A 57671-nucleotide genomic window follows, 5' to 3' on the forward strand; every position below is an offset into this window, starting at 1 on the left:
GGCTTCGTTCGCGGTCTCGCTGGCTTGCTCGGCATCGGCCGTCTCCACTTCGGCGAGCACATGCGCAAACAGGTGCCGCGCCTCCTCGACTTCGAGATCGACCGTCTGGTTCGCGTTCAGCTTTTTCCGCATGTGATCGACGAGCGACGCGAAGTCGTCGCGCCACGCGATCACCGTGAACTCGTGCCGGCCGAGCCGCTCGAGCGGGATGCGCGCGCTCCACAGGTCGAGGCCGGCTGGCGGCGCGGGTGTCATCGGCGTTTCGTGCCAGGCGGTTTCGTCGGCGGGACGCCAGAGCACCGCGGCAGCGATCTTGTCGTGGCCCTCGCCGAAGATCGCGGCGCCGATCTCGACGCGCTCGCCGACCACGCGCTTCACCACGAACCGCCCGCCGTCGACCGACGGCGACACGCTCTCGATCGCGATGCGCGGCGCGTCGAGCGCGTCGTGGATCGCCGCTGCCGCGAACGCCGCGGCATGCTTGCCGCTGCCGTGCCTGGCGACGACCGGCGCGCCCGCGCTCGCGCGATAGAGGTGCGTGGCGCCGGGCGCGAGCGAGAACGGCTCGAGCGCGGTGGGAGCAAAGGTGCAGGGGCTCGCGAGCGGCTTGAAGCGGGTCAGGTTGCCGGGCATGCCGTCCAGGCAGTGCGCGGGGTCGACGAAGGCGGGCGTGGCGATGTCGGGATTGACGACGAACAGCACGGCTTCCTGGGCGTCGCGCAAATCGGCGCTCGCGCCGCGCAGCAGCATGGCGACGTTCGCGCCCGCGGGCGATAGCGCCCGCAGCTCGCCCGCTGACGAAAGCGCAGGCGTTTCGCGCCGCAGCGCATTGGCGTGCTCGATCTCGGCGCACAGATTGAAGCGCGGCGAGGCGCACGCGGCCGCGTACCGGCCGGCGTCGCCCGAGGTGTATGAGAGCGCTTCGCCGACGCCGTATTCGAAGCCCATCGGCACGAGCCAGCCGGTGCCGAGCGTGACGGTTGTCCACAAGGCACGGCGATAGCCGCGCTCGACGATCGCGGCGTCGCTCGCGCCGGCGAAGTCGCCCGCGAGGCGCGCGCCGTACGGCGCTTCGGGAAACGCGATCGGCGCGCCGATGCGCGAGAGCGCGGCGTGCTCGTCGAGGAGCCAGTCAGCGCGGAAGTCCCACCACCGCATCGACGAGAACACGCTGTCGAACCCCGCGCCTTCGAGCCGGGCGAGCTCATCGCGCGCGAGCCCTGGCGTCGCCGCGAGAAAGCGCGCCCGCGGATGCTTCTCGCGCACCTTCGCGCCGAGCGAGCGCCACACGTTCGACGGCACGCGATGCGGCGAATCGAAGCGAAAGCCGGCGATGCCCGCGTCGGCGAGCGCGAGCAGCGCGTTCGCCCACCACGTGCTCAGGCGGAGCGTCGCGCCGCCGCTCTCGAAGTTCGCATAGGCGACGTTGTCCTCGCGCCGCGCATGGCGCGGGTCGAGGGCCGCGTCTTCGGCCTCGAACGGCTGGAACCAGTGCGGGTTGTCGCGATAGAGCCCGCCGTCGGCCGCGACGCGATCGACGATCACGTCGAGCAGCACCGTCAGCCCGGCCTTCCGCGCGACCTCGCAGAGCATGCCGAGCGCCTCGCGCGCGGGCAATTGCGACTCGAACGCGGGATTGAGACGCTCGTGATCGGCGACGACTTGCAGATGGCCCGCATGGCCCGGCAGGAACGGCGAGCCGATCAGGACATGATCGAAGCCGAGCGCCGCCGCATGCTCGAACTGCGCAGGCCAGGCGCCGAGCGGCCCGACGAGAAGGGGATGAAGGAAGTAGATCCGCGGCGCATACGCGTGACGAAGTTCCATCGGTCTGTTCCAGATTCGTCCTGCGGTGTGGATGCACGGCAATGTGCGATCACATCAATAGGCCTCTAGCTTTGCATGGGATCGGAGTAAGTGCTGAAGCACTAACTCCGATCGACAGTGCCGGTAGCTCGCGCGCGGTGCTGCATCGTTGCGGCGCGGAGCGCAAGTCCCCGAAGCCCAAGCAGATTGCATGCCGTACCCGACGAAATTCGCCGCGCGCCGAGAAGCCGAGGCGATATCGAGCGCTGCGAGGCCGTTGGCGTTCGCTTGGGACGGCAGGCGCTCGATGCGGCGAATTCCGGTGTTTCAGAGAAGTGTATGCGGGCGATATGGGAATAGTGAGGGCGGATTTCACTCGGATCCGCTTGGCATTTGGTCGGATGTTTGCGCGTGCCGCGATGCGGGCGGCGCGTCTGTAAATGTGACATCCGTCAGCCACGCTTTTTTACATGGCTGGGCCGATGCGCTTTTCATCATGCGGTACGCATTCGACCGCGCGGCGAATCGACGCAAATTGGCAACACGCGAATATTGGCGTATTGCGGTGCAGCAAGGTTATCTCTATACTAAGGGTTATCCCTTAGGACAAAACCCTAATCATCATGAAAACCTTGACCGCCTTCGTCGTGGAATCCCCGCTCTCCAAAGCGCTGGCCGACTTTGCCGCCGCGTTTCGCCGTGAAGCTCGCCGCGCGCTGATGCTCCACCTGGAAACGTGCGCTATCGTCGCCGAAGCCCACGAGCGCCGCGTGCGCGTAGCGGCGAGCCGCAAGTGGTAACCGGACCCGGACGAATGCCCCAGCGTTTTCGAGTCTTCGAACGGATCGCGTTCGCGCTGGTCGTGATGTTCGCGCTTGGCTGCACGGTGCTTATCGCTTACGAAAACGATCCGCAGGCGTTCCACAACGGCATGCAGTACGGCAAGCAAGCGCTGCGCTGGACCGGCCAATATTCGTTTGCCTGCTCATCGCTGCCCAGCGACGACTGCGGCCGTCTTTCGCCGATGGATTGAGCGGCGCGTGCATCGGCTCGATGCGTTACGAGCCGAGCAGCCCCGCCGCGATGTTCACGCACAGTCCCAGCACGGCCACGTTGAAATAGAACGACAACACCGATTGCGCGAGCGCCGCGCGGCGGATCTCGCGGGAGCGCAGCACGACATCCGAAGTCTGCGACGCGACTGCGATCGTGAACGAGAAATACAAGAAGTCCCAGTAGTTCGGCTCCAGCTTGTGGTCCGGGAACAGCAGAGCCGTCTGCTCCGCATCGGGCGCGTAGTACAGCCGCGCGTAGTGCAGCGTGAAGATCGTCGGGATCAGGAACCACGCGCCGAACATCGTGACGCCTGTCAGCGCGTAGTGCGCGAACTCGCCCCTGAAGCCCAGGTTTTTCGCCGAGGCGAGCTCCATCACGATCGCGGCGATGCTTGCCACCGTCGCCAGGCAGATCACGAACAGCACGACTCCCGCCTTTTCGTCCTCGCGCACGGCCACCTCGCGGACCTGCTCGTGATGCGCGCGCGCCATCTCGATCCACATCAGCAGCAGATAGAGCCACACGGCACAATCCCAGCCGACCAGGGACGCACCATGCTGCGTAACGGCACGGGGATCAGCAGCGCAGCCAGCACGCCGGCGAGGAGCCCGATCATCATGCGCGGGCGATTGCGAAGCACTTGCGGATAGAGCGTCATGGGCGTCGGTGCCGGTCGCTGGAAAATGAAAACCTGTTGATCGGAGCAGGCGCTTGTCTCGCGCCGGATGCAAGACAAGCTCGGATCTTGCTTTTGGCACGCAAGATTATCGTCGAGAGGGCAAGCGCGCGAAGGTCATGAATTGTGAAATGACCCTATCACCGCTATAGTTCCCACCGGTGAAACGGCGGCCGATGTGGGGCCGCCGCCATCGCGCAGCGCATTAGACCGCGCAAGCGGCAAGCAAGACAAAGACCAGTTCCGGGGCGGACAGCCGGCACCAGGGCCGGCTGGGTCACACATAAGACATCATCTGGAGCCCACATGACAGATGCCCAGGCGGATGGCGCGCGAGAGAGCGCGCCGTCTGTGTCCTCTCGCCGCGAGTTCGTGCTTGGCGCGTGCGCGTCGGCCGTGGCGCTGGCGTTCGCCGTCGCGGCCGGCGCCGGCTTGCCGTTCGGCGCTGCGCCCGCCTTCGCTTTCACGCCGCCCGCGGGCGGCGGTCTCGACGCCTTCCTCGCCCTCTCGCAGCAGCTGACGGGCCGCACGAGCTTCGATCCGATTCTCGCCAAGCGCGTCTACGCCGCGCTCGCGAAAGCCGACAGCCAGTTCACGCAGAACGTCGCCGCGCTCAACGCGTGGCTGCAGGGGCACGCCTCGGTGCCGAGCGATACGGTCACCCAGGCGCTCGCGGTCGATCAGCCGAATCTCGCGAAGACGGTCGGCGCGGTGATGCGCGCGTGGTATCTGGGCCTCGTCGGCGACATGCCCAACGTGCAGGTCGTCGCCTACGAGCGGGCGCTGATGTTCGATCCGGTGAAGGACGTGCTGACGATCCCGTCGTATTGCAGGGACGTGCCGTTCTATTGGGCGCAGAAGCCGTCGATCACGTGACGGCCGCGGCGCTGCGCCAGCGAGAACCGCAATCACAGACCTACCACTGAGGTCAGGCATGGCAATCAACAATTCGGCTGATGTCGTCGTAGTCGGCTCGGGGGTGGCGGGCAGTCTCGTCGCCCATCAGCTTGCGCTCGCGGGCGCGTCGGTGATCCTGCTCGAAGCGGGGCCGCGCCTGCCGCGCTGGCAGATCGTCGAGAATTTCCGCAACTCGCCCGCGAAGGCCGATTTCGCGACACCGTATCCGTCCGCGCCTTACGCGCCCCATCCCGAGTATTCGCCGCCCAATGGCTACCTGATCCAGAAGGGCGCCTATCCGTACAACTCGCAATACCTGCGGCTCGTCGGCGGCACCACGTGGCATTGGGCCGCCGCCGCGTGGCGCCTGCTGCCGTCGGACTTCAGGCTGAAGACGATGTACGGCGTCGGGCGCGACTGGCCGTACCCGTACGAAACGCTCGAGCCCTGGTACTACGCGGCGGAAGTGGAACTGGGCGTCTCCGGTCCCGACACGGCGATCGACCTCGGCTCGCCGCGCGCCAAGCCCTATCCGATGAAAGCGCTGCCGCTTTCGTACATGGACCAGCGCTTCTCCGACGTCCTCAACGCGCAGAGCTTCAGGGTCGTGCCCGAGCCGGTCGCGCGCAACAGCCAGCCTTACGGCGGACGTCCGACCTGCTGCGGCAACAACAACTGCATGCCGATCTGCCCGATCGCGGCGATGTACAGCGGCTCGATTCATGCGGAGAAGGCCGAGCAGGCCGGCGCGAAGCTGATTCCGCAGGCGGTCGTTCACCGTGTCGAAGCCGACGACAAGGGGCTCATCACGGCGGTCCACTACAAGGACCCGAGCGGCGGCACGACGCGCATCACGGGCAAGCTCTTCGTGCTTGCGGCGAACGGCATCGAGACGCCGAAGCTGATGCTGATGTCGACCACCGATAAATTCCCGCACGGCATCGGCAACAGCTCCGATCAAGTGGGCCGCAACCTGATGGATCACCCGGGCACCGGCGTGAGCTTCCTCGCCAACGAGGCGCTCTGGCCCGGACGAGGCCCGATGGAGATGACCTCGATCGTGAACTTCCGCGACGGCGCGTTCCGCTCCACCTACGCGGCGAAAAAGCTGCACCTGTCGAACGGCGTGCCGACGATGGCGATCACGTCCGCGCTGCTGCAAAAGGGCCTCACCGGCGCCGAGCTCGACCGCCAGATTCGCGACCGCGCCGCGCGCACGCTGACGATCAACAGCTTCCACGAACACCTGCCCGAGCCGGAGAACCGCATCGTGCCATCGGCCGATCACAAGGATGCGCTCGGCATCCCGCAGCCCGAGATCCATTACTCGATCAACGACTACGTGACGAAGAGCGCTGCGAACACGCACGAGCTCTATGCGCAGATCGCGGCGCTGTTCGGCGGCGCCGAAGTGACGTTCGACGACAACTTCGCGCCGAACAATCACATCATGGGCACGACGATCATGGGCAACGATGCGGCCGATTCGGTCGTCGACGCCGATTGCCGTACGCACGATCACCAGAACCTCTTTATCGCGAGCAGCGGCGTGATGCCGTCCGCTGCGTCCGTCAACTGCACGCTCACGATTGCGGCGCTGTCGCTCAGGCTCGCCGACAAGCTGAAGCACGAACTCTGACGGAGACCCGCCACCATGCCGAACCCGAGGTCTCGCTTCTTCAAACCCGCCGACCCGCGCCGCTGGCCCAGGCGCATGGCCGCCTTGGCGGCGCTGTTTTCGCTATTTGCGCTTTATCTCGCGTGGTACGCGTCGGCGGATCCGGACCCGTCGCCGGCCGACGAATCGCCGATTGCGCTCGCGGCCGCCGAGGGGCCGGCAAGCGGTGCGACGGCCGCGAGCGGCGAAGCCGCGCTGCAAGGCGATGCGGCAGGCGCGGGGCTCGTGAAGCGCGGCGAATATCTCGCGCGCGCGGGCGACTGCATCGCCTGCCACACGGCGGACAAGACGCGCCCGTTCGCGGGCGGCGTGTCTATCTCGACGCCGTTCGGCACGATCTACACGCCGAACATCACGCCCGACCCGGACACCGGCATCGGCCGCTGGACCGATGCCGACTTCCTGCGCGCGATGCATGAGGGCATCGGCAAGGGCGGCGAGCATCTGTATCCGGCGTTTCCGTATCCGGAGTACACGCGCGTGACCGAGCACGACGTGCTGGCGATCCGTGCCTACCTGAACACGGTCGAGCCGATCCACTACGCACCGCCGCGCAACGAGTTGAGCTTTCCATTCAATCTGCGCTGGCTGATGGTCTTCTGGAACCTCTTCAATTTCGACGAAGGCCGCTTCGTGCCGGACCCGAAGCAAAGCGCGGAATGGAACCGCGGCGCGTATCTGGTCGAAGGTCTCGCGCATTGCGAGGAATGCCATACGCCGCGCAACATCATGCAAGGGCTGAAATCGGCCGATCGCCTCTCGGGCGCGACGATGGCGGGCTGGCATGCGTTCAACATCACGCCCGACAAGACGAGCGGCATCGGCGCGTGGAGCGGCGGCGACCTGACGCGCTATCTGTCGACCGGCTCGGCGCCCGGGCGCGCCAATGCCGCGGGGCCGATGGCGCAGGTCGTCGAGGACAGCACGCAGTACCTGAACGACGAGGACCTGCGCTCGATCGGTGTCTATCTGCGTTCGCTGCCGCCTGTCGCGGGCGGCGAGACGCGCGCGCGCGACCAATGGGGCAAGCCCGTCCAGGACGACGTGACGAACCTGCGCGGCGCGAAGATCGCGGGCGTCGACGGGGCGCAGCTCTTCGTCGCGAACTGCGCAAGCTGTCACGCGTGGAGCGGGGAGGGCGTCGGCGCGAGTGCGCCGGGGGCGTATCCATCGCTGATCCATAACAGCGTCGCGGGCGCGGGCGATGCGAGCAATCTCGCGATGGTGATCCTGCACGGCGTGACACGGACCACGAAGGATGCCGACGTGCTGATGCCCGAATTCGCGTCGCAATTGACCGACGATCAGGTGGCGGCGATTTCGACCTATGTGACCCGGCAGTTCGGCAACCCGGCCGCGACGATCACGGTTGACCAGGTGGCGAAGCTGCGCGGGCAGCAACAATGACGGATTGCCGCGTGATTTCGCATGGGCCGCGCAAAATATGCCGGCCCATGCGGCGCCAAATAGCAGGCATGTTGCGTAAAGCCTACACGGTGCGCGCGAAAGTCCAGGCAGGATCGGCAAACGCGCCGCCGCTGCCGCCGAAACGCTCGGCATGCCGCAGACGTGTCACGCGCGGCGCACTATGATGCGCATATGGATACCGAACTTTTCCCCGTCGTGTGCCATCACCCTTCCAATGCGGAAGGGCGCGATTTCGTGGTGGGCGACCTGCACGGCTGTGTCGATGCGCTGCGTTATCTGCTGCGGGAAATCGCGTTCGACCCCGCGAGAGACCGTCTATTCTCGGTCGGTGACCTGATCGATCGCGGCAGCCAGTCCGAGGACGCACTCGCGTTGCTCGACAAGCCTTGGTTCTACACTGTGCTCGGCAACCACGAAGAAGCGTTGTGCGCGGTCGTCGAAGGCACGATGCGGCGCAACTGGTGGTACGGCATCGGCGGCGCATGGGCCGATGCGCTCTCAGAGGCTCAATTGCTGGCCTACGCGCGACGTCTGCGGGAGCTGCCGCTCGTGCGCGTGGTGGGCAGCGGCGCAGCGCGCTTCAACATTCTGCATGCCGAATTTTTTGGCAGCGACGCGGAGTTGGACTCGGGCGACTTCAGCGATCACGTGCGCCAGCAAATGCTCTGGGGACGCGAACTGGCGCTCGGCAACACCGATCCCGAGCGGCAGGCCGGGCTCTCGATCACCTACTGCGGACACACGCCGATGCGCGACATGGGGCGCATCGGTTCGCAGGTGTTCGTCGATACCGGCGCCTTCGCGCTGACCGGCAAGCTGACGATCACCGAGGCGCTGACGTCGCGCGTCTGGTCGGTATCGCTCGATACCGCGCTGGCGGAAGGGGCGGCGCAGATCGCGCTGCCGTGACTTCGCCGGTTGCGCGCGCCATGCATCAACCCACTTGATTCAGCTCGAACACGCTGTCGATGGCGCTGCCGTTCCAGTTGTATTCCAGATACGCGGCGTGATGGCAGTCGCGCAGGAGCGTCGTCCTGAACGCCGCGAGACATTCGCCGCCCTGCGTATCGCGCACCGACGGATAGGCAATGCCCGCCACCCCCGCGCCGCGCACCGCGCGCCCGAGCGCCTGGCCGGCCGCGTAGCCGGTGGGCGACAGCACGGCCGGATCGAGCTCCGCGTGAGCGCGCAAATCGACGGCCTCGCCCTCTGCGATCACCGTGTAAAGACGCATCTGCTGGCGCATCGGCGCTTCGTGGGTGGCGGCGAGGAAATTGCCGGTGTGAAAGCGCGTTTCGGCGATCGCGGTGCGGCGCTCGCGCGCGCAATAGAACACGCCATAGGAACCGTCCGAAAAGCGGCTGCCGAGCGGATTCAGATGCGTGAACGCCGCCATGATCGGCCCGTAGCCCGGCCCGAAGCGGCGCTCTTCGAGCGGCACGAGGTCGAGCTCGCCGACCTCGGTGCGCAGGCGGTCGTTGGTCATCGCCTCGAGCGCGTAGAGTGCGTCGAAATCCTCGGGCGACGCGACGCGGTCGAACAGGTTCACTGCCGGAAAGCGCGTGGGAATCACGCGATAGGCGGGCGACCAGTCGAGCGGCGTGATCGGCAACGAGCGCCAGTGGTCCTGCCAGTTCGTCTCCGTCACGCCCAGCCGCCCCGCATCGCATCGAGATACTGACGCACCGCGACGAGATCGCTGATGTTGCCGGCGAGCATGCGGTCGAGCGCGCGCTTGCCGCCGAACGGCGGCGCGCTGTTCGGGCGCTTGACCCAGCCGTCGGCGGCCGACGGTTGCGGCAGCAGGATCTGCAGCGCCTTGTAGATGCCGAGCAGGAGCGAGAGCCGCTCGAGCGTATCGCGGCCGAGGCGGGCCGATTGGGGCGCGGACTTCCATTTGAAGAAGGTCGAGCGGCCCGGCGAGCCGAGCAGGACGATTTGTTCTTCGACCGACAAATCCCAATCGCGCGCGATGTTGAAGAACGCGCGCAGGCCGGCCGCGGACATTTCGCCGAGCGATGCGGCGGGATGCGGCGACGAGTCGCGTGCGGGCGGCGACAGGTGGGCGGCAGACGACATGGTGTGATCTCTAAATGAACTATGTGTAGATATTAGTCCATTTGTGGATAAATTCAAGGCTGAGCAGTTGAGCATGGTGTGGCGCGGCGTCGCGTATTGCGCCGCTCGGATTTCGTGTCATACGATTCTCCGATCCCATGGCGAACGAGTCATCCTGACCAGATCGCCGAGCCATTCTTTCCCGATGCGAGACCGAGCCCATGGCAATCACGATTCGACAGATCGAAACGCGCGACGAGGCGCGCTGGCGCGAACTCTGGGATGCCTACACGCGCTTCTACGAACGAGAGCCCGGCGAAGCGATCACGCGCCACGCCTGGGCGCGCATTTTCGATCCGGCGTCGCCCGTTTTCGCGATCGTCGCCGAAGATGAAGGCGGTAAGGTGATCGGCATCGCGAACTATCTCGTCCACGAGAGCACGTCGCTGCTCACGCCGGTCTGCTACCTGCAGGATTTGTACGTCGACCCGCAAGCGCGCGCGGCGGGCGTGGGCAAGCAGTTGATCGACTGGCTCGTCGAGGAGATGCGCCGGCGCAACTGGTCGCGCCTCTACTGGAATACGAAAGAGAACAACTACCGGGCCAGGGCGCTGTACGACAAGTACACGCCGCACAGCGGCTTTGTCCGCTATGTGATCGACAACCCGGACAGGTGATGCCGTTGCGGCGGCTTGTCGCTCGCGTTTGGCTTGAGCGGGGGTGTCAGCCCGGTTTCATCGCGTTGGTCAGCACCCGCAAGATCTCGATACCGCGCGCCTCGCGCACGCGCGAGTACATGACGACGTGGGAATCCGGCAGTGCCGGCAGCCCGAGCCGGCTGCCGATGTCGACGAGGCTGCGCGGCGCGACCCGCCTCGCCAGCGCCGAGACAGCGAGCCCGGCCGCGACCGCCGCGCTGGCGGCCGCCACGCCGCCGCCGACGAAGACCTCGTTCCACGCCACGTCCGCCGCATCGAGCGCGCGCAGCGCCACTGCTCGCACCTTGCAGGGCGCCGTCTGCATCGCGAGCGGCAGCGGCTCGCCGGCGCGCGGCTCCCAGCCCGGCGCGGCGAGCCACGCAAGCGGCTCGGTGAAGAGCAGTTGCCCGCCCTCGGGCGGACGTTCCTCGTCGGGCTCGAAGCGCACGATGACCGCATCGATCAGCCGCTCGTCGTACTGATCGAGCAAGGCGCTCGACAAGCCAAGGTGCATCTCGATCACGAGCCCCGGATCGTGGCGGTGCAGCGTGGCGAGCAGCGCCGGCAGTTCCGGGCCGGCGACGTGCTCGCTCAAACCGATCGCCAGCCGCCGCGGCTCGACGGCCAGCGTGCCGAGCGCGCGCTCGTGGGCGCCGAGCAGTTCGCGCGCTGCGCCGAGAAACGCGCCGCCTTCGGCCGAGAGCCGCACCGAGCGTGGCGTGCGCTCGAGCAACTGCTTGCCGAGATACGCCTCCAGTCGCTTGAGCTTGAGGCTCACGGCCGACTGGGTCGTATCGAGCAAATCGGCGGCGCGCGTGAAGCTGCGCAAATCGGCGACCAGGACGAACGCGCGAACTGCGTCGATATCGAGCATTTTCATTTCAGAATGAAATGGATGAAATCATCAATGATGCCTGTTTATTATGGCAGGCGTGTCCTAACCTGCAAGCGCTATCACCGACAGGAGGTCGACATGCCGTTCACTCGCATTGCCGTGCGCGCGGGCAAGCCCGCCGCGTACAAGAAGGCGCTCGTCAGCGGAATTCAGCGCGCGCTGATCGAAACGTTCAGCGTTCCCGAAGACGATTTCTTCATGGTCATCAACGAATACGATGCGGACAGCTTCGTTTTCGGCCGCAACTATCTGGGGATCGCGCGCAGCGACGATCTCGTGATCATTCAGGTCACCGCGAACTCGACGAGGGGCGTGGCGGAGAAGAAGAAACTCTATGCGGCGATAGCCGCCAATCTGGCGGAAAGCCCCGGCGTGCGGGGCGAAGACGTGTTCGTGAACGTTGTGGAGGTGTCCAGGGAGAACTGGTCTTTTGGCCTTGGAGCCGCGCAGTACGCGTGACGATTCCGGGTTCGTGCCGGAATGGTGGAAAGACCCGCGCCGAACCCGAATTCCGCGCTTCGGATATTCATTCCAACCCGATGAATGGAGTCACGAACGGGCAGCGGCATCGACGCCGACGGCCATGGCGGCGCGCTGTCGAATCCGCGCTACCTCGGGCAGGCCGCTCTTGCCGGGCTTGGTGCGCCGTGTAACATGAGCAAAGACCGTTCGCCCCCTTTATTTGCGGTTCGAGGCTGGCGGACGGCACCGACTCGAAATGCCCCGGAGGGGAGCGCTCATGTCTCGTGTCGTCGAAATCTCGCTGGACATGCCCGCGATGGCCGCGTGCGAGTGGCTTCAGCAGGCGGTAGAGGTAGCGGCTGACCAAGCCGGCAAGGACCAGGCCGGCAAGGCCGACAAGAAACCCACCGCCCGGCGGGCGAAGCAAAACCCCGCTGCCGGCGGTGCCGGAGAGGCGTTGGCGAATGCGCTCGATCGATCCGGCAAGTTTTCTTCCGTGTCCGCGCGCACGCGGCTGACGATCCATCCGCTGGCGCTGAGCCGCAAGCTCACGGAGGCCGGATGGCGGACGATGGCAGAGGTTTCGCCTGGCGGACGCCGGATGCTCGTTTCGCGCCGCGAAACTCATGCGCCCGCCGTGACGGTGCGTGAATTCTTCGTGGACGCGCCGCTCGAGGCCAGTGCGGCCATCATGCAGCACTTGACCGTGCCGTCCGAATTGCGGGAGGCGTTGGACGAAGAAGGCGCTCAGGTGTCCTTGCCGGCGGCGGTGCTTGAATTTCATCGCACGACCTGGCGCTGGACGTCGGAAGACGGCCACGCCGTCGACGTCGTATTGAACGACGCCTTCGATGCGACGCCCGAAGCCATGCCGCATTTTTGCGAGCTGCTGCTGTCGTCGTCCTGCCCGAACGCTGACGAAACGCTGTCCGACGGCGAGCAGCCAGACCCGCTGGCGCGCGCCGTGCACGCGCTTTTTGCCGTAGCGGAAGCACTGGTTGCCGAACTTCCCGTTTTCCCCGTCCTGAGCGACGCGCTCGAGCGCACCCTGCGCGCTCCGGCCGCGGAAGAGCCGGTACGCGCCATTCCCGTCGATCTCCTCGACCTCCACACGCCGCATGCCGCGCTGATCGCGATCGGCGCCAACATCGCGCAACAGTGGTTCGGCAACGAGCGTGGCGTGCACGAGACCGCGACCATCGAGTTCGTCCATCAGATGCGCGTCGCACAGCGCCGCCTGAGGACGGCGATGCGGATCTTCTCGGGCTGGACCGATGCGGACTGGACGACGCGCGTCGCCCCCGGCCTCAAATGGCTCGGCGACCTGCTCGGCGAAGCGCGCGATCTCGACGTCTTCACCGATTCGACGCTGCCTGCTCTCGCCGCTGCCGATACCGACGCGTCCGCGTGGTCGGCGGTGCTGGCCTCGGCCGATGCCCGCCGGCTCGCGGCGCGCGGCCGTCTACAGGCGGCGATGCGCTCGCGCCGCTACGCGCAGCTGTCGCTCGCGTGGCTCGCCTGGCTTGCCAGCTTGCCGATGCGCGGCGCGCCGGAGGCGCTCGCCGACACCATCTTGCACGCGTTCGTGGCCAAGCGCGTGCGCAAGCACTTCCGGCGCCTGGCCGACACGGCAAAGCTGCCGGAGCTCGATGCCGCCGCGCGCCATCGCCATCGCATCGAGGCCAAGCGCCTGCGCTACATACTGGAGTTCTTCGAGTCGATCGCTTCGGGACGCACACGCCGCGACGTCGCCAAGACCTTGCAGCGCATCCAGAGCGTGCTCGGCGACGGCAACGATGCCGTGGTCGCGCTGCGTCTTCTCGAACAGCTCGACATCACGCCCTACCAGCGCGGCTTCGCCCGCGGCTGGAGCCAGGCGGTCGGCCACTGGACGGCGCAAGAGGGCGAGCGTCTGCTGCGTACGCTCGAAGAGCCGCGCATCAAGGGTGGGGCCTAGCGCCGCGCTCGGTGCCGACTTCGCGCGTGACACAGCCGATATAATCGATTGCCACCTGGATCGCTTTTAACCCATGCCCCGTTCTTCTTCCCCGACATCGTCCGACTCTACCGGCGAGGCGCTCGAACTCGACGGCTCCGTCTGGTTGCGCGCGGGACACGAAACGCTCGGCGGCGCGGCGCGCATTGCGCTGCTCGAAGCGATCGGGGAGACCGGCTCGATCACCGGCGCGGCGAAAGCGGTCGGCATGAGCTACAAGGCCGCATGGGACGCCATCGACACCATGAACAACCTCGCCGGCGAACCGCTCGTGATGCGCGCGGCGGGCGGCAAGGGCGGCGGCGGCACCACGCTGACGCCGCGCGCAGTCCGCCTGATCGCGACGTTCCGGGCGATCGAGCGCGAACATCGCAAATTTGTTGAACATGCCAGCGCGGCAATCGAAGGCTTTGCCGGCGACTGGGGCCTGATTGGGAGAATCGGCATGAAAACGAGCGCACGCAATCAACTGGCTGGAACCGTCGCGTCGATCAAGCTCGGCGCCGTCAACGACGAGGTCTCGCTCGCCTTGCCCGGCGGCCACACCATTGTCGCCACCGTGACGCACGAGAGCACCGAGTCGCTCGGCCTCGCGCAAGGCGCGGCGGCGTTCGCGCTGATCAAGGCGTCGTCGGTATTGCTGCTGGTCGATGATGCGGGAGGCGCGCCGCTCAAGATCTCCGCGCGCAATCAGCTGCGCGGCGCCGTCTCGAAGCTGACGCGGGGGGCGGTGAATGCCGAGGTGTCGCTCGTGCTCGCCGGCGGCACGGTGGTGACGGCGATCATCACCAATGAGAGCGTCGATGCGCTGGGGCTGGCCGAGGGCGTGCCGGCGGTGGCCGCGTTCAAGGCGTCCAGCGTGATTCTTGGCGTGAGCGGCTGAAATATTGCGAAGGGCCGTGCGGCCTTGGCTGCACGGTGTGATCGAAACCGTCCGCCCGGCAGTCGATACCAGGCGGACGCGCCGTCATGCATCGGACGGCGGATGCGACACCGGCTGCGTGTTCTGCTCGATTGCAGCCGGGCGCGGATTGTCGCGGCCCGCTTTCCAGCGGGCCCGGATGAACGGGCGCTCGTGGCCCGACAAATGAAGCGCGATATGGGTGATCCAGCGCTGGGTCGGCACCCGCACATCGTGCAGCGCCATCGTGAGCACCATGAGACTCACCGCGACCGGCACAGCGCGTAGCTGACCGGGCTTCGCATCCCACGACCACCAGATGAACACCACTGCGGCCAGCGAGCCGACGATGCAGCCCGCCACTGCTTCGGACGGCGAATGCGCGTCGAGCACGACGCGCGAGAGCCCGACCGCGAGCCCGGCAGCGAGCCCGAGTGCGACGCCTGCGAGGCGAACCGGCCGCTGCGCGGGCAGCAGCATCAGGAACAGCGCGACGGGATAGACCGCCGTCGACAGCATCGCATGTCCGCTCACGCCAGTGAAATCGAGCTCGCGCACGCCGACACCCCAGCCGAGGAACGCGATCTTGGTCAGCGCGACGACGCCGATGGCAAGCCCGAGCAGCCCGAGCCAGGCGGTCGCGAGCCGCCACGTATAGCCGAGCGCGAGCCAGAGCGCGATGGCGATGGCGAGGGGCAGCGTGAGACCTGCGCCGCCGAAGCGCGTGATCGAAAGCCAGAGGTGAAGCGGTAGGTCAGGCATGAAACCAGGGGCGCGCGAGGCGCACGGCCAGTCGGAAGGTTAAATTCTTAACGCGCGACGGGATCAAAGCGACTACAACGAATAACGAAATGCGACGCGTAAACAGAAGTATAGCGACGGCGCCTGTGTCACCGGCGCGCTTCGTGATGGCGCACACACAAGCTGCGCGCGCGCCGCAGGCGGGCGCAGCTTGCGAACGTGAACCTCCAAACCGATCGGCGGTCTCTCAAAAATAGTGTTATGGTGCATTGCACCATGCTTGCCGTTTACTCGATTGGACCTGCCCCTATTTTTAGCGAGCCGACTCGATGGCCAAAAGCCTGACGAAGACGTGGTTGAGCGGCTTGAAGCGCCTTCTGGCGATTCAAGCGGAACCCGCGCAAAAGCGCGCCAAGCGTACGGGACTCAAAGCCAAGCGCCCTGCTGGGAAGCCCGAGAAGAAAGCGCGCCGGAGCGCGGCCGAAACCGCCGCGCCGCCCATGCGCGAGTCGCTTGTGCGTCCGCGGGCGGCGGCGTGGGCGAGCGGCAGCTGGACGCGCTCGTTCCACTCGGCGCCGCCGGTTCCCGGGCGGCTCGTCAATCACCTCTCGTACGGGTTGTATCTGCCGGCCGACACGTCCGGCGCGCAAGCGCTTCCGTTGGTCGTGATGCTGCATGGCTGCAAGCAGACTATCGACGAATTCGCGGAAGGCACGCGGATGAATCTCCTCGCCGACAAATTCAAGTTCGCGGTCGTCTACCCGGAGCAGTCGCGGCATAGCCACGCGCACCGCTGCTGGCATTGGTACGACGATCGCGAGCACGCGGGGCGCGGCGAGGCGCGCGCTGTGGCGTCGCTCGTCGATGCGCTCGTCGCGGAATACGGATTCGATGCCGAATGCGTGTATGCGGCGGGATTATCGGCGGGGGCTGGCCTGACCTCGTTGCTTGCGCTTCACTTCCCTGAACAGTTCGCCGCGGTCGCCCTGCATTCGGGGCCGGTGTTCGGCGACGCCCATTCCGGCATGGCCGCGATGGACGTGATGCGGCGCGGCAGCCATCACGATCCGGCGGCGCTCGTCGACAAGGCGACCGACGTCGCGGCGTATCCGGGGATGCCGGCCATCATCGTTCACGGCGACGCGGATCGCGTCGTGGCGCCGAAGAACGCCGACCAGCTGGCGCTGGAGTTTGCGCGGCTCAACAGGCTCGTCGATGCGGAGGGCGCCCGGATCGCCGGCGACGTGCGCGAGGAGCGCAAAGACGGCGTGCTCGTGCGCGACTACGTGAAGGGCGGCCGGCGCGCGGTGCGGCTATGCCGCGTCGCAGGCCTGGGGCACGCGTGGTCGGGTGGCGACGACGCCGTGCCGTTCCATTCATCGAAGGGACCGGATGCGAGCGCGTTGATCTGGGACTTTTTTCAAAAGCAGCGGCGAGCGCAACTGGAGCCGACGGCCGCAAGCAAGGCCTTCTGAAGCGCGTTTCGCCGTATTCGATCCGGGCCGTTGCGTGCCGAGCACAGATTCTAAATTTGCTATTTGCGCGTCCTAGGGTTTTCCCTATAATAGGGGTTATTCCCTAGGCATTAACGCTTAGTCAAATTTGGAGTCCACCATGTACTTGCTGAGCCGCCTGTTCCTGTTCCTGACGAAGTCCACTGAGCAACGCATCAAAGAGCACAACGACGCGTACCTCGCCGAAGCGACGGATCTGTACGATCTCGAGTTCCGCATGCGCAAGATCGATCGCGAAGCTGCTGTTGCCTACCCGTCGTGGATGGTGCAGCGCTAAGACGCGCTGACGAGCCGAGAAGGCTCGTTTGAAGAAGTGCAAACGCAAGCCGGCCCGCACGCCGGCTTATTGCGTTTCAATAATCCTTTCTCTCGTCATCAGGCTGCAGGCGTGTCAGGCTGATCCGCCTTCTCGGGTGTTTGCATGCCGAAGCAGCCGCGATAAGTGGCGTAGAACGAGCAATAGAGCATCGTCGTCAGGATGACCGACGCGGGCATCAGTACCGCGAGCGCGTACTCGGCCGCGCCGAGCGCCTGCATCAGCGCCGACAGCCCGAGCGACACCGTGATGGCCGATGCGAACCACAGCGCCGCATAGACGATGAACGCGCCGCGATTGCGCCAGCAGCTCACCACGCTGAAGAACATCGCCTTGACGGGCGGCACGTCGTGCCACGCGGCGAGCACCGGCGCGAACCAGAACAGCATCGAGACGGGGATGTAGAAGCCCAGAGCGACCAGCACAGCAAGCGGAATTGCGCTGTTCGCCAGCGCTTCCGGCTCGATTTCCCCGCTGCCCATCATCACCTTGAACAGCATGCCGCCGTCCGCGAGCGCGGAGCCCGCGAACACGAGCGCCATCGCCGCGATGTAAAGCACGCCGAGCACCATCAGCCGCCGCGCGACCACTGCGCCATACGAGCGAAAACCGTCGACGAGGATGGTCGGAAACACCGGCTTGCCGGCGATCGTATCGCGGCACGCGGCCATGAAGCCGACCGCGACGCCCGGAATGAACGCGAGCGGCAGCACCGTGCCGACTACCGGAATCCTCGACACGAGCGTCATCGCGATGAGATAGGTGAAGAAAATCGTGAGGAACGCGAGGGGGTTTTTGCGGAACAGCCAGACGCCTTGCCGGAACCACACATAGCCGTTTTTTGCGGGAACTTCGATCAGTTGCATGATTAGACGCCCGGGAGCGCGGCGCCTTTCAGGCGTTCGCGCAGGATGCGCTCGAAATGGGTGGGATCGTGCGGCTTGAGCATTTCGGCGGCACGCGGCATGTGGAAATCATACAGGCGCGATACCCAGAAGCGATATGCGCCGGCGCGCAGCATGTCGCTCCAGTGGCGGCGCTCGTCGGACGTGAACGGGCGCACGGTCTGATAAGCGCGCAGCAAGGCCTCGACGCGCGCGGCATCCAACTGCCCGGTCGCGAGATCGATGCACCAGTCGTTGACGGTGACGGCCACGTCGAAGAGCCACTTGTCGCAGCCCGCGAAGTAGAAGTCGAAGAAGCCGCCGAGACGCACTTCGTGGCCGGTGCCCGGCTCGGCGTGCGCGAACAGGACGTTGTCGCGGAACAGGTCGCAGTGGCATGGGCCTTCGGGCAGCGCGGCGTAGTCGCTCGAGGCAAAGAAGGCCTGCTGATGCGCAAGCTCGCTCAAGAGCAGCGTGCGCTCCTCATCGCTGATGAACGGCAGCACGGACGGCACAGTCTCCTGCCACCACGGCAGGCTGCGCAGGTTCGGCTGATGGTGCGGGAAATCGCGGCCGGCGAGGTGCATGCGCGCGAGCATCTGGCCGACTTCGACGCAGTGCTCCACCTTCGGCGCGAGTCGCGCAGTGCCTTCGAGCTTCGTGACGATCGCCGTGGGCTTGCCGTGCAGTATGCCGAAGAGGGCGCCGTCGTCGCGCGGCACGGGGTCCGGCACCGGTACGCGATGCGACGCGAGGTGGCGCATCAGGTCCAGATAGAACGGCAACTGCCCGGCGGTCAGCTTTTCGAAGATGGTGAGAACGTATTCGCCGCGCGTCGTCGTCAGAAAAAAATTGCTGTTTTCGATGCCGGACTGGATGCCGCGAAAATCGACGACATCGCCGAGATCGTAGTGGCGCATCCATTGCGCGAGTTCTTGTTCGGTGACAGCGGTGAATACGGCCATGCAGGAAACTTCGGAATCGGGTTGGTCGGACCGGCGTTCGCGGCCGGTGCGGGAATGTGCGGCTGACTTGCTGAAGGGCGGCTGGCCCCGTGACATGTGCTGCGGGTTAGGGCGTGCGCGCGAGTCCTGTGCGTCGTGCCCGCGCGGCGCCGAGATGTCCGCATCAGGCTCGCCGGCTCCCTCGAGAGCTGGGCCCTGGCGGCGCCCGCCCCGCTCAATAGTGCAAGTTGATCGAAGGCAGGCGCGTGCTCGCTTGCCCGTTGTCGCGCACTTGCGGCGAGGTGTCGGCCGGCGCGCTCATCTGATAGTGCGTGCCGAAATTCGAGCGCACGTCGATCTCGACAGGCTTGCCTTTGTCGCGGTACTCGGTGATTTCGGTGCCGTTCGGGGTCTTTTCGTAGTAGCTCGGCGTGCGCGGCACGTTGATGTCGACTTTCGACGAGACTTCCGCCGCCGGGCGATTGATGACCTCCAGGTCGGGCAGGCCGGCCGCGTAGTTGGCAGCGTTAGCCTGCGCGCGGGCTTGGGCGTCGTCGGCGGGCTGAGCCGCCACGGCGACGCCGCCAAAGACGAGCAGCGCGGCAACGGCGACAGGAAGATGCGGCTTCATGGTGATTCTCCAAAAGAGTGTCCGAATTCTAGCAAATACGTATCCGTCCCCGGCGTACGCCATCGAGTTATTTTGCGCCGCCGCGCCACGTGCTGCACGGGCGCGGGCCTTGTGCGGCGCGGGTGCGACAGCGCACGGCGTGTCGTCAGTGCGAGATGGTTCCGTGGTAATGTCGTCTCATTAAGCGAGGCGAATGAAGATGAAGAACGATCTGACGCACAACGGCAGGCCCGGGCTGCCTCCTGATTTTCCCACTGAAGCCTTTACTGACGCCGCGGACGCCGTCGCGCGCTTGTCCGCTGTCTACGAATCCAACACTGCGTTCTTGCGCGACGCGTTTGCGCGCTACCGGCGCAACGAAGTGTTCGACCATCACGTGCGTGCCTGCTATCCCTTCGTGCGCATTCGCACCGAGGTCAACACCAACATCGACTCGCGCCGCTCTTATGGCTTCGTCGCGGGCCCGGGCGTCTTCGAGACGACGGTGACGCGGCCGGACCTGTTCGGCAATTACTATCGCGAGCAGTTGCGGCTGCTGGCGAAGAACCATCATGTGCTGATCGACGTCGGCGTGTCGGACAAGCCGATTCCGATTCACTTCGCGTTCGCGGAAGGGATCCACCTCGAGGGCGAGCTCGGCCGCGACAAGCTGACGATGATGCGCGACGTGTTCGATACGCCGGACCTCGCGCAGCTCGACGACCGCATCGTGAACGGCACCTATGAGCCTGGCCCCGGCGAGCCGCATCCGCTCGCGCTGTTCACGGCGCCGCGCGTGGATTTCTCTCTGCACCGGTTGCGGCACTATACGGCGACGTCGCCGACGCATTTCCAGAACTACGTGCTCTACACGAACTATCAGTTCTACATCGACGAGTTCGTCAAGCTCGGCCGCGAGCTGATGTCCCATACCGACGATGCCGAGCTGCGGGCGTATCGGAGTGAGTACACATCGTTCGTCGAACCGGGCGATGTGATCACCTACAACGCGAACCTCGACGAGCAGCCCAACGAAGGCAGGGGCACTGCGCCCGCGCGCCTGCCGCAGATGCCCGCGTATCACTTGAAGCGCGCGGACGGCAGCGGCATCACGATGGTCAACATCGGCGTGGGGCCGTCTAACGCGAAGACGATCACCGATCACATCGCCGTGCTGCGTCCGCATGCGTGGGTGATGCTTGGGCACTGCGCGGGGCTGCGCAATACGCAGCGCCTCGGCGACTACGTGCTCGCGCACGGCTATGTGCGCGAGGACCACGTGCTCGACGCGGACCTGCCGCTGTGGGTGCCGATTCCCGCGCTCGCTGAAGTGCAGGTGGCCCTGGAGCGGGCGGTCGCGCAGGTGACGCTGCTCGAAGGCGCGGAGTTGAAGCGCGTGATGCGCACGGGAACCGTGGCGAGCGTTGACAACCGCAACTGGGAACTGCGCGACCATCGCGAGCCGGTGCAGCGTCTGTCGCAAAGCCGGGCGATCGCGCTCGACATGGAAAGCGCGACGATTGCCGCCAACGGCTTCCGCTTCCGTGTGCCGTACGGCACGCTGCTATGCGTGTCGGACAAGCCGCTTCACGGCGAGCTGAAGTTGCCCGGCATGGCCGATCAGTTCTATCGCGCGCAAGTCGACCAGCACTTGCAGATCGGCGTCAAGGCGATGGAGCTGCTGCGGATGAACGGGCTCGACCGCTTGCACAGCCGCAAGCTGCGCAGCTTTGCCGAGGTGGCGTTTCAGTAAGGGCGGGTAAGGTGGCGGCGCGCCTGAAGAGGCTGGCGCGCCGTGTAGACAGGTGATGCGGCGCGCGGCGCGCGGCGGGCAAGGCGAACGAAACACATGTTGCGCTCGCCTTGCAACGACGGCTTGTCGATCACAAATAGAACATCCGGTCCTCGTCCGACTTGGCCGCGTGCGGTTCGGCCTCTTCGCGGTCCTCGTAGAACGACAGCACCGCTTCGAGCACCTGGTCGGGATCGTCGATCACCTGCATCAGCTTCATGTCTTCGGGATTGATGAGGCCCATCGGCACGAGCGCCGATTCGAACCAACTGAGCAGGCCTTTCCAGAACTCCGCGCCCACGAGAATGATCGGCACGTGGCGCGACTTCTTCGTCTGAATCAGCGTGAGCACTTCGGCGAGCTCATCGAGCGTGCCGAAGCCGCCAGGCATCACGATCACGGCGTCCGAGTTCTTGACGAAGGTGACCTTGCGCGTGAAGAAGTGGCGAAAGCGCAGCGAGATGTCCTGCCATTGATTGCCCGATTGCTCGTGCGGCAGCTCGATGTTCAGGCCGACCGACGGCGCCTTGCCCGCATGCGCGCCCTTGTTGGCTGCTTCCATGATGCCGGGGCCGCCGCCGGAGATCACGGCGAAGCCCGCGTCGGACAGTTTTCGCGCGATGACGGTGGCGAGCTTGTAGTGAGGCGAGGTCGGTTTCAGACGCGCCGAGCCATAGATGCTGACGGCCGGGCGGATCTCCGAGAGGTACTCGGTCGCCTCGATAAACTCTGCCATAATCGTGAACATCTGCCACGATGCGCGGGCCTTCTTGGCTGTCGCGCGTTCTTGATCTGCGAGCGATCGCAGACTCGGTATCACTTTTCTCTTGTTCATAATGCCTGAAGAACGAAACCTGAAAGGTAAGACCCTGCTATTGGTCGACGGTTCGAGCTATCTCTATCGGGCCTACCATGCAATGCCTGATTTGCGCGGCCCGGATGGAGGACCGACGGGTGCGCTGTACGGAATCATCAACATGTTGCGGCGCATGCGCAAGGAAGTCACGGCAGAGTATAGCGCGTGCGTGTTCGATGCCAAGGGCAAGACGTTCCGCGACGACTGGTATCCCGAGTACAAGGCCAATCGCCCGTCGATGCCCGAAGACCTCGCGCGGCAGATCGAGCCGATCCACGTCGCGGTGCGCGCGCTCGGCTGGCCGCTCTTGATGGTCGAAGGCGTCGAGGCCGACGACGTGATCGGCACGCTCGCCACGCAAGCCGAGGCGCAGGGCATGAAGGTGATCGTTTCCACCGGCGATAAAGACCTGGCGCAGCTGGTCAGCGATCATGTCACCCTCATCAATACGATGACGAACGAGACGCTCGATCGTGACGCCGTCATCGCGAAGTTCGGCGTGCCGCCCGAGCGGATCATCGATTACCTGTCGCTGATCGGCGATACCGTCGACAACGTGCCGGGCGTCGACAAGTGCGGCCCGAAGACGGCGGTCAAATGGCTCGCGCAATACGAGACGCTCGATGGCATCGTCGCACATGCGGGCGAAATCAAAGGTGCGGTAGGGGACAATCTGCGCCGCGCGCTCGATTTCCTGCCGATGGCGCGCAAGCTCGTCACGGTCGAGCGCGCGTGCGATCTGAATGGGCACGTCGAGTCGATCGATGCGTCGCTCGCCACGCATCCCGAAGCGCTTGAGGCGTTGCGCGATATTTTCGTGCGTCACGGCTTCAAGACCTGGCTGCGCGAGGTCGAGACGGTGCAGGCGCAGCAGCAGGCGCCTGAAGGCGCGAACGGCATGAATGGCGCGAGCGGCGCGCAGGCGGCGGCCGAGGCCGCAGGCGAGCAGCCTGCGCTGGCGTTCGACGTGCCGCGCCACTACGAGACTGTGCAGACCTGGGAGCAGTTCGACGCGTGGCTCGCGAAGATCGATGCGGCCGCGCTGACGTCGTTCGATACCGAGACCACGGCGCTCGATCCGATGGTCGCGCAGATCGTGGGCCTCTCGCTCGCTGTGGAGCCGGGGAAAGCGGCCTATGTGCCGCTCGCGCATCGAGGCCCCGATGCGCCCGTGCAGTTGCCGCGCGACGAAGTGCTGGCGAAGCTCAAGCCATGGCTTGAAGATGCCGCCAGGAAGAAGGTCGGCCAGCACTTGAAGTACGACGAGCAAGTGCTCGCCAACTACGGCGTCGAGCTGAACGGCGTCGAGCATGACACGATGCTCGAATCGTACGTGCTCGAATCGCACCGCTCGCACGACATGGACAGCCTCGCGTTGCGCCATCTCGGCGTGAAGACGATCAAGTACGAAGACGTGGCGGGCAAGGGCGCGCAGCAGATCGGCTTCGACGAAGTGCCGCTCGAGACGGCCGCCGAGTACGCCGCGGAAGACGCGGACATCACGCTGCAGCTCCATCAAGCGCTCTATCCGCAGATCGAGCCCGAGCCGGGTTTGCTGCGCGTTTATCGCGACATCGAGATTCCGACCTCCCGCGTGCTGCGGCGGATGGAGCGCAACGGCGTCCTGATCGACGCCGAGCGGCTGCGCCAGCAGAGCAATGAGATCGCTGTGCGGCTCGTCGAGCTCGAACGCGAGGCTTATGAGCTGGCCGGCGGCGAGTTCAACATGGGCTCGCCCAAGCAGATCGGGCAGATTTTCTTCGAACGGCTGCAACTGCCGATCGTCAAGAAAACGCCGAGCGGCGCACCGTCGACCGACGAAGAAGTGCTGCAGAAGCTTGCCGAGGACTACCCGCTGCCGAAGCTGCTGCTCGAGCATCGCGGCCTGTCGAAGCTCAAGTCGACCTATACCGACAAGCTGCCGCGCATGGTCAACGCCAAGACCGGACGCGTCCATACGAACTACGCGCAAGCCGTCGCGGTGACGGGCCGGCTCGCCTCGAACGATCCGAACCTGCAGAACATCCCCGTGCGCACGGCCGAAGGCCGGCGCATCCGCGAGGCATTCATCGCGCCTCCGGGCTGCAAGCTCGTGTCGGCGGACTATTCGCAGATCGAGTTGCGCATCATGGCGCACATCTCGGGCGACGAGTCGCTGTTGCGCGCGTTCGCCAACGGCGAGGACATTCACCGGGCGACAGCCGCCGAGGTCTTCGGCGTGACGCCGCTCGAAGTCACGAGCGACCAGCGCCGCATCGCCAAGGTCATCAACTTCGGCTTGATCTACGGGATGAGCTCGTTCGGGCTCGCGTCGAACCTCGGCATCACGCGCGATGCCGCCAAGCTCTACATTGACCGCTACTTTGCCCGCTATCCCGGCGTGGCAAGCTACATGGACGGCACGCGCGCGAGCGCGAAGGAGAAAGGCTACGTCGAAACCGTGTTCGGGCGCCGCCTCTGGCTACCCGAGATCAACGGCGGCAACGGCCCGCGCCGCCAGGCCGCCGAGCGCGCCGCGATCAACGCGCCGATGCAGGGCACGGCGGCCGATCTCATCAAGCTGTCGATGATCGCGGTGCAGGGCTGGCTCGACGAGCAGAAGACCGGCACGCGCATGATCATGCAGGTCCACGACGAACTGATCCTCGAAGTGCCCGAGGAGGAGTTGCCCGTCGTGCGCAAACGGCTGCCCGAGCTGATGTGTGGCGTGGCCGAGCTCAGGGTGCCGCTCGTCGCCGAGGTAGGGGCCGGCGCCAACTGGGAAGAGGCGCACTGAGCGCACTCCGCGCGTCCTTGTAACGCGCCTCGAAGTCATCTTCGAGGCGCGTCGGCGAATGGACGGCTAAAGCGTCAATAGCGTCGCGCGCATGACACACATGTGGCGCGGCGACTTGTTGCAAAAACGCTCTCGCCCTGACAATGGCCTATCTGGGCCGTATGTTTTCCGGCCTCGAAGATTCGCACAACCGAACGGCAACCACGGAGAGTGTCCATGCATCGTTTCATCGTCGTTGGGGGAGGCGCGGGGGGACTGGAACTGGCGACGCGTCTTGGCGATCGCTACGGCTCGAAGAAGAATGGCGGCGCGCGCGCACTGGTGACGCTCGTCGACCGCTATCCGACGCATATCTGGAAGCCCTTGCTGCACGAGGTCGCGGCCGGCAGCATGGACCCGTTCACGCAGGAGCTCGAATATGCGGCGCAGGCGCGCTGGCACGGCTTCGAGTTCCAGCAGGGCGAGCTCGCCGGGCTCGATCGCAAGGTCAAGCGGATCACGCTCGCGCCGGTTCGCGACGACGACGGCGCCGAATTGCTGCCCCAGCGCGAGCTCGAGTACGACACGCTCGTCATCGCCATCGGCAGCACGACGCATTTCTTCGGCGTGCAAGGCGCGCCCGAGCATTCGATCGCGCTCGATACCGTCCAGCAGGCCGAGCGCTTCCGCAAGCGCCTGATCGCGGCGTGCATGCGCGCGGAGCATCAGGTGCACGAGCGTGTCGAGTCTGGCGACGGCATGTCGCCGGAGAAGGAGCCGCGCATCCAGGTGGCGATCGTCGGCGGCGGGGCGACGGGCGTCGAATTGTCGGCGGAATTGCGCAACACGGCGCAGGTGTTGTCGGCTTATGGGCTGCACAAGCTCGATCCGCGGCACGACGTCGGCATCGTGCTGATCGAGGCGGGGCCGCGCATTCTTCCCGCGCTGACGGAGCGCGTGTCGAGCGCGACGGCCGAGTTGCTGACCAAGCTCGGCGTGAAGCTGATGGTCGGCGAGACCGTGGCCGAGGTCTCGCCGGGCGTCGTGCGCACGGCGAGCGGCAAGACGGTGCGCGCCGACCTGACGGTGTGGGCCGCGGGCATCAAGGCGCCGCCCGTGCTTACCAAGCTCGATGGGCTGACCGTGAACCGCCTGGGACAGCTGCAAGTACGCCGCACGCTGCAGACCGAAAACGACGACGACATCTTCGCGCTCGGCGATTGCGCCGGGTGTCCGTGGCCCGGCAACGAGCGCAACGTGCCGCCGCGCGCGCAGGCCGCGCATCAGCAGGCGAGCTTCCTGTTGAAGTCGCTCGTGAACCGGATGGAGGGCCGGCCGCTTCCCGAGTTCACGTATCGCGACTTCGGCTCGCTGGTGTCGCTCGGGCATTTCAGCGCGGTCGGCAACCTGATGGGCGGGCTGATCGGCGGGAGCATGCTGATCGAGGGGCTCTTTGCGCGCTTCATGTACATGTCGCTGTACCGGCTGCATATCGCGGCGCTGCACGGCTATCCGCGCATGATGCTCGATACCTTCGCGCACTGGCTGCGGCGCACGACGCTGCCGCGCGTGAAGCTGCACTGAGCGACGGCGGCGGGCAGGCGGATCGGACCTCGAGTCGCGCTAGTCGCTAGAATCGACTTCGCGCTTTACTGCAGATGTTTGAAGCGGGCCGCCATTGCGCGGCCCGCAAGTCGTTTCCGAACGGTTGCCGCCACTCTGCTTTCCGGCAGCCGCCAACTCTAGGAGCGCCGTATGCTGACACCCGACGTCGACAGTCTGATCCCGCATGTTCCTTTCGATCGCCGCACCTTCTTGAAAGCTGCGCTCGGCAGCGGCTTCGCCGCGTGCGTGCTGCCGGTCTCCGCGCAGACCATCCATACCGATAGCGCAGGGCTCGACGCCGGCGAAGTCGGCTTCCGCTCGGGCGGCGATCTGATTCCCGCTTACCACGCGCAACCGGCAGGCAAGACGCATCTGCCGGTGGTCATCGTGATCCACGAGATTTTCGGGGTGCACGAGCACATCGCCGATGTCTGTCGGCGCTTCGCCAAGCTCGGCTATCTGGCGATCGCGCCGAATCTGTTCTCGCGCGAAGGCGACCCGATGGCTTACCCGACCATGCAGCAGCTCAACGACCAGCTAGTGAGCAAGGTGTCCGACGAGACGGTGATGGCCGACCTCGACGCCGCCGTGCAATGGGCCGGCGAGCATGGCGGCGATTTGCGCCGGCTAGGCGTGGTCGGCTATTGCTGGGGCGGGCGCGAGGCCTGGCTCTTCGCCGAGCGCAACCCGCGCGTGAAGGCGGCGGTGGCCTGGTACGGACGCGTGGCCGGTTCGCATGGGGCGGCGACACCGGCTAACCCGATCGACCGCGTCGCGGACTTGCATGCGCCCGTGCTCGGGTTCTATGGCGGACAGGACACGAGCATCCCGCAGGACACGCTCGAGCAAATGAAAGCGCTGATCGCGCAGGGGCCGGCGGTGGCGCGGGGCTCGCAGATCGTCGTCTATGGCGATGCGGGGCACGCGTTCTTCGCGGACTATCGGCCGAGCTACCGCAAGGCCGATGCCGAGGACAGCTGGCGCCGTGCGCTCGCGTGGCTCAAGGAGCACGGCGTCGCGTAGCGCCAGATTCGACTCAGGATCGGCTTACGGATTCGGACCGGTGGCGACGGGGCGCGACGGGTCCGAGCACCATTCGCTCCACGAACCCGAGTACAGCGCCGCGCCGTGCAGCCCGGCGACTTCCATCGCCAGTGCGTTGTGGCATGCGGTGACGCCCGATCCGCATTGCAGTATCGCCTGCTCGGGCAGCTTCCCGTTCAAGACGGCGCTGAAGTCTTCCCGCAGCGTGTGCGCCGGCTTGAAGCGGCCGTCCGCCGTGAGGTTGTCCCTGAAGAAGCGGTTTAGCGCGCCGGGAATGTGGCCGCCGACCGGGTCGATGGTCTCGTTCTCGCCGCGATAGCGGTCGGCGGCGCGCGCGTCGATCACCACGCGGTCATGCGTCGACAGGTTGCGCAGCACCGCTTGCACATCGACGGTCGCCACGAGCGGGGCGGCGGCCTTGAAATTGCCCGCGGCCTTGGCCGGCGCTTGCGCATCGAGCGCGAAGCCCGCGGCTTGCCAGGCTTGCAGGCCGCCGTCGAGCACCGCCGCGGAGTCGTGACCGAGCCAGCGCAGCAGCCACCAGAGACGCGCGGCGTACGCGCCGCCTTGCGCGTCGTACGCGACGATTTGCTGATTCTGATCGAGGCCATGCGCGGCGAGCGTCGCGACGAGCGCCACCCGGTCCGGCAGCGGATGACGGCCATTGGTGCCGGTCTTCGCGCCCGACAGGTCGCGGTCGAGATGCAGATAGTGCGCGCCTGGAACATGGCCTGCCGCATAGGCCTGTTCGCCTGCGCCGGTGTTGGCGAGATCGAAGCTGCAATCGAAGACAAGCACGCTGCCCGGTGCGTTGCTGATGCGTTCTGCGAGATTGGCGGCCGATATGAGAGTGGTGTAGTGGGTGTGCGGCATGACAGCTCCTGATGAGACCTGCGTCCGGCTTGCGCCGAAGGTGTCTTGTTAGTCTAAACAAAAAGACGGGCAAGAAGGGTTTCAAACCCAACTTGCCCGTCTTTTCACCTATCAGTGCTGTGCGGCCAGGCGAAGCGGCTGCCGCTTCGCTCGTGCCGCAGCCGCTCAGATCGGCCCCAGCTCGCGCCGCAGGAATTCGTGGAAGTGCTGCATGCCGTCTTCCATCGGGCTCTGGTAGGGCCCGACTTGAGACTCGCCGCGGTTCATGAGCGCGAGGCGCCCGGCGTCCATCCGCTCGCCGATTTCGTCGTCCTCGCGGGCCGTTTCCATATAGGCGGCGCGCTCGGCTTCGACGAACTCGCGCTCGAACAGGGCGATTTCTTCGGGGTAATAGAACTCGACGACGTTCGTCGTATGAGTCGGGCTGCGCGGAATCAGCCACGACACGACGAGCACGTGCGGATACCACTCGATCATGAGGCCCGGGTAGTACACCATCCAGATCGCGCCGAATTCGGGCGGCTCGCCGCCGCGGAAGCGCAGCACCTCGTCGTGCCATTTGCGGTACGTCGGGCTGCCCGGCTTCGCGAGCGCATTGTGCACGCCGACCGTCTGCACGCTGTACCAGTCGCCGAACTCCCACTGCAGGTCGTCGCACGAGACGAAGCTGCCGAGCCCCGGATGGAACGGCACCACGTGATAGTCTTCCAGATAGACCTCGATGAAGGTCTTCCAGTTGTAGTTGCACTCGTGCACTTCGACGTGATCGAACATGAAGTCCGCGAAATCGAAGTGGTGCTTGGTGCCGAGGCGCGCGAGATCTTTCGCGACGTTGCGGCCCTGCGACTCGAACAGCAGCCCTTGCCAGTTCTGCAGCGGGGTGGCGCCGAGATTCAGGCAGGGGTTGTCCGCGAAGTGCGGCGCGCCGAGCAGGTTGCCGTTGAGGTCGTACGTCCAGCGGTGCAGCGGACAGACGATGTTCTCCGTCTGGCCGCGGCCGTTGAGCATGATGGCTTGCCGGTGGCGGCACACGTTTGAGAGCAGCTCGACTTGCGACTGCTGGTTGCGCACGAGCACGCGCCCCTCGCCCTCGCCGGGCAGGGCAAAATAACTCCCCGCTTCGGGGACCATCAATTCGTGCCCGACGTAGCGAGGACCTTGCTTGAAAAGTGTTTCGATTTCGCGCGTAAGAAGCGCTGGGTCAAAATAAGCTGTGACTGGCAGCTGACTGGAGACGGCCTTCAGCTGCAAAGCATTGCTCAGATTGGACATTCCCACTCCCGATGAAGACGTGAAAGCAGTGAACAACCCAACCATCGATAAGTTTCGATTTGGGGAGCCCGCGATTATACCCTTTTCCCCTTCTGCTGGGTGCATAAGTATCTGATTTGGGTCAAAATTGCCCCCGGAGTTCACCGTTTTTCACTCGATTGCAGCAAGGAAATGGTGGATGCCTTCAGTCTGAGGAATGTGTCGAACAGGTCGGACTTGTCGCTTTTGCCGTAGAATGTTCGACTTGTTTTTAAATTCCGACTCCCCTCATGGCGAAGACCGCACCTCAGGACACCGCTCCTGCCGCGTCCAGCGGCGCTGGCGCGCCATTGCCGGAGAATTATGAGGCGGCGGTGGAGGAGCTCGAGGGACTCGTCGCGCGGATGGAAGGCGGCGCCCTGAGCCTCGAGGAATCGCTTGCCGCGTACCGGCGCGGCGCCGCACTTGTGGCGTTCTGTCAACAACAACTGGAAAAGGTGGAGCAGCAGGTCCGCGTCCTCGACGGCGAGACGCTCAAGCCGCTCTCCACCGGCGCAGCTCCCGCGGATAGCGGAGACGATCTATGACTTTTGAAGAATGGATGCGTTCGGTGCTCGGGCGCGTCGAGACGGCACTCGAACACTACTTGCCGGGGCCGCAGACGGCGCCTGCCCAACTGCACGAGGCCATGCGCTACGCGGTGCTGGGCGGCGGCAAGCGGGTACGCCCGTTGCTGTGCCACGCTGCCGGCGAGCTGACCGGCGCGAGCGCGAAGGCGCTCGAAGCCGCATCGGCGGCACTGGAAATGATCCACGTCTATTCGCTCGTGCATGACGACATGCCGTGCATGGACGATGACGAACTGCGCCGCGGCAAGCCCACGGTGCACGTCAAGTATGACGAGCCGACGGCCTTGCTCGTCGGCGATGCGCTGCAATCGCAGGCATTCGTCGCGCTGACGGACGGCGCGGCGCTCGCACCCGCGGCCCAGGCCGCGCTCGTGCGCGAGCTGGCGCTCGCAAGCGGCTCGATCGGCATGGCTGGGGGCCAGGCGATCGACTTGGCGAGCGTCGGTCACGCGCTCACGCGTGAGCAGCTGGAAACCATGCACCGGATGAAGACCGGTGCGCTTCTGCGCGCCTCGGTGCGCATGGGCGCGCTGGCGGGCGAGGCGCCGGGCGAGCAAGCCCTGCAATCGCTCGACGCGTACTCGGCCGCCGTCGGTCTGGCGTTCCAGGTCGTCGACGACATCCTCGATGTAACGACCGATTCCGCGACGCTCGGCAAGACCGCCGGCAAAGACGCGAAGGACGGCAAGCCGACCTACGTGTCGATCATCGGACTCGAAGCGTCCCGTGCACTGGCTGCGCAGCTGCGCAGCGAGGCGCACGAGGCGCTCGTGCCGTTCGGCGCGCGCGCCCGGCGCCTCGCTGAACTGGCTGACCTGGTCGTGAACCGGGTGAGTTGAAAGAGGAATTTAACGCCGTAAGAGCGACGACAAGCCCGCCGCCCCGCACGAATCCTTACCGACGTGCGTAATAACAAGTGCGGGCGCGTAAGCTTTCCTACACTGGAACGACGATGTACGACTTGCTGAAAACTATCGACGACCCGGCGGACCTGCGCCGCCTCGATCGCCGCCAACTGCAGCCGCTTGCCGACGAGTTGCGTGCCTACGTGCTCGACAGCGTCTCGCAGACGGGCGGCCATTTGTCGTCCAATCTCGGTACGGTCGAACTGACGATCGCGCTGCACTATGTGTTCAATACGCCGAACGATCGCATCGTCTGGGACGTGGGGCACCAGACCTACCCTCACAAGATCCTGACGGGCCGCCGCGACCAGATGCATTCGCTGCGCCAGTTCGGCGGCATCTCGGGCTTTCCGCGCCGCTCGGAATCCGACTACGACACGTTCGGCACCGCGCATTCGAGCACGTCGATCTCGGCTGCGCTCGGCATGGCGATCGGGAGCAAGTTGAAGGGCGAAGACCGCTTCGCGATCGCCGTGATCGGCGACGGTGCAATGACCGCGGGCATGGCGTTCGAAGCGATGAACAACGCGGGCGTCTGCGACGATGTCCCGCTGCTCGTGATCCTGAACGACAACGACATGTCGATTTCGCCGCCGGTGGGCGCGCTCAATCGCCATCTCGCGCGCTTGATGTCGGGCCGCTTCTACGCGGCGGCTCGCGCCGGGGTCGAGCGCGTGCTGCGCGTGGCGCCGCCGATGCTCGAGCTCGCCCGCAAGCTCGAAGAGCATGCCAAGGGCATGGTCGTGCCGGCCACGCTCTTCGAGGAGTTCGGTTTCAACTACATCGGGCCGATCGACGGCCACGATCTCGATTCGCTGATCCCGACGCTCGAAAACATCCGCGAGCTGCGCGGTCCGCAGTTCCTGCACGTCGTGACGAAGAAGGGCCAAGGCTACAAGCTCGCCGAGGCCGACCCGGTGCTCTATCACGGTCCGGGCAAGTTCAATCCGGTCGAGGGCATCAAGCCGTCGACGGCGCCCAGCAAGAAGACCTACACGCAAGTGTTCGGCGAATGGCTGTGCGACGCGGCGGAGCTCGATTCGCGCGTGGTCGGCATCACGCCCGCGATGCGCGAGGGCTCGGGCATGGTCGAGTTCGAGAAGCGTTTCAAGGATCGCTATTACGACGTGGGCATCGCCGAGCAACACGCGGTGACGTTCGCGGGCGGTCTCGCGACTGAAGGCTTGAAGCCGGTCGTCGCGATCTACTCGACGTTCCTGCAGCGCGCCTATGATCAACTGATCCACGACGTCGCGCTGCAGAACTTGCCGGTGGTCTTCGCGATCGACCGCGCGGGTCTCGTCGGCGCGGACGGCGCGACGCACGCGGGCGCCTACGATCTCGCGTTCCTGCGCTGCATCCCGAACATGACCGTGATGGCCGCGTCGGACGAAAACGAATGCCGCCAGATGCTCTACACGGCATTGCAGCAGCCGAACCCGACTGCGGTGCGCTATCCGCGCGGCGCGGGCACGGGTGTCGCGACCGTCAAGCAGATGACGGCGATTCCGCTCGGCAAGGGCGAGATCCGCCGTCAATCGTCGGCGCCGAAGGGCAGCCGCATCGCGATCCTCGCGTTCGGCACGATGGTCGCGCCGGCGCTCGCGGCAGCCGAGGAGCTCGATGCGACCGTCGCCAACATGCGCTTCGTCAAGCCTATCGACGCGGAGCTCTTGCGCGAGCTGGCCGAGACGCACGATGCGCTCGTGACGGTCGAAGAGGGCTGCATCATGGGCGGCGCGGGCTCGGCCTGCGTCGAATCCCTCCTTGCCGATGGGGTTATCCGGCCCGTACTACAATTGGGCCTTCCCGATACCTTCATCGACCATGGCGATCCGGCCAAGCTGCTCGCGGGCTGCGGGCTGGACGGTGCGGGCATCGCGAAGTCGATTCGCGAGCGCTTTCTGAAGCAGGCGGCCGAAGGCGAGGCCACCAAGCTGGCGAAGCGCGTCGCGTGACGGTGCGGCCGCCAGCGGCGGCCGGACTGCTTCCATTTGAAAGCATGGGCCTGCGGGCCCATGTTTCGTTACTGGCAGCGCCTATGCCAGCCCCGGTGCGCCTCGCTCGAACGCGTGCCGCGAAGGAAAGGACAGAACAAGATGAATCAGATGAACCCCGCCTTTGTGATGCCCGATGTGCAAAGCACGGTCGACACGCGCCAGATTCCGATTCAGCGCGTCGGCGTGAAGGCGGTGCGCCATCCGCTGACCGTTCGCACGCCTGACGGCGAGATCCAGCCGACGGTCGGCACCTGGAATCTCGACGTGCATTTGCCTGCCGAGCAAAAGGGCACGCACATGTCGCGCTTTGTCGCGCTGCTCGAGGAAAACAAGGCGCCGCTCGAACCGGCGGTGTTTCGCACGATGCTCGCGTCGATGCTGGAGCGGCTCGAGGCGAAGGCGGGCCGTATCGAAGTGACGTTCCCGTACTTCGTGAGCAAGGTGGCGCCGGTGTCGGGTGTGAAGAGCCTGCTCGACTACGAAGTGACGCTGACGGGCGACACGCGCAACGGCATGACGCGTCTGTTCCTGCGCGTGCTCGTGCCGGTGACGAGCCTGTGCCCGTGCTCGAAGAAGATCTCGCAGTACGGCGCGCACAATCAGCGCTCGCATGTGACGATCAACGCGGAGCTGTCGGGCGACTTGCCGGTCGAGGAACTGATCCGGATCGCCGAGGAAGAGGCGTCGTGCGAGCTGTGGGGGCTGTTGAAGCGCCCCGACGAGAAGTTCGTGACGGAGCGTGCCTACGAGAATCCGAAGTTCGTCGAGGATCTCGTGCGTGACGTGGCGAAACGCCTGAACGACGAAGGGCGGGTCGTGGCGTATGTGCTGGAGGCCGAGAACTTCGAATCGATCCACAATCACAGCGCGTATGCGGTCATCGAGCATGACAAGCGCGATGCGATCGATGGGGTTTGATCTGCTGCCAAACTGATCGTGATTTCCGCGGTGGACAAGAAGGGGCGCTTGAAAGCGCCCCTTCCTGCGTTTACACGCTACGTTGCGGTGACGCCGACGTTCTTCGCCGCCGGGACCGGGAACGTCACGATGACGGTGGCGCCGCCGCCCGGCGTGGCCTCGATCGATGTCTGCGCCCGATGCACGCGCGCGACCTCGCGCACGATCGAGAGCCCCAGGCCGTTGCCGCCGTCCGCCGCTTGCGAGGCCGCGCCCCGGTAGAAGCGCTCGAACACCGCCTCGCGCTCGGCAGGCGCGATGCCGGGACCGTCGTCGACGACCGCGAGAAACGGCTGCGCGTGGAGGCCGACGCCCACCCGCACCGTGATCACCGAACCGTCGCCCGCATAGCGGATCGCGTTGTCGATCAGGTTGCCGATCATTTCGGCGAGCAGCTCGGCGCGGCCGGACACGTGAACCTTCGCTTCCTGCTCCAGGCCGAGATCGATGCCCCGGGCGCGCGCGACCGGAGACCAGTCGAGCGTCGCGCTGCGGGCGATCTGATGCAGCGGCACGTCGGCGAGCGTCGCGGCATAGGCGCAGTCGGCATCGAGCCGCGACAGCGACAAGAGCTGCTGCACGGCTTTGCCCGCATGCCGCACGGCGCCGTTCAGGCGGCGCAGATGCCGGCCGACGCCGGGCGGCGCGGCCTCGCACATCGCCAGCTCCGATTCGGCCTGGATCACGGCGAGCGGTGTTTTCAGCTGATGGGCGGCGTCGGCGAAGAAGCGCCGGCGCGCCGTCTGCATCTGTTCCAGGCGCCCGATGTACTGGTTGATCGATTCGACGAGCGGCGCGACTTCGCTTGGCAGGTCGGTGTCGCCGAGCGGGGCGGGGTCGCCGTCGGAGCGCGCGGCGACGGTCGCCGACAGGCGCTTCAACGGCCGCAATCCGAGCCCCACCCCCAGCCACACGATGGCGATCGCTAGTCCGATCAGCAGCGCTTCCTGCTGCAGCGAGCCGGCCAGGATCTCGCGCGCCAGCGCTTCGCGCGGCTCGATCGTCTCGCCGACCAGCACCCAGACGAAGCGCGTCTGCGCGCTGGGCACATCGTGGACAGCGTGCCGCAGCAAGGCCATGCGCAAGGTCTCGTCGCGATAGGTCGCGTTGTAGAAGCGCGGGCCCTGTCCGATGGCGTCGCGCATGGCGGGTAGCGGAAGGTCGCGGTAGCCCGTGACGGCGCGCCCTGCTTCATCGCGGATCACGTAGTAGATCTTGCCGCCCGCGTCGGACTCGAACATCTCCAGCGCAAGATAAGGCAGGTCGACTTCGATCTCGCCGTCGTGCAGCCTCACGCCGTCGCGGATCGCGCGCAGCGAGACGTCGAGCGTGCGGTCGAAGGCGGCGTGCGCGGCGTTCATCGCGCGCTGGTAGGTGAGCCAGGCGTCGAAGGCGAGCAGCGCGAGAAGCGGCAGGAGCAGCCACAGCGTCACCTGCGCGCGCAAGTTCAGCTTCTTCATCCCCCAGGCCCAGGAGGACTTCCTTCGGGGCGTCGGCAGTCGGGTCCGCGCGGCGCCTCTTCCTTCGTTTCCAGCAGATAGCCGAGCCCGCGCAGCGTCGTGATCGCCGCGCGGCTGCCTTCGAGTTTCTTGCGCACGCGGTGCACGTAGATCTCTATCGCGTCCGGACTGACCGACTCCGCAAGGCCGTAAATCTTCTCCGACAACGCTTCCTTGTTGATCGCGCGACCGTTGCGCATGACCAGCACCTCGAGCACCGCGCGCTCGCGCGGCGTCAGCGCGAGCGGCTCGCCCGCCAGCGTGAACGTGCGGGCGACGCTGTCGAACTCGAGCGGCCCGCAGCGGATGCGGGCGTTGTCGTGACCGTGACTGCGCCGGATCAGCGCGCGGGCGCGCGCCGCGAGTTCGACGAGCTCGACAGGCTTGCCGAGGTAATCGTCGGCGCCGAGATCGAGGCCGCGCACGCGGTCCTCGACCGAATCGTGCGCGGTGAGGATCAGCACCGGAACGGGGTTGCGCCGCTCCCTCACGCGCCGCAGCACTTCGAGCCCGTCTAGCTTCGGCAGGCCGAGATCGAGGATCACGAGCGCGTAGTCCTGCGTGCGCAGCACGTGATCGGCGGCTTGGCCGTCGTGCATGCAGTCGACGGTGAAGCGCGCATTGGCGAGCGCGTCGCTGAGGGAATGGGCAAGGACGGGGTTGTCTTCGACGAGCAGCACGCGCATTGGCTTGACCTAAGGGAAATCACTGAGCAAAAACGGATCTTTTCCGTGAATTTTCAAGAAATTAGAAAGCAAGTAGAAAGCTATCGGAAAGTATCATGCCTTTCCTTGAATGAGATAAAAATTTCTGGAGGAAGATACGATGCGAACCAAGACGAAATCGAAGTCGTTCATCAACGCGCGTCTCGCGCCGCTCGTGGCGGCAGGCGCGCTGCTGTTGGCCGCTGCCGTGCACGCGCAGGTGCCGGCGGGCTATCCGGCCAACTATCAGGAGACCATCGACGGCGCGAAGAAGGAAGGTCGGCTGATCGTCTACTCGACCACCGACACGTCGCTCGTGCGCGGCCTCGTCAAGGACTTCGAGTCGCTCTACGGCATCAAGGTGGAATACAACGACATGAACAGCACCGAGATCTACAACCGCTTCATCAGCGAGACCGCGGCCAACAGCAAGAGCGGCGACGTGCTCTGGAGCACCGCGATGGATCTGCAGGTCAAGCTCGTCAACGACGGGCTGATGGCGAGCTACGCGTCGCCCGAAGCGGCCCATCTGCCGCAATGGGCGCAATACCAGAAGCAGGCCTACAGCACGAACTACGAGCCCGTCGCGATCGTGTACAACAAGCGCCTGCTGCCGCCCGGCGAAGTGCCGCAGACGCGCGCCGAGCTCATCAAGCTGCTGCAGGCGCAACCGCAGAAGTTCAACGGCAAGGTCACGACCTACGACATCGAGAAGTCGGGGGTCGGCTTCAACTATCTGACGCAGGATGCGCGCGTCAATCCGCAGGTCACCTGGGACCTCGTGCGGGCGATGGGCACGAGCCACGCGAAGCTGCAATCGAGCGTGGGCGCGATGATGGAGCGGATTTCGTCGGGCGAGAACCTGATCGGCTACAACATCCTCGGCTCGTATGCGTCGGGGCGGGCGAAGAAAGATCCGTCGATGGGCTACCTCTATCCGAAGGACTACACGCAGGTCGCGGGCCGGCTCATCACGATTTCCAAGGCGTCGAAGAATCCAAATGCGGCGCGGTTGTGGGTCGACTACGTGCTGTCCAAGCGCGGACAGACCGTACTTGCGGAACAGGCGAACCTGTTTCCGATTCGTGAGGACGTCGGCGGCGACAACTCGATGAGCGCGCTGCAGAAGCAGCTCGGCGATTCGCTCAAACCCATCCCGATCGGCACGGGCTTGCTGGTGTACCTCGATCAGCAGAAGCGTCTCGAGTTTCTGAAGCAGTGGCAGCAATTCATCCGGGGCTGACCCTCGCCGCACGCCTGGCTTTTTCATCCAGTTCTTTTCCATCGACATACGTCCCAACCGGACGTAGGGAGACGCTCATGCTTTCAACCAAGGGGCGCGGCCTGCCGCCGGGCAGTGCACGGCTGCTCCGTTCGCCCGCACGAACGTCCGATGCCGCTCACGCCGCCCCGATGCCGCGCCTGCCGGAGCCGGCGTGGCGCAACCTCGCCGCGCTGTTCCGCTGGCTCGTCATCGCGGTGCTGGCGGCCTCGGTGTTGCTGCCGCTGTCGTTCATCGTGCTGCAAAGCCTGCTGTCCGCGCCGTTCTTCGACGCGGACAAGACCTTCGGCATCGACGGCTACCGCTTCATCTTCAGCGATCCCGACTTCTGGCATGCGGCGAAGAACTCGCTGATCATCGCGAGCGGGATGCTGCTGATCTCGATCCCGTTCGGCGGCGTTCTCGCGTTCCTGATGACGCGCACGGACCTGCCCGGCCGCCGCTGGCTCGAACCGCTGTTGCTCACGCCGGTCTTCGTGTCGCCGATGGTGCTCGCGTTCGGCTACGTGATCGCCGCCGGGCCGGTCGGCTTCTATTCGGTCTGGTGGCAGGAATGGTTCGGTGTCGAGGCGGCGCCGTGGTCGGTGTACTCGGTCTTTGCGATCATGGTCATCGTCGGGCTTACGCATGTGCCGCACGTGTACCTGTATTCGTCGGCGGCGCTGCGCAATCTCGGCTCGGATGTCGAAGAGGCGGCGCGCGTGGCCGGAGCGCGACCGTTCCGGGTCGCGCTCGACGTCAGCCTGCCGATGACGATGCCGTCGCTGCTGTTCTCCGGCGTGCTCGTGTTCTTTCTCGGCTTCGAGGTGTTCGGGCTGCCGCTCGTGCTCGGCGATCCCGAAGGGCATTTCGTGCTCGCGACGTATCTCTACAAGCTCGCCAACAAGCTCGGCGTGCCGTCGTATCACCTGATGGCCGCGGTCGCGATGTGCATCGTCGCCGTCACGTTTCCGCTCGTGCTGCTGCAGCGGCATCTGCTCAAGAGCGCCAACAAGTACGTCACGGTCAAGGGCAAGGCCGGCCGCCACACAGTGCTGCCGCTGGGCGTCTGGCGCTGGATCGCACTCGCGATCGTTGCGCTGTGGCTGTTCCTGACCGTGATCGTGCCGATCTCCGGCATCGTGCTGCGCTCGCTCGTTTCGCATTGGGGCGCGGGCGTATCGCTGGCGCAAGCGCTGACGCTCGCGAACTTCGCCGAACTGTTCGAGCAGGACAACCTCGTGCGCGCGATCCTGAACACGCTCGGTATCGGCGTGATCGGCGGCGCGCTGGCGGTCGGCTTCTATTCGCTCGTCGCGTTCGCGGGGCACCGCCGCAGCGACTGGGGCGCGAAGCTGATCGATTACATCGTGCTGCTGCCGCGCGCAGTGCCAGGGTTGCTCGCCGGTCTCGCGTTCCTGTGGCTGTTCCTGTTCGTGCCGTATCTGAAGGAACTGAAGAACTCCATGTGGAGCATCTGGATCGCGTACACGGTCGTGTGGCTCGCCTATGGGATGCGGCTCATTCAAAGCGCGCTGCTGCAAGTCGGGCCGGAGCTCGAAGAAGCGGCGCGCTGCGTGGGGGCAACGCGCAGCCGCGCGAGCATGGACGTGATCCTGCCGCTCGTGCGCTTCGGGCTCCTCGCGGCGTGGCTCCTGATCTTCATGATCTTCGAGCGCGAGTACTCGACCGCCGTTTATCTGCTGTCGCCCGGCACCGAGGTGATCGGCGCGCTGCTCGTGTCGCTGTGGGCGAGCGGCGCGGTCGATCAGGTCGCCGCTCTTTCCGTCGTCAACATCGCGATGGTCGCCGCCGGGCTCGGCGTGGCCTTGCGTTTCGGAGTCAAGTTGAATGGATAAGCTCTCTGTCGAAAATCTCTGCCTTTCCTACGGCGGGAATCCGATCCTCAATGGCGTGTCGTTCGAATTGAAGGCGGGCGAGGTGGTGTCGCTGCTCGGCGCTTCGGGCAGCGGCAAGACCACGATACTGCGTTCGGTCGCGGGGCTCGAGCAGCCGTCGAGCGGCCGTATCCAGCTCGACGGCACGGTGTTCTTCGACGGCTCGACAGGCGTCGATTTGCCCGTCGAGCAGCGCTCGCTCGGGCTCGTATTCCAGTCGTATGCGCTGTGGCCGCATCGTACCGTCGCCGAAAACGTCGGCTACGGCCTCAGGTTGCGCAATGTCGCCCGCGACGAGCAGCGGCGGCACGTGATGCGTGCGCTCGAGCAGCTCGGGCTTGGGCATCTCGCCGAGCGCTATCCCTACCAGCTTTCCGGCGGCCAGCAGCAGCGGGTGGCGATTGCGCGAGCACTCGTCTACAACCCGCCCGTCATCCTGCTCGACGAACCGTTGTCGAATCTCGATGCGAAGCTGCGCGAGGAGGCGAGGGCGTGGCTGCGCGAGCTGATCGTGTCGCTGGGGCTGGCGGCGCTGTGCGTCACGCACGACCAGACCGAGGCGATGGCGATGTCCGATCGCATCCTGCTCTTGCGCAACGGCCGCATCGAGCAGGAGGGCGCGCCTGCGGAACTCTATGGTGCGCCTCGCTCGCTCTACGCGGCGGAGTTCATGGGCAGCAACAACCGCATCGACGGCGTGGTGGCATCCGTCGGGGGAAAGCGCGTGACGCTCGTCGGCGACGGCTGGCAACTGGAGGCGCGCGCTCGCACGCCGTTGCAAACGGGGCAGGCGGCGCAGGCGGTGATCCGGCTGGAGCGCGTGCGGATTGCCGACGGCCCCGGGGACAACCGGCTGCTGGCGAATCTCGTCGCGGCGATCTATCTCGGCGATCGCTGGGAATATCTCTTTCATTGCGGCGAGCTTCGGTTTCGCGCATTCGGCGAGCGGCTAAGGGCGCTCGAGCCGCACTGGATCGAATTGCCGCCCGACGATTGCTGGGCGTTCTCGACGGCCGAGATGGCGTATTGAACGTAGCGCGGCGTCAACCTGCGCCACGAATCCCAATCAATTAATAAGGAATCCATATATGAAAGGATGCAAGATGGCTTTGGCGATGTCCGCGCTCTCATGTAGCGGCTTGGCACATGCGCAATCGAGCGTGACGATTTACGGCATCGTCGATGCGGGCGTCGAGTACGTGAATCACGCGAGCGCCGACGGCGGCTTGACGCGTTTCGTCTCGGGCGCGAAGAACACCTCGCGATGGGGGCTGCGCGGCGTCGAGGACCTGGGTGGCGGGCTGAAGGCCGTGTTCCAGTTGGAAAGCGGGTTCAACGTCGGCGATGGCCGCTTCGACGATGACGCAATTTTCGGGCGCCGCGCGACGGTCGGCCTGTCGAGCCGTTTTGGTCAGTTGACGTTGGGCCGCATGTACACGACGACCTACGATTACCTGCTGCCGTTCGATCCGATGGGTTACGCGCAGAACTATTCGTGGGCGACGTCGTCGACGGCGACGGGAGGCCGGAAGGACGGCATGTTCACGCGCTCGTCGAATGCGGTGCGCTACGACGGCGAATTCGGCGGCTTCAAGTTCGGCGGCACGTTCGGCTTTGGCAACGTCGCGGGCGATTTCCGGGCGAGCTCGAAGTACGGCGTGGGCGTTGGCTACGGCAACGGGCCGTTCGCGGCTGTCGCGACATTCGACCGTCAGCATGGCGCGGGAACCAGCGCGTCCCCTGCCGATACCCGTTTCGACGGCCGGACGAACTATATCCAAGGCATTCACGCAGGCCTCAGCTACGATTTCGGCTCGGCGAAAGCGATGGCGGGCTATCGCAACTATCGGCGCACGTTCACGACGAATGCCGCCGGGCAGTTGAGCGACATGTACTGGCTAGGCGGCTCGTACGCGTTCACGCCGTATTTCACGCTGTTCGGCGCGGTCTATCACCAGAACATCAAGGGAGCGAGCGATGCGGACCCGACATTGTTCTCGCTGCGTGCGCAATACGCGTTGTCCAAGCGTACGGTGCTGTATCTGTCGGGAGGCTATGCGATGGCGGATAACGATCGGACGGTGAGCCTGTCGCGCGATATGACTGGGGCAGCCGACACGCAGGTCGGCGTGACGGCAGGGCTTCAGCACCGCTTCTAAGCACGTTTTTCGCCGTGGCTTCGGCCGGTTTGCTGGCGTTGCCAGGACAGACGGCGGGACGCGGCGGCTACCGGGCGAGCGAAGCGAGGTCCCAGCGCGGTTTCACCGTGAACGCGTATTCCTGGTTCGCCTGCTCGGGCCAGCGTGCAAGACGCAGCGCGCCGGCAAGCGCGATCATTGCGCCGTTGTCGGTGCAAAGCGAGAGGTCCGGGTAGTGCACGGCGAAGCCGCGTTTTTGCGCGGCCGCGGAAAGCGCATCGCGCAACTGCCGGTTCGCCCCCACGCCGCCGGCGACCACGAGCCGCTTGAGCTTCGTCTCCTTGAGCGCGGCAATCGACTTGGCCGCGAGCACGTCGACGGCGGCGTCGACGAAGCCGCGCGCGAGGTCTGCCTTCGCCTGTTCGCAGACGTTCGAGCCGAGCTTCTTCATGTGTGTGAGCACGGCCGTCTTCAAGCCGCTGAAGCTGAAGTCGAGATCGCCCGAATGCAGCATCGGACGAGGCAGCACGACAGCGCCCGGCGTGCCGAACTCCGCGAGCCGCGACACTTCGGGGCCGCCGGGATAGCCGAGCCCGAGCAGCTTCGCGGTTTTGTCGAAGGCCTCGCCGGCCGCGTCGTCGAGCGTCTCGCCGAGCGTTTCGTAGATGCCGACGTCGGCCACGCGCATCAACTGCGTATGTCCGCCGGACACGAGCAGCGCGACGAACGGAAAGGGCGGCGGCGCGTCGACGAGCAGCGGCGACAGCAGGTGCCCCTCGAGATGATGGATGCCGATGGTGGGCTTGTCCCAGGCCATCGCCAGCGCGTTCGCGATGCTCGCGCCGACGAGCAGCGCGCCCGCGAGGCCCGGCCCTTGGGTGAACGCGATCGCGTCGATGTCCGAGCGCGCCGCGTCTGCGCGCGCGAGCACGTCCTCGAGCAGCGGCAGCGCGCGGCGGATATGGTCGCGCGAAGCCAGCTCCGGAACGACGCCTCCGTATTCGCGGTGCATCGCGATCTGCGAGTGCAGCGCGTGGGCGAGCAGGCCGCGCTCGGTGTCGTAGAGCGCGAGGCCGGTTTCGTCGCAGGAGCTTTCGATGCCGAGAACGAGCATGTTGCAGATGTAACGGCGTGCGAAACGCCGCGATGGGCTATTAGGCGGGCCTAAAAGTATAGCAGTGGGGCGGCAGGGCCGCAGACGTCGCGGCTGCGGCGCGTCGAAGGCGTCGCCAAAACAGATGGACATCGATCCGGCGAAATGCTGCGTCTAGAGACACGGGGGAAGCGTGAAACAACAAATACAAATCGTTACACGCAGCGGCGTTCGGGTTCGGACCCGGCTTCGTACAATGGCTAACCGATGAGGTTCATGGGAGAAGGACATGAAGAACGTACGAGCGATGGTTGTGCTGGCGACCTGTGTCATGACCGTGGCATCCGTGTCGGCGTTCGCCGGCAACGGTAACGGCGGCGGGGGTGGAAATGGCGGTGGTGCAGGTGCCGGCGCCGGACATGGAGGGTTGGGCGGCGAAGCGGGCGGCATGTCCGGGAGTCACATGAGCAGCAAGGGGGTGAGCAATACCAACAGTTTCCGTTCCTCGGATCGCGATTTTGGTCTCAGTCGTGCGGAAGACCGTTCGGATACCCAAGCGGATCGCGCAAGCGCTCCGGCGATCCAGAAAGGCCACTTGGCTCACCATCAGCATCTGGCCCAGCATGCCGATGCGCATTCTCGTGTAACCAGCAGGGCGCATCTTCACCGCGTCCATCACGTGGTTCCCGATCGACTGAGCTGAACGGAGCCGCCACCGCCTAGGGTGCGTTCCATGCCGAGCCGATGGCGCGGCGTAGAAGATAGAATTGCGCGTTTGGAGTTGCGCCCGGTTGATCGAACTGGCCGCACTCCTGGCTTCTGTAAAGCTCGTCATTAACGCGCATCATGGAAACTTTCGACATTGCGGTGATTGGCGCCGGCGCAGCCGGCATGATGTGCGCGGCGGTCGCCGGACAGCTCGGGCGGCGGGTCGTGCTGATCGACCACTCTCCGCGGCTCGCTGAGAAAATCCGCATTTCGGGCGGCGGGCGCTGCAACTTCACGAATCTGCAAGCGGGTCCGGCGAACTACCTGTCGGCCAACCCGCATTTCTGCCGCTCGGCACTCGCGCGCTACACGCCGCGCGATTTCCTGGCCCTGCTCAAGCAACACCGCGTGGCGTGGCACGAGAAGCACCGCGGCCAGTTGTTCTGCGACCATTCGAGCGAATCGGTCATCGACATGCTCAAGGCCGAGTGCGACGCCGGCCGCATCGCTTGGCGCCGTCCGGTCGCGGTCGAAGCCGTGCGCCATCAAGACGCCGACGGCTTCGAGCTCGACACGAACGCAGGGCCGCTTGGCGCGCGCGCGCTGATCGTAGCGACGGGCGGCCTGTCGATCCCGAAGATCGGCGCCACGGATTTCGCCTACCGTCTCGCGAAGCAATTCGGCCACAAGCTCGTGGACACGCGTCCCGCGCTCGTCCCGCTGACCTTTTCGGCTGACGAATGGACGCCGTTCTCGGGACTGTCCGGAATCTCGCTCGAAGTTGGCGTGGCGACGGGCCAGAAAAAGACTGGTGGTGAGTTCGTCGAGGATTTGCTGCTCACCCATCGCGGCCTGTCGGGGCCCGGCGTGCTGCAGATTTCGAGCTATTGGAAGCCGGGCGAGCCAATTACCGTCGACTTGCTGCCGGAGCGCGACACGATGGCCGATCTTCTGGAGGCGAAGACCGCCACCAAGCGCCAGATCGGCAGTTTGCTGGCCGAATGGGTGCCGGCGCGCTTGGCGCACGTTTGGCTTGCCACGCATGGCGTGCCCCTCGAAGCGCGCTTGGCCGATCTGCCGGACAAGACGCTGCGCCGCATCGGTGAGGCGCTTTCGAGCTGGAAGCTCACCCCGAACGGCACCGAGGGCTACAAAAAGGCCGAAGTCACCAGGGGCGGGGTCGATACCCGCGAACTGTCGTCGTCGACGATGATGAGCGAGCGCGTGCCGGGCCTGTACTTCATCGGCGAGGCTGTCGACGTGACCGGCTGGCTTGGCGGCTACAACTTCCAGTGGGCCTGGGCTTCGGGCGTCGCGGCTGGGCGGGCGGCTGCCGAGTTCGTACGGAGCGCTTGACAACGCTCGTATACATATGAGAAAGGTCTGCTATACTCCCCAACCTTTGGAAAATTCCCGTTATTGAAAAATGACGATCATCCGCGTAAAAGAAAACGAGCCCTTTGAAGTCGCGATGCGCCGCTTCAAGCGCACGATCGAAAAGAACGGCCTTTTGACCGAACTTCGCGCGCGCGAATTTTACGAAAAGCCTACGGCTGAGCGTAAGCGTAAGAAGGCGGCTGCCGTGAAGCGCCATTTCAAGCGCCTGCGCAGCCAGATGCTGCCGAAGAAGCTCTACTGATTTCGTTTTGCGCCGCGCAAACCCGCTTGAGGAAAAATCCCAAGCGGGTTTTTGTGTTCTTGCCTGCGCGCCGCCGGGCGCCGTGACAACCCCCAACGCATCCAGGTGAAAGATGAGTCTTAAGGATCGCATCAACGACGATATGAAAGCAGCCATGAAGGCGCGCGAGACCGAGCGTCTCGGCACGATCCGACTGCTGCTCGCCGCGATCAAGCAACGTGAAGTCGACGAGCGGACGACGCTTGACGACGCGGCGATAACCGCCGTGATCGACAAGATGATCAAGCAACGCAAGGATTCGATCGCCCAGTTCGAGGCGGCGGGCCGGTCCGACCTCGTCAGCCAGGAGAGCGCGGAGCTGGCGGTGCTGTCGGCCTATATGCCGGAGCAGTTGTCCGAGGCCGAAATCTCGGCCGAAGTGCAGGCGGCGATCGTGCAGACGGGCGCAGCCGGCCCGCAGGATATGGGCAAGGTGATGGGCGTCCTGAAGGGCAAGCTCGCAGGCCGTGCCGACATGACGGCCGTGTCCGCGCTCGTCAAGGCGGCGCTCGCGAAATAACCCGGCGACGGAGCTTCGTTAGTCACGAATTCGTCATTTCGTTGTTTCGGCATACCTCGGCGGCCCGCCAGCAGAGGGGGCCGCGAAGCCCGTCCTTTCACCGTTCGCAAACCTACCGTGATTCCGCATTCGTTCCTGCAGGATCTGCTGAACCGCGTCGATATCGTCGACGTGGTCGGCCGGTACGTCCAGCTGAAGAAGGGCGGTGCGAATTTCATGGGGCTTTGTCCGTTTCACAACGAGAAGAGCCCCTCGTTCACGGTTAGCCCGACTAAGCAGTTTTACCACTGCTTCGGTTGCGGCGCGCACGGCACTGCGATCGGCTTTCTGATGGAGCACGCGGGGCTCACGTTTCCCGAGGCCGTGAACGAGCTGGCGCAATCGGTGGGGCTGACCGTGCCGCAAGAGCCGTCGCCTTTGCGCGGTGGCGGAAAGTTTGGTGGGGGCGGGGAAGGGTACGCGCCTGCAGTGTCGAAAGCTGTGGCGACTGCGCTCTCCGACGTCATGCATCACGCCTGCGACTACTACCGCAAGCAGTTGCGAGGCGCGCCGAATGCGATCCAGTACCTGAAAAAACGCGGGCTCACGGGCGAGATCGCTGCGCGTTTCGGTCTCGGTTATGCGCCCGATGGCTGGCAGAACCTCGAAGCTGTCTTTCCCGACTATCGTGACGAATCGCTCGTCGAGTCGGGACTCGTTATCGTCAGCGAAAAGACCGACGCGCAGGGCGTGGCGCGCCGTTACGACCGGTTCCGCGAGCGGATCATGTTCCCGATCCGCAACGTGAAGGGGCAGGTGATCGGCTTCGGCGGTCGCGTGCTCGACGGCGGCGAGCCGAAATATTTGAATTCGCCGGAAACGCCGCTATTTAACAAAGGCAGCGAGCTGTATGGGCTTTTCGAGGCGCGTCTTGCGATTCGCGAGTCGCATTACGTGCTGGTGGTCGAGGGCTACATGGACGTCGTGGCGCTCGCGCAGCTCGGCTTCCCGAACGCCGTGGCAACGCTCGGCACCGCGTGCACGCCGATTCATGTACAGAAATTGCTGCGCCAGACAGATACGGTCATCTTCAGTTTCGACGGCGACGCTGCCGGCCGGCGCGCCGCGCGCCGCGCGATGGACGCCTGCCTGCCGCATGCCGCGGACAACCGCACGATCCGCTTCCTGTTCCTGCCCGCGGAGCACGATCCGGACAGCTACGTGCGCGAGTTCGGCGCCGACGCGTTCTCGGAGCAGGTCGAGCACGCTATGCCGCTGTCGCAATTCATGTTGAACGAGGTACTGGCGGGCAAGGAGCTCGATACGCCGGAAGGCCGCGCCAAGGCGCTTTTCGATGCGAAGCCGCTGCTGCAGGCGCTGCCGGCGAACGCGCTGCGCGCGCAGATCATGCACATGTTCGCGGACCGCCTCGATATTCCGTTCGACGAAGTGGCGGCGCTGTGCGAAGTCGATGCGCGGATCGCCGCGCCGGCGCGCAAGGCGCCCGCCAAGAGCGAGCGGCGCCGCGTGACCGGCAGCGAGGAGCGCGCGCTGCGCAATCTGGTGATGCATCCGCGGATCGTTGCCGCACTCGATGAGGAAAGCGAACAAGCGCTGTTGACGAGCGCGCGCAATGCCGAGCTGTTCGAGGAGGTGATCGCGCACGCCCGCGCACTGGGCGATGCGGCCGAGTTCCGGCTCCTGTCGGACCTGCTTCGCGAGTCGGCCAATGCGCCGACTTTCGAAGAAATCTTTCGGGAAATTCTGGTCTATGATGAAAACGTGCGAGACCTGTTGCTGCAAAACCCGGAAGACGAGACCGTCCTCGAGGCGCACCGCGAGCGCGAAGACATCGCCGGGGAAGAGTTTCAGGCGGCAATTCTCAAGATGCGCTACGACGCTTGCTGCGAGCGGCTCGAGCGCCTGTCTCGGCAGTCGAAGTTCACCCCCGAAGAGATTGCGGAGTTTGCGGATTTGAACCAGAGGCGAGCCGACATGAAACGTCGGCTCGGGTTATGACTCGGGAAGGGCTGGAACCGACGTGCTATAATAAAAGGTTTTCAGCGGTTTGTTTTCTAAGCAAAGGCGAGATTCGCGATGGCAAAGACGACAGGCGGAACTGCGGGCGGAAAGAAAGCGACAGGCAAAGGCTCAATGGAGCCGACCACGAAGGTCACACAGGCCAAGTCAGCTAATTCCGCCAGGAGAACGCCAGTAGCCAGCGCAGCGAGCCCTGCGACGAAGAAGTCCTCGACCGCGCCGGCAGCGCGAGCGGCTCCCGCAACGGTGGCCAAGGCAGCCAAAGCAACGAGGACGGCTCCCAAGCCGGAGGTCAAGCCCTCCGCGAGGCGGGCGAGTTTGAAAAGCGTAAGGGGCGCGGCTGCCATGCCGGACGATTCGGCAGCCAGCGACACTCCAGAATCCACGGTTCAACCGGCTGAAGTCCAGCAGCCGCGAGTCGAGACTATAGCCGGTACGGCGAACTCCATGACGAAAAAGCTGAACGAAGTATCCGTCGATGACGACGCAACCCAAGCGGAAGAGCAACAGGTCGCTTCGGGCAAAGGCGAAAAGGCCAAGGCACGCGATCGCCGCGCGAAGGAAAAAGCGCTCCTGAAGGACGCTTTTGCATCGACGCAGCCGGGCACGGCCGAGGAACTCGAAGAGCGCCGCTCGAAGCTGCGCGCGCTCATCAAGCTCGGCAAGGAGCGCGGGTTCCTCACCTACGCTGAAATCAACGACCACCTTCCCGACAACTTCGCTGAAACCGAGGCCATCGAAGGCATCATCAGCACGTTCAACGACATGGGCGTGGCGGTCTACGAGCAAGCCCCCGACGCCGAAACGCTGCTCCTGAACGACAACGCGCCCGCCGCGTCGTCGGACGATGAAGTCGAAGAAGAAGCAGAAGTCGCGCTGTCCACGGTCGATTCCGAATTCGGCCGCACGACGGACCCGGTCCGCATGTACATGCGCGAAATGGGCACGGTCGAGCTGCTGACGCGCGAAGGCGAAATCGAAATCGCCAAGCGCATCGAAGACGGCCTGAAGCACATGGTGATGGCCATCTCCGCATGCCCGACGACCATTGCCGACATTCTCGCGATGGCCGAGCGCGTCGCGAACGAGGAAATCCGCGTCGATGAGCTCGTCGACGGCCTGATCGATCCGAACGCCGAAGATACCGATGGCTTCTCGGCGCAGGAAGCCGAGGCGATCGAGAACGAAGACGAGGCAGCCGAAGAGGAAGAAGAGGAAGAAGAGGAAGAGGACGACGGCAGCGCGCAAGCGACGGCCAACGCCGCTCAGCTCGAAGCCTTGAAGCGCACGTCGCTCGAGAAGTTCGCGATCATCAGCGAGTGGTTCGACAAGATGCGCCGCGCGTTCGAGAAGGAAGGCTACAAGTCGAAGTCCTACCTGAAGGCGCAGGAAACGATCCAGGAAGAGCTGATGTCGATCCGCTTTACCGCGCGTACCGTCGAGCGCCTGTGCGACACGCTGCGCGCGCAGGTCGACGAAGTGCGCCAGGTCGAGCGCCAGATCCTGCATACGGTGGTCGACAAGTGCGGCATGCCGCGCGCCGAATTCATCGCGCGCTTCCCGGGCAACGAGACCGATCTCGACTGGGCCGACAAGATCGTCGCCGAGAATCACTCGTACAGCGCGATCCTGTCGCGCAACATCCCGGCGATCCGCGAACAGCAGCAGCGCCTGCTCGATCTGCAGGCGCGCGTCGTGCTGCCGCTCAAGGACCTCAAGGAAACCAACCGCCAGATGGCGGCGGGTGAACTGAAGGCGCGTCAAGCGAAGCGTGAAATGACCGAGGCGAACCTGCGTCTCGTGATCTCGATCGCGAAGAAGTACACGAACCGCGGCCTGCAGTTCCTCGACCTGATCCAGGAAGGCAACATCGGCCTGATGAAGGCTGTGGACAAGTTCGAATATCGCCGTGGCTACAAGTTCTCGACCTACGCGACGTGGTGGATTCGCCAGGCCATCACGCGTTCGATTGCGGACCAGGCGCGCACGATTCGCATCCCGGTTCACATGATCGAAACGATCAATAAGATGAACCGCATCTCGCGGCAGATCCTGCAGGAAACCGGTCTCGAGCCGGATCCGGCCACGCTCGCCGAGAAGATGGAGATGCCGGAAGACAAGATCCGCAAGATCATGAAGATCGCGAAGGAGCCGATCTCGATGGAAACGCCGATCGGTGACGACGACGATTCCCATTTGGGCGACTTCATCGAAGATACGAACACGGTCGCGCCATCCGATGCCGCGTTGCATGCAAGCATGCGCGACGTCGTTAAGGATGTGCTGGATTCGCTGACGCCGCGTGAAGCGAAGGTGCTGCGTATGCGCTTCGGCATTGAGATGAGCACCGATCACACGCTCGAAGAAGTCGGCAAGCAGTTCGACGTGACGCGTGAGCGGATTCGCCAGATCGAAGCGAAGGCGCTGAGGAAGTTGCGCCACCCGAGCCGTTCCGACAAGCTGAAGTCGTTCCTGGAAGGGAACTGATCTAGGCGGCATGCGGAGTGATTCGGCGCACGGCTTGCGCGTTTTAAGCTAAGCTTCGCATCGGATCGAATCATGTGGTCAATCGTAGTGCCGGACCCGGCCTCAAACACCGGGTCTTTTTTTGTGTCGACCAGAGTTAGCGCTTTAGTGCTTACTCTGGTCCCATGCAAAGCTGTCGACCAGAGTTAGCGCTTTAGCGTGCCGGTCGGAGTTAGTGCTTCAGCACTTACTCCGACCCCACGCAGAGCATTACTCGAGTCACATGCAACGCAGTGCGTTTTTTATAGGGCCTGTAGCTCAGGGGTTAGAGCAGTCGACTCATAATCGATTGGTCGTGGGTTCGAAACCCACCGGGCCCACCATCTCCTCCTCCGTTGCGTTCCGTCGATTTCCGTGAACCCTTTATTTTTCAAGGGTTTATGCTATTCCTTCTTCCATGGAACGCTGCGGTGCTCCACCGAAATCCGGTCGAATTTTAGGGCAACTCTCGGGGCAACTCCTGAGTACTGACTGTCAGTTGCCCCAAAAGCGGAGTAGGGGCCATGCCATTGACCAACACTACAATCAAGAACGCTAAGCCGGCGGCGAAGCCGGTTCGGCTGTACGACGGTGGCGGCTTGTATCTCGAGATTGCCCCAAGCGGGGGCAAGTGGTGGCGGTTCAAATACAAATATGCTGACAAGGAAAAGCGCCTCTCCCTGGGCGTCTATCCCGCTGTCAGCCTCAAAGAAGCCCGCGAGCGGCGAGATAAAGCACGCTCGCTTGTCGCAGCTGGGGTAGATCCTGGAGAGGTTAGGAGGGCTGAGAAACGCGTTGCTCGGCTGAATGCCGAAAACTCGTTCGAAGCAATTGCTCGGGAGTGGTACGCCAAGCACGAGCCTGGGTGGTCGCAAGGACATGCAATGCGTAACCTCGCAAGGCTGCAGGCAGATGTTTTTCCGTGGATTGGCGGTCGGCCAATTGCCGATTTGACGCCTCCTGAGGTATTGGATGTACTGCGTCGGGTCGAAAAGCGCGGCGCGCTGGAAACGGCGCATCGGCTCCGTGGAATCATTGGTCAAGTGATGCGCTACGGTGTCGCAACGGGGCGGGCGGTTCGCGACATTGCCGCTGACTTGCGTGGAGCTCTTCCACCGGCTCAGGTACAGCATTTTGCGGCCATTACCGATCCCAGCGATGTTGGGGAACTACTGCGTGCCATTGATGGTTACGCGGGGACTCTACCGGTTTCCTGCGCGCTGCGGCTTGCGCCGCTGCTATTCCAACGCCCTGGCGAGATGCGGGGCGCTGAATGGTCCGAGTTCAATCTAGATCACGCGATTTGGGAAATACCCGCCGAGCGCATGAAGCGCACCAAGCGGGGTAAGGTGAGTGGCGGCGCACATATCGTTCCTTTACCGCGCCAGGCAGTATCCATTCTGCGCGAATTGCAGCCGCTTACAGGCAGCGGCAAGGTTCGGTTTGTCTTTCCTAGCGTGCGCGCCAAGGACCGCCCTATGTCGGACAACACCATCAATGCCGCGTTGCGTCGCCTTGGATACGACCGCGACATGATGACTAGCCATGGTTTCAGGGCGATGGCACGGACGATTTTGGCGGAGGAACTCGCAATACCGTCAGAGATCATCGAAGCGCAGCTCGCACATGCAATCAAAGACCCTCTGGGTCGAGCGTATAACCGCACTACCTTTCTCAGAGAGCGGCGCGAAATGATGCAGCGTTGGGCTGACTACCTCGATCAGCTTAAGGCTGGAGCGAAGGTCGTGCCGTTCGCAACAGCAAGCACTTGAGACGCATCCTTCGCCGGCGTAAAGGCAAACTTTTGCATGGGGTGCAGGTGGTCGGAGGTTCAAATCCTCTCGCCCCGACCAGGAAATTCAAGGACTTGCGGTGAAAGCCGTAAGTCCTTTTTATTTGCGGCTGATTTTTGCCCCCACGTTTGCCCCCACAAGTTCGATGGCTTTTGTGGGAACAAAAAGGAATGGTCGCTGGAGGAGAGATCCCGGTCATGCCCTACGGCGACCCCATTTCGCGATATTCGGGTGCTGTTGGCTACCACGAGCCGCGCGGCGGGCAGCCCCACGCGCAACGCGCAGCACCCGAGAGCTCCGCCGAGCAGTGGGCAAGCGAGGAGAGACTTTTCGCGGCTGCCGCGCGTGAGATGCGCCGCGGCAGCTTCCAGGGTTGGCCGTATTGAACGGAACCAACTCGCTGAGGCAGTCAACGGCAATAAGTGTGTCAAGCCCGTTCGGATATATCTCCTCGCGGTGCGAGACAGTCATGCGCTGAGAAGATCGCGTCACTGGAACTTATTTAATTCGTAATGCAGAGCGATTTGAATTTCCACGAGTCAACGTGGATCGCCAAGTGGCATCGTCGACTGTGGCTTCTTCTCCAGTCAGCGCCAGCTTTCCTTCTACCTCAGGGGTAACCGGGCTCGTGTGCTGGGGCTGTTGGCCCTTGGCGACATGGTCAAGCCCACATCGTACGCCACCGTCGCGCGGCTGCGCGAGCTGTGCATCCGGACAGTGATGCTGACGGGCGACGACCAGGGCAGTGCCAATGCCGTGGCGCGCGAGCTTGGCCTCGATGAAGTTCGCGCAGAATTGTTGCCGGGTGACAAGGCTGCCGCCGTGCAGGAGCTGCGCAAGCAAGGCCAAATCGTGGCGATGGTCGGCGACGGATTGAACGATGCGCCCTCCCTGGCGGCGGACGTTGGCCTGTCGATGTCGACGGGCACAGATGTCGCGATGGAGGCGGCGGGCATCACACTGATGCGTGGCGATCCACGCCTTGTGGCGGATTCGTTCGACGTCTCCCGTCACACGTACTCGAAAATCAAACCAGGCTTGTTCTGGGCGTTTGCGTACAACGTGCTGGGTATTTCGCTCGCGGCCTTGGGCATGCTGAACCCGGTCATCGCTGGTGCGGCCATGGCATTCAGCAGCGTGAGCGTCGTCACCAACGCGCTGCACTTCGCCGCTGGCGCGGCGACCGACGTTAGCTCGATCCAAGTAGCCTGATCGCGAAGATCGGCGAAGCGGCCTTGAATCGGAGATCTCGTAGCGATAAAGATTTTCTTTTCAATTTTGATATTTTATCTCGTTTGCCGCACGCGGGAAATCGCCGAAGAATGTAGTCAATGGCTAAGTCCGACTGTATCTGTGAGCTGTGGTCGGCAACAGGCCCATCGAATCTCGAGATGGACGGATAGTTTCTTTCCCCTTCAGTTCGCGATGGTCGGTGACGGACTGAACGATGAGCCGTCCGCCAACGTTGCCGACAGGTTGTTGGAATCGCTCCAATGCTGCGGAGTTTGACGACGGGGGGTAAGAAAAGACTCTTGATATTTAATGGAGCCGTTATTTGAAACTTAATTGCGATTATCCATCTCGCCGCATCTCGTGCATTAAATATTTTTCCGTGGACTAACCTCGGAAATCGATCATGCCTAGTCTTTCTGTTTTTCGGGGTTCCCGAGTGTGAACCTATGGGAGGTGAGCGCCCATGCTGTCTCCCTTTTTTAATTTTTAGAGCGAGGACATGCCCAAAAAACTGACGGTTGCCCAACAGCTGGGTGGTGCTTTCATCATCCTGGGTTTGGGTTTGGTAGCCAGCATCGCTTTATCCCTCTTCAGACTCTCCTCTCTCAAGGCAGAGATGGATATTTTGACCAAGGATCGTGTGCCGAAAATTCTGTTGGTCAAAGCCGTTCAGGATGAAGCCAACGAGGCGTCGACTGCATTTCGCAATGTACTACTGGCGCCGGACAAGGACGCGGCCAGGGAACTGAGTGTGTTTGAAGCCTCGCGTGATCGCGTGACCGAGAATTTCAATCGTTTAAATACCGCTATGAATGCGGGCAGGGAGTCGGACGAAGGCCGCGCTTTGTTCCGGGCTGCGATCGAGGCCAGAAAGCCCTACGCAGCCGGCATTTACAGACTGTTCGGCTTGGTGAAGGACGGTCGAAGGGATGAAGCGGTCACGCTGCTTTTCACAGACGTTCGCAGGGATCAGCGCAACTTCTTTGCGGCCCTGAACCAGGTGACCCACTATCAGACCCAACTGATCGACCAAGCAGTGGCCGAAACCGAAGAGGCATACCAGCGGACCCTGTGGACAATAACCATGGCAGCAGTCGTTTTACTTACAGTTGCGGCTACTGCGGCGGCGTTGACCATCCGCAGAATCCGCAGTCAGCTGGGCGGTGAACCGGATGTAGCTGCAGAGATCGCCCATGCGATCGCTGCTGGCGACCTTACCCGTCCCGTTCCTGTGCGATCCGGGGATATGAAAAGCTTGCTATCCGCGATGCTAAGTATGGCGAATAGTTTGACGCGAATGACGGGCGACGTTAGGGAAACAACCGAAAGTGTCGCGATTGCGGCGAGCGAAATCGCGAGCGGCAACACCGACCTATCGGCACGCACTGAAGAGCAGGCAGCGTCTCTCGAAGAAACGGCGGCCAGCATGTCACAGTTGACCGAAACGGTGAAGCAGAACGCCGATAACGCGCGGCAGGCGAGCGCGCTCGCTACGCGCGCGACGTCTATGGCGAATACCAACAACGATGCGGTTCAGGGTTTGGTCGGCATGATCGAGAGAATCAACAAGAGCTCGACAAAGATTGCGGAAATCACGGGTGTCATCGAAAGCATCGCGTTTCAGACAAACATTCTGGCTCTGAACGCCGCAGTGGAAGCGGCGCGCGCGGGCGAACACGGGCGCGGCTTCGCGGTGGTGGCGAGCGAAGTGCGCAGCCTGGCGCAACGCTCGGCTGAAGCGGCGAGGGAGATCAAGGAATTGATTGGTACCTCCGTGTCGTTGATTCAGGACGGTGTGAAACATGCAGGCAGTGTGGGCGCAACGATCGGCGAGGTGAAGCATGCGATCAAGCAGGTTTCGGACATCGTCGGCGAGATCGCGGCGGCTTCGGAGGAGCAGAGCCGCGGCGTCGAGCAGGTCAGCCAAGCGGTCATCCAGATGGATGAGGTGACGCAGAAGAACGCGGCGCTGGTCGAGCAGGCTGCCGCCGCGGCTCAGTCGCTCGAAGAGCAGGCGATCAAGCTCAAAGACGCCGTGTCGGTGTTCAAGGTGGCGGACCCAGGCTCTGCCGAAGCGCGCACGATCATTCCGCAAGGCAGGTCACGCGTTGCCGCCTTGGCGTTAAGCAAAGTCATTCAGCCGACTGACTTCACCACGGACCGATCACGCTCTGCCATCGCTCGATAGCCACATATTGAGCAAAGTTTATGACCCTCCGGCCTCGGAAAGGCAGTTTTGATAGTAGGTCGGTAATGCCATGCAATGTAAGACTTTTAAAGATCAGGAGCGTTCAGATGCAATCGGACCGTGCAACTGACTGTTCACTTACGCAGCAACAACTGTTAATGCGGATGATGGACGAATTCGAACTGACGCAAGAGCAGCTCGGGGCACGCTTATGTGTTACGGTCCGCGCGCTGGACCGATGGCTGTTACCTCCGGATCATCCAGATGCAAGGGCGATGCCCGAATCTGGAAAAGCATATGTGCGGGACCTGCTGGAGGAACACGTTGTGGACTTTGCGCGAGTTGCTGCGCCGGCGCCGCCACGGGATTGATCCGTAGCTGGCGAATGGAAGCGATCGGCCGCAGTCTACTGGATTCCGGCTTAGGCGATGATATAAATGCCAGAATCAACGCATCGAGTGTTACCCATAGTTCGTCACTGATTTTCTGCCTCGTCGATCGTGGTGCGGGGCATAACCGGTTCGCAAAAGCCGGTACCGTTCCGTAAATCACCGCCGTCATATATCCCCGACGGGGTTCCACCATTCAGCGCATGCAGACCTGGTCCACCGGAAGATGTCGGCCACGAGTCACCACCTACGCGCCTAGTAATGATCGAGTCGAGTAACGCGGATTCGAAAGAGCTTCTGGAAGCAATTGCGGATGCCGGTTACACACCAGTGCGAGTCAAGGAAGAGACGACCCAACCATCTGATCAGGTCACGCGTTGCTGCAGCTACAGGCAATGAGATTTGCTTCCTTGAACCGTCGCACGCTCGAGCTTGTCGGCGAAATCGCGCCACTGCTGGCGCCACGTGAAAGCTTTTCTTTCAGTAGAGGAAACTTTATCTCGTTTGTCGACGGAATCGATGCATATAAGAATCAAGCCAAAGTTCAATATCTGCGTTAGCCATGGTCGATGGTGAACTCGGCACGATTGTCCGCGAGCTTCAGCGCTTTGGTAATCGAGTTGGCACAGTGCCCGCAGGTCGTGTCTTTAAGTTCGAATGCAATCCTGAATATCTTCCGCTGGATTGTCGATGACACGCAGGGACGATCAGTCTTCCCATCGTGGAAACGTCGATAGTCCTCTTGGACGTGCATAACGCGATCGGGATTTACGTCGTGATCCGCTTGACGTTCCCACGATGGCAAGGATCAAGCTATTGGCGTATCAGAAGACCAACTGAACAGATATCCCCATGAGCACGACCTTTGCACCGACGGTACCCCTAGAGTTCAAGCTCCCCATCGAAGGCATGACCTGTGCGACCTGCGCCCTGCGCGTTGAGAAGGCGCTACAGGCGCTGCCAGGCGTAGAAAGCACAGTAGTGAACCTCGCGACTGAGGAAGCCAGCGTCCGAACGTCCGCTGGCGTGGGTGCCGAAGCGCTTGCCGACGCTGTCCGCAAGGCCGGCTATGAAGTCCGCTCCCACCAGATCGAGCTTGAGATCAAAGGGATGACCTGTGCGTCGTGCGTGGGCCGGGTGGAAAAGGCGCTGCTGAAAGTTCCCGGCGTGTCGGGAGCATCGGTGAACTTGGCGACCGAAAAGGTTACGGTCACGGTACTTGCCGGTGTGTCGTTCGCGGTGCTGGCAGCGGCCATCGACAAAGCCGGTTACGCTGCCGGTGCGGCCGGGGCAACGTCCACCGCACCGGCAGCGACGAGCCTTCCGCAATGGTGGCCGGTGTTCGTCGGCACCTTGCTGACGCTTCCGTTGGTGCTGCCGATGCTGCTGCGGTTGTTCGGTGTCGAGTGGGAGTTGGACGGGTGGGTGCAACTGGCGCTGGCGACGCCGGTGCAGTTCTGGCTTGGCGCGCGTTTCTACCGCGCCGGCTGGAAGGCGGTGAAGGCCCGGAGCGGCAATATGGACCTACTGGTCGCGCTGGGCACGAGTGCGGCGTACGGGCTTTCGGCTTACCTGTTGTGGAAGTACGACGGTCGCGGTATGCCGCGTATGTATTTCGAGGCATCGGCAGCAGTCATCACACTGGTATTGCTCGGCAAATGGCTCGAATCCCGTGCCAAGCGGCAGACCGCCGATGCAATCCGCGCGCTAAATGCCCTACGGCCAACTATCGCACGAGTCTTGGTGGACAACGTCGAAGTGTCTACACCTGTCGAACAGGTCGTGGTGGGAGACATCGTAGTCGTTCGTCCTGGAGAG

47 protein-coding genes, 1 tRNA gene and 2 pseudogenes (2 of these 50 cut by a window edge) are annotated in these 57671 nt (G+C 64.2%); 35 read left to right on the top strand and 15 right to left on the bottom strand.

Going from position 1 to position 57671, the window contains the following annotated elements:
• A protein-coding gene (locus FAZ69_RS00220) for a maltotransferase domain-containing protein (protein ID WP_136891951.1) crosses the window boundary here: on the bottom strand, positions 1–1827 show its 5' portion. 1710 nt of this gene lie to the left of the window's left edge; 1827 of the gene's 3537 nt are visible here — the first part of the coding sequence; the start codon lies at positions 1825–1827; its stop codon lies off the left edge, out of view.
• Between the two features lie 602 nt (positions 1828–2429).
• On the opposite strand from FAZ69_RS00220, the gene FAZ69_RS33125 reads away from it, so the two are divergent.
• On the top strand, positions 2430–2606 hold the full coding sequence (locus FAZ69_RS33125; protein ID WP_169708512.1) for a hypothetical protein: 177 nt from the start codon (positions 2430–2432) through the stop codon (positions 2604–2606).
• 14 nt (positions 2607–2620) lie between these two features.
• Positions 2621–2839, top strand: a complete 219-nt coding sequence (locus FAZ69_RS00225) for a hypothetical protein (RefSeq protein ID WP_136891952.1) — start codon at positions 2621–2623, stop codon at positions 2837–2839.
• A 25-nt stretch (positions 2840–2864) separates the two neighbouring features.
• Here FAZ69_RS00225 and FAZ69_RS00230 read toward each other — a convergent pair.
• A pseudogene (locus FAZ69_RS00230) lies at positions 2865–3520 on the bottom strand (DUF1345 domain-containing protein).
• Between the two features lie 324 nt (positions 3521–3844).
• Here FAZ69_RS00230 and FAZ69_RS00235 point away from each other — a divergent pair.
• The 4 genes from FAZ69_RS00235 (at position 3845) to FAZ69_RS00250 (ending at position 8450) form a co-directional block, all read left to right on the top strand.
• Positions 3845–4414, top strand: coding sequence for a sugar dehydrogenase complex small subunit (locus FAZ69_RS00235; RefSeq protein WP_136891953.1), 570 nt, complete (start codon positions 3845–3847; stop codon positions 4412–4414).
• Between the two features lie 58 nt (positions 4415–4472).
• Positions 4473–6074: a GMC family oxidoreductase gene (locus FAZ69_RS00240; RefSeq protein WP_136891954.1), complete on the top strand. Its 1602-nt coding sequence runs from the start codon at positions 4473–4475 to the stop codon at positions 6072–6074.
• 15 nt (positions 6075–6089) lie between these two features.
• Positions 6090–7520: a c-type cytochrome gene (locus FAZ69_RS00245; RefSeq protein ID WP_240702045.1), complete on the top strand. Its 1431-nt coding sequence runs from the start codon at positions 6090–6092 to the stop codon at positions 7518–7520.
• A 192-nt stretch (positions 7521–7712) separates the two neighbouring features.
• A complete protein-coding gene (locus tag FAZ69_RS00250; RefSeq protein WP_136891955.1) occupies positions 7713–8450 on the top strand; it encodes a metallophosphoesterase in 738 nt (245 codons plus the stop codon).
• Between the two features lie 25 nt (positions 8451–8475).
• Here the strand turns inward: FAZ69_RS00250 and FAZ69_RS00255 are convergent, their stop codons facing one another.
• Positions 8476–9189, bottom strand: coding sequence for an RES family NAD+ phosphorylase (locus FAZ69_RS00255; protein WP_136891956.1), 714 nt, complete (start codon positions 9187–9189; stop codon positions 8476–8478).
• Complete coding sequence (locus FAZ69_RS00260; RefSeq protein ID WP_439654731.1) at positions 9186–9620, bottom strand: MbcA/ParS/Xre antitoxin family protein; 435 nt, start codon at positions 9618–9620, stop codon at positions 9186–9188. The genes FAZ69_RS00255 and FAZ69_RS00260 overlap by 4 nt, the downstream gene beginning before the upstream one ends.
• A gap of 200 nt (positions 9621–9820) precedes the next feature.
• On the opposite strand from FAZ69_RS00260, the gene FAZ69_RS00265 reads away from it, so the two are divergent.
• Positions 9821–10276: a GNAT family N-acetyltransferase gene (locus tag FAZ69_RS00265; protein WP_136891957.1), complete on the top strand. Its 456-nt coding sequence runs from the start codon at positions 9821–9823 to the stop codon at positions 10274–10276.
• A 46-nt stretch (positions 10277–10322) separates the two neighbouring features.
• Here FAZ69_RS00265 and FAZ69_RS00270 read toward each other — a convergent pair whose 3' ends face one another.
• Positions 10323–11177, bottom strand: coding sequence for a LysR family transcriptional regulator (locus FAZ69_RS00270; protein ID WP_136891958.1), 855 nt, complete (start codon positions 11175–11177; stop codon positions 10323–10325).
• 93 nt (positions 11178–11270) lie between these two features.
• On the opposite strand from FAZ69_RS00270, the gene FAZ69_RS00275 reads away from it, so the two are divergent.
• The 3 genes from FAZ69_RS00275 to FAZ69_RS00285 all read left to right on the top strand — a co-directional run bounded on the left by FAZ69_RS00275 (position 11271) and on the right by FAZ69_RS00285 (position 14533).
• Positions 11271–11651 carry a tautomerase family protein gene (locus FAZ69_RS00275; RefSeq protein ID WP_136892470.1) on the top strand — a complete coding sequence of 127 codons (381 nt, stop codon included), beginning with the start codon at positions 11271–11273 and terminating at the stop codon, positions 11649–11651.
• Between the two features lie 280 nt (positions 11652–11931).
• The gene (locus FAZ69_RS00280; protein ID WP_169708513.1) at positions 11932–13611 is read left to right on the top strand and encodes a CHAD domain-containing protein; all 1680 of its coding nucleotides are present in this window, start codon (positions 11932–11934) and stop codon (positions 13609–13611) included.
• 73 nt (positions 13612–13684) lie between these two features.
• The gene (locus FAZ69_RS00285; protein WP_136891960.1) at positions 13685–14533 is read left to right on the top strand and encodes a TOBE domain-containing protein; all 849 of its coding nucleotides are present in this window, start codon (positions 13685–13687) and stop codon (positions 14531–14533) included.
• Between the two features lie 84 nt (positions 14534–14617).
• Here the strand turns inward: FAZ69_RS00285 and FAZ69_RS00290 are convergent, their stop codons facing one another.
• Entirely contained in the window at positions 14618–15313 is a 696-nt protein-coding gene (locus FAZ69_RS00290) for a phosphatase PAP2 family protein (protein ID WP_136891961.1), read from the bottom strand.
• A gap of 308 nt (positions 15314–15621) precedes the next feature.
• Between FAZ69_RS00290 and FAZ69_RS00295 the strand changes: the two genes are divergently transcribed.
• Positions 15622–16767, top strand: a complete 1146-nt coding sequence (locus FAZ69_RS00295; RefSeq protein WP_136891962.1) for an extracellular catalytic domain type 1 short-chain-length polyhydroxyalkanoate depolymerase — start codon at positions 15622–15624, stop codon at positions 16765–16767.
• A gap of 139 nt (positions 16768–16906) precedes the next feature.
• On the top strand, positions 16907–17083 hold the full coding sequence (locus tag FAZ69_RS00300) for a DUF3563 family protein (RefSeq protein ID WP_136891963.1): 177 nt from the start codon (positions 16907–16909) through the stop codon (positions 17081–17083).
• A gap of 98 nt (positions 17084–17181) precedes the next feature.
• On the opposite strand, the gene FAZ69_RS00305 is transcribed toward FAZ69_RS00300, so the two are convergent.
• The 3 genes from FAZ69_RS00305 to FAZ69_RS00315 form a co-directional block, all read right to left on the bottom strand.
• A complete protein-coding gene (locus FAZ69_RS00305) occupies positions 17182–17988 on the bottom strand; it encodes a BPSS1780 family membrane protein (protein ID WP_136891964.1) in 807 nt (268 codons plus the stop codon).
• A 2-nt stretch (positions 17989–17990) separates the two neighbouring features.
• Complete coding sequence (locus tag FAZ69_RS00310) at positions 17991–18971, bottom strand: homoserine kinase (protein WP_136891965.1); 981 nt, start codon at positions 18969–18971, stop codon at positions 17991–17993.
• Positions 18972–19185: 214 nt separating this feature from the next.
• Positions 19186–19581 carry a hypothetical protein gene (locus tag FAZ69_RS00315; protein ID WP_136891966.1) on the bottom strand — a complete coding sequence of 132 codons (396 nt, stop codon included), beginning with the start codon at positions 19579–19581 and terminating at the stop codon, positions 19186–19188.
• A 199-nt stretch (positions 19582–19780) separates the two neighbouring features.
• On the opposite strand from FAZ69_RS00315, the gene FAZ69_RS00320 reads away from it, so the two are divergent.
• A complete protein-coding gene (locus FAZ69_RS00320; protein WP_136891967.1) occupies positions 19781–21313 on the top strand; it encodes an AMP nucleosidase in 1533 nt (510 codons plus the stop codon).
• Positions 21314–21443: 130 nt separating this feature from the next.
• On the opposite strand, the gene FAZ69_RS00325 is transcribed toward FAZ69_RS00320, so the two are convergent.
• Entirely contained in the window at positions 21444–22187 is a 744-nt protein-coding gene (locus FAZ69_RS00325) for an LOG family protein (RefSeq protein ID WP_136891968.1), read from the bottom strand.
• A 1-nt stretch (position 22188) separates the two neighbouring features.
• Here FAZ69_RS00325 and polA point away from each other — a divergent pair, with 1 nt between their 5' ends.
• The 3 genes from polA (at position 22189) to FAZ69_RS00340 (ending at position 27591) form a co-directional block, all read left to right on the top strand.
• Complete coding sequence (gene polA, locus FAZ69_RS00330; protein WP_136891969.1) at positions 22189–24984, top strand: DNA polymerase I; 2796 nt, start codon at positions 22189–22191, stop codon at positions 24982–24984.
• A gap of 216 nt (positions 24985–25200) precedes the next feature.
• Complete coding sequence (locus FAZ69_RS00335; protein ID WP_136891970.1) at positions 25201–26547, top strand: NAD(P)/FAD-dependent oxidoreductase; 1347 nt, start codon at positions 25201–25203, stop codon at positions 26545–26547.
• Between the two features lie 171 nt (positions 26548–26718).
• A complete protein-coding gene (locus FAZ69_RS00340) occupies positions 26719–27591 on the top strand; it encodes a dienelactone hydrolase family protein (RefSeq protein ID WP_136891971.1) in 873 nt (290 codons plus the stop codon).
• 24 nt (positions 27592–27615) lie between these two features.
• Here FAZ69_RS00340 and FAZ69_RS00345 read toward each other — a convergent pair whose 3' ends face one another.
• Together FAZ69_RS00345 and FAZ69_RS00350 are read right to left on the bottom strand one after the other, a co-directional pair.
• Positions 27616–28485 (bottom strand): sulfurtransferase, encoded by an 870-nt coding sequence (locus FAZ69_RS00345; RefSeq protein WP_136891972.1) that lies wholly within the window; start codon positions 28483–28485, stop codon positions 27616–27618.
• A gap of 165 nt (positions 28486–28650) precedes the next feature.
• Positions 28651–29757 (bottom strand): aromatic ring-hydroxylating oxygenase subunit alpha, encoded by a 1107-nt coding sequence (locus FAZ69_RS00350; protein WP_136891973.1) that lies wholly within the window; start codon positions 29755–29757, stop codon positions 28651–28653.
• Between the two features lie 269 nt (positions 29758–30026).
• Between FAZ69_RS00350 and FAZ69_RS00355 the strand changes: the two genes are divergently transcribed.
• The 4 genes from FAZ69_RS00355 (at position 30027) to folE2 (ending at position 34188) form a co-directional block, all read left to right on the top strand.
• On the top strand, positions 30027–30323 hold the full coding sequence (locus FAZ69_RS00355; RefSeq protein WP_136891974.1) for an exodeoxyribonuclease VII small subunit: 297 nt from the start codon (positions 30027–30029) through the stop codon (positions 30321–30323).
• A complete protein-coding gene (locus FAZ69_RS00360) occupies positions 30320–31204 on the top strand; it encodes a polyprenyl synthetase family protein (protein ID WP_136891975.1) in 885 nt (294 codons plus the stop codon). The genes FAZ69_RS00355 and FAZ69_RS00360 overlap by 4 nt, the downstream gene beginning before the upstream one ends.
• A gap of 113 nt (positions 31205–31317) precedes the next feature.
• Positions 31318–33228 carry a 1-deoxy-D-xylulose-5-phosphate synthase gene (gene dxs, locus FAZ69_RS00365; RefSeq protein WP_136891976.1) on the top strand — a complete coding sequence of 637 codons (1911 nt, stop codon included), beginning with the start codon at positions 31318–31320 and terminating at the stop codon, positions 33226–33228.
• A 141-nt stretch (positions 33229–33369) separates the two neighbouring features.
• Positions 33370–34188, top strand: a complete 819-nt coding sequence (folE2, locus tag FAZ69_RS00370) for a GTP cyclohydrolase FolE2 (protein WP_136891977.1) — start codon at positions 33370–33372, stop codon at positions 34186–34188.
• Positions 34189–34265: 77 nt separating this feature from the next.
• Here the strand turns inward: folE2 and FAZ69_RS00375 are convergent, their stop codons facing one another.
• Complete coding sequence (locus FAZ69_RS00375) at positions 34266–35687, bottom strand: sensor histidine kinase N-terminal domain-containing protein (RefSeq protein ID WP_136891978.1); 1422 nt, start codon at positions 35685–35687, stop codon at positions 34266–34268.
• Positions 35684–36412 carry a response regulator gene (locus FAZ69_RS00380; protein ID WP_136891979.1) on the bottom strand — a complete coding sequence of 243 codons (729 nt, stop codon included), beginning with the start codon at positions 36410–36412 and terminating at the stop codon, positions 35684–35686. Before FAZ69_RS00380 ends, FAZ69_RS00375 begins: the two co-directional genes overlap by 4 nt.
• A 139-nt stretch (positions 36413–36551) precedes the next feature.
• Here FAZ69_RS00380 and FAZ69_RS00385 point away from each other — a divergent pair, with 139 nt between their 5' ends.
• The 4 genes from FAZ69_RS00385 (at position 36552) to FAZ69_RS00400 (ending at position 41748) form a co-directional block, all read left to right on the top strand.
• Positions 36552–37673 carry an ABC transporter substrate-binding protein gene (locus tag FAZ69_RS00385; protein ID WP_136891980.1) on the top strand — a complete coding sequence of 374 codons (1122 nt, stop codon included), beginning with the start codon at positions 36552–36554 and terminating at the stop codon, positions 37671–37673.
• A 170-nt stretch (positions 37674–37843) separates the two neighbouring features.
• Complete coding sequence (locus tag FAZ69_RS00390) at positions 37844–39550, top strand: ABC transporter permease (RefSeq protein WP_240702079.1); 1707 nt, start codon at positions 37844–37846, stop codon at positions 39548–39550.
• Positions 39543–40619: an ABC transporter ATP-binding protein gene (locus FAZ69_RS00395; RefSeq protein ID WP_136891982.1), complete on the top strand. Its 1077-nt coding sequence runs from the start codon at positions 39543–39545 to the stop codon at positions 40617–40619. Before FAZ69_RS00390 ends, FAZ69_RS00395 begins: the two co-directional genes overlap by 8 nt.
• Before the next feature lie 58 nt (positions 40620–40677).
• Positions 40678–41748, top strand: coding sequence for a porin (locus tag FAZ69_RS00400; RefSeq protein WP_136891983.1), 1071 nt, complete (start codon positions 40678–40680; stop codon positions 41746–41748).
• Positions 41749–41815: 67 nt separating this feature from the next.
• On the opposite strand, the gene tsaD is transcribed toward FAZ69_RS00400, so the two are convergent.
• Complete coding sequence (gene tsaD, locus FAZ69_RS00405) at positions 41816–42841, bottom strand: tRNA (adenosine(37)-N6)-threonylcarbamoyltransferase complex transferase subunit TsaD (RefSeq protein WP_136891984.1); 1026 nt, start codon at positions 42839–42841, stop codon at positions 41816–41818.
• A gap of 268 nt (positions 42842–43109) precedes the next feature.
• On the opposite strand from tsaD, the gene FAZ69_RS00410 reads away from it, so the two are divergent.
• The 11 genes and pseudogenes from FAZ69_RS00410 to FAZ69_RS00465 form a co-directional block, all read left to right on the top strand.
• Positions 43110–43523 carry a hypothetical protein gene (locus FAZ69_RS00410; RefSeq protein ID WP_136891985.1) on the top strand — a complete coding sequence of 138 codons (414 nt, stop codon included), beginning with the start codon at positions 43110–43112 and terminating at the stop codon, positions 43521–43523.
• A gap of 143 nt (positions 43524–43666) precedes the next feature.
• Positions 43667–44884, top strand: coding sequence for a BaiN/RdsA family NAD(P)/FAD-dependent oxidoreductase (locus FAZ69_RS00415; RefSeq protein WP_136891986.1), 1218 nt, complete (start codon positions 43667–43669; stop codon positions 44882–44884).
• 70 nt (positions 44885–44954) lie between these two features.
• Positions 44955–45167: a 30S ribosomal protein S21 gene (gene rpsU / locus FAZ69_RS00420; protein WP_136891987.1), complete on the top strand. Its 213-nt coding sequence runs from the start codon at positions 44955–44957 to the stop codon at positions 45165–45167.
• A gap of 112 nt (positions 45168–45279) precedes the next feature.
• Complete coding sequence (locus FAZ69_RS00425; RefSeq protein WP_136891988.1) at positions 45280–45726, top strand: GatB/YqeY domain-containing protein; 447 nt, start codon at positions 45280–45282, stop codon at positions 45724–45726.
• Between the two features lie 117 nt (positions 45727–45843).
• Positions 45844–47724, top strand: coding sequence for a DNA primase (dnaG, locus tag FAZ69_RS00430; RefSeq protein ID WP_136891989.1), 1881 nt, complete (start codon positions 45844–45846; stop codon positions 47722–47724).
• A 78-nt stretch (positions 47725–47802) separates the two neighbouring features.
• Positions 47803–50232 (top strand): RNA polymerase sigma factor RpoD, encoded by a 2430-nt coding sequence (gene rpoD / locus FAZ69_RS00435; protein WP_136891990.1) that lies wholly within the window; start codon positions 47803–47805, stop codon positions 50230–50232.
• Between the two features lie 286 nt (positions 50233–50518).
• Positions 50519–50594 (top strand) — tRNA-Ile (locus FAZ69_RS00440).
• Between the two features lie 180 nt (positions 50595–50774).
• Positions 50775–52022 (top strand): tyrosine-type recombinase/integrase, encoded by a 1248-nt coding sequence (locus FAZ69_RS00445; protein WP_136891991.1) that lies wholly within the window; start codon positions 50775–50777, stop codon positions 52020–52022.
• Between the two features lie 612 nt (positions 52023–52634).
• Positions 52635–53236: pseudogene (locus FAZ69_RS00450) on the top strand (HAD-IC family P-type ATPase); the annotation flags it as partial.
• A 539-nt stretch (positions 53237–53775) separates the two neighbouring features.
• Complete coding sequence (locus tag FAZ69_RS34295) at positions 53776–55464, top strand: methyl-accepting chemotaxis protein (protein WP_136891992.1); 1689 nt, start codon at positions 53776–53778, stop codon at positions 55462–55464.
• Positions 55465–56705: 1241 nt separating this feature from the next.
• Positions 56706–57671, top strand: partial view of a heavy metal translocating P-type ATPase gene (locus FAZ69_RS00465; protein ID WP_136891994.1) — the start only. The gene runs 1473 nt beyond the window's last position; 966 of the gene's 2439 nt are visible here — the first part of the coding sequence; the start codon lies at positions 56706–56708; its stop codon lies off the right edge, out of view.

Source organism: Trinickia terrae (assembly GCF_005144415.1).
GTDB classification, from domain to species: Bacteria; Pseudomonadota; Gammaproteobacteria; order Burkholderiales; family Burkholderiaceae; genus Trinickia_A; species Trinickia_A terrae.

Bases quoted from the DNA above. Each gene is read 5' to 3' on its own strand.
- FAZ69_RS00375 (WP_136891978.1), bottom strand. From the start codon at position 35,687: ATGAAGAAGCTGAACTTGCGCGCGCAGGTGACGCTGTGGCTGCTCCTG.
- FAZ69_RS00260 (WP_439654731.1), bottom strand. From the start codon at position 9,620: ATGTCGTCTGCCGCCCACCTGTCGCCGCCCGCACGCGACTCGTCGCCG.
- FAZ69_RS00285 (WP_136891960.1), top strand. From the start codon at position 13,685: ATGCCCCGTTCTTCTTCCCCGACATCGTCCGACTCTACCGGCGAGGCG.
- FAZ69_RS00290 (WP_136891961.1), bottom strand. From the start codon at position 15,313: ATGCCTGACCTACCGCTTCACCTCTGGCTTTCGATCACGCGCTTCGGC.
- FAZ69_RS00280 (WP_169708513.1), top strand. From the start codon at position 11,932: ATGTCTCGTGTCGTCGAAATCTCGCTGGACATGCCCGCGATGGCCGCG.
- FAZ69_RS34295 (WP_136891992.1), top strand. From the start codon at position 53,776: ATGCCCAAAAAACTGACGGTTGCCCAACAGCTGGGTGGTGCTTTCATC.
- FAZ69_RS00410 (WP_136891985.1), top strand. From the start codon at position 43,110: ATGAAGAACGTACGAGCGATGGTTGTGCTGGCGACCTGTGTCATGACC.
- FAZ69_RS00235 (WP_136891953.1), top strand. From the start codon at position 3,845: ATGACAGATGCCCAGGCGGATGGCGCGCGAGAGAGCGCGCCGTCTGTG.
- folE2 (WP_136891977.1), top strand. From the start codon at position 33,370: ATGAATCAGATGAACCCCGCCTTTGTGATGCCCGATGTGCAAAGCACG.
- FAZ69_RS00245 (WP_240702045.1), top strand. From the start codon at position 6,090: ATGCCGAACCCGAGGTCTCGCTTCTTCAAACCCGCCGACCCGCGCCGC.
- FAZ69_RS00425 (WP_136891988.1), top strand. From the start codon at position 45,280: ATGAGTCTTAAGGATCGCATCAACGACGATATGAAAGCAGCCATGAAG.
- FAZ69_RS00320 (WP_136891967.1), top strand. From the start codon at position 19,781: ATGAAGAACGATCTGACGCACAACGGCAGGCCCGGGCTGCCTCCTGAT.
- FAZ69_RS00340 (WP_136891971.1), top strand. From the start codon at position 26,719: ATGCTGACACCCGACGTCGACAGTCTGATCCCGCATGTTCCTTTCGAT.
- FAZ69_RS00345 (WP_136891972.1), bottom strand. From the start codon at position 28,485: ATGCCGCACACCCACTACACCACTCTCATATCGGCCGCCAATCTCGCA.
- rpsU (WP_136891987.1), top strand. From the start codon at position 44,955: ATGACGATCATCCGCGTAAAAGAAAACGAGCCCTTTGAAGTCGCGATG.
- FAZ69_RS00310 (WP_136891965.1), bottom strand. From the start codon at position 18,971: ATGGCCGTATTCACCGCTGTCACCGAACAAGAACTCGCGCAATGGATG.
- FAZ69_RS00360 (WP_136891975.1), top strand. From the start codon at position 30,320: ATGACTTTTGAAGAATGGATGCGTTCGGTGCTCGGGCGCGTCGAGACG.
- tsaD (WP_136891984.1), bottom strand. From the start codon at position 42,841: ATGCTCGTTCTCGGCATCGAAAGCTCCTGCGACGAAACCGGCCTCGCG.
- FAZ69_RS00325 (WP_136891968.1), bottom strand. From the start codon at position 22,187: ATGAACAAGAGAAAAGTGATACCGAGTCTGCGATCGCTCGCAGATCAA.
- FAZ69_RS00380 (WP_136891979.1), bottom strand. From the start codon at position 36,412: ATGCGCGTGCTGCTCGTCGAAGACAACCCCGTCCTTGCCCATTCCCTC.
- FAZ69_RS00390 (WP_240702079.1), top strand. From the start codon at position 37,844: ATGCCGCGCCTGCCGGAGCCGGCGTGGCGCAACCTCGCCGCGCTGTTC.
- FAZ69_RS00400 (WP_136891983.1), top strand. From the start codon at position 40,678: ATGAAAGGATGCAAGATGGCTTTGGCGATGTCCGCGCTCTCATGTAGC.
- FAZ69_RS00415 (WP_136891986.1), top strand. From the start codon at position 43,667: ATGGAAACTTTCGACATTGCGGTGATTGGCGCCGGCGCAGCCGGCATG.
- FAZ69_RS00305 (WP_136891964.1), bottom strand. From the start codon at position 17,988: ATGCAACTGATCGAAGTTCCCGCAAAAAACGGCTATGTGTGGTTCCGG.
- FAZ69_RS00300 (WP_136891963.1), top strand. From the start codon at position 16,907: ATGTACTTGCTGAGCCGCCTGTTCCTGTTCCTGACGAAGTCCACTGAG.
- FAZ69_RS00275 (WP_136892470.1), top strand. From the start codon at position 11,271: ATGCCGTTCACTCGCATTGCCGTGCGCGCGGGCAAGCCCGCCGCGTAC.
- dxs (WP_136891976.1), top strand. From the start codon at position 31,318: ATGTACGACTTGCTGAAAACTATCGACGACCCGGCGGACCTGCGCCGC.
- polA (WP_136891969.1), top strand. From the start codon at position 22,189: ATGCCTGAAGAACGAAACCTGAAAGGTAAGACCCTGCTATTGGTCGAC.
- FAZ69_RS00240 (WP_136891954.1), top strand. From the start codon at position 4,473: ATGGCAATCAACAATTCGGCTGATGTCGTCGTAGTCGGCTCGGGGGTG.
- FAZ69_RS00315 (WP_136891966.1), bottom strand. From the start codon at position 19,581: ATGAAGCCGCATCTTCCTGTCGCCGTTGCCGCGCTGCTCGTCTTTGGC.
- FAZ69_RS00250 (WP_136891955.1), top strand. From the start codon at position 7,713: ATGGATACCGAACTTTTCCCCGTCGTGTGCCATCACCCTTCCAATGCG.
- FAZ69_RS00270 (WP_136891958.1), bottom strand. From the start codon at position 11,177: ATGAAAATGCTCGATATCGACGCAGTTCGCGCGTTCGTCCTGGTCGCC.
- FAZ69_RS00335 (WP_136891970.1), top strand. From the start codon at position 25,201: ATGCATCGTTTCATCGTCGTTGGGGGAGGCGCGGGGGGACTGGAACTG.
- FAZ69_RS00350 (WP_136891973.1), bottom strand. From the start codon at position 29,757: ATGTCCAATCTGAGCAATGCTTTGCAGCTGAAGGCCGTCTCCAGTCAG.
- rpoD (WP_136891990.1), top strand. From the start codon at position 47,803: ATGGCAAAGACGACAGGCGGAACTGCGGGCGGAAAGAAAGCGACAGGC.
- FAZ69_RS00355 (WP_136891974.1), top strand. From the start codon at position 30,027: ATGGCGAAGACCGCACCTCAGGACACCGCTCCTGCCGCGTCCAGCGGC.
- FAZ69_RS00385 (WP_136891980.1), top strand. From the start codon at position 36,552: ATGCGAACCAAGACGAAATCGAAGTCGTTCATCAACGCGCGTCTCGCG.
- FAZ69_RS00295 (WP_136891962.1), top strand. From the start codon at position 15,622: ATGGCCAAAAGCCTGACGAAGACGTGGTTGAGCGGCTTGAAGCGCCTT.
- FAZ69_RS00225 (WP_136891952.1), top strand. From the start codon at position 2,621: ATGCCCCAGCGTTTTCGAGTCTTCGAACGGATCGCGTTCGCGCTGGTC.
- FAZ69_RS00445 (WP_136891991.1), top strand. From the start codon at position 50,775: ATGCCATTGACCAACACTACAATCAAGAACGCTAAGCCGGCGGCGAAG.
- FAZ69_RS00265 (WP_136891957.1), top strand. From the start codon at position 9,821: ATGGCAATCACGATTCGACAGATCGAAACGCGCGACGAGGCGCGCTGG.
- FAZ69_RS00395 (WP_136891982.1), top strand. From the start codon at position 39,543: ATGGATAAGCTCTCTGTCGAAAATCTCTGCCTTTCCTACGGCGGGAAT.
- FAZ69_RS33125 (WP_169708512.1), top strand. From the start codon at position 2,430: ATGAAAACCTTGACCGCCTTCGTCGTGGAATCCCCGCTCTCCAAAGCG.